Origin of the sequence: Sorangium sp. So ce327 (assembly GCF_051530205.1) — a bacterium.
GTDB lineage: Bacteria > Myxococcota_A > Polyangia > Polyangiales > Polyangiaceae > Sorangium > Sorangium cellulosum_B.
In genome coordinates this window covers 11,987,807-12,045,477 of record NZ_CP150330.1, presented here as the reverse complement: position 1 = coordinate 12,045,477, position 57,671 = coordinate 11,987,807, and the positions used below count along the sequence as shown (strand labels likewise).

Genomic DNA, 57,671 nt, shown 5'->3' with positions numbered 1-57,671 from the left:
GACGAACGACTGCGCCACGACGCGCTCGCCGAGCAGGCTCACGACGTCCGACTGGCTTCGCATCGTGGACGCGAGGACGGCCGCGGTCGACGTGTCCGGCACCGCGGCGATCGAGAGCGACTCCAGCACGCGCCGGAGCGGCACGATCGACTGCGCCGTCGCCAGCTTGCGATCCGAGGCGCCGAGCGGCTGCGGGGCGTACTCGAGCCAGATGCCGGCGACGTTCAGGTGGCCGAGCAGCTTCTTCGACCAGCGCGGATCGAGCTCCACGTGGAGCGGCCGGACGTCGGCCAGCGTGGAGAGGGCGAACTCGCCGGGCTCGCCCGCGAGCGCGAAGTCGCGCAGGAGCGGCGCGAGCTTGCGCTCGTCGGCGAGCAGGCTCCCGGCGACGTGGCCGCGATCGAGCAGCGGGATGGGGACCACGAGGACATCCGGCCGCTCGCCGCGCGTGATCCGCGCCGCCCACACCCGCCACGTGATCGCCGGGGATCGCACGAGGATCGCGGACCCGGGATCGAGGCTGCCGTACGCCTCGTCCGTCCAGACCTCGGCGGCCGTCTGCTCGCTCCGATCGGCGGCGAAGCCTGCCTCCTCGCTCGTCAGCGCGACGAGCGTCAGCTGGAAGACGACGAGCAGCGCCGCGCCGCTCCGCGAGAACGGCACGCGCGTGTGGAGCAGCGCCCGCACCGCGGCGTGCGCCCCGAGCGCCGAGCCGACGGCGATCGCCGCGACAGCGAGCGAGCGCAGGGGGGTGAGCGGATCCGCGGAGAGCACGCCGGCGGCCCGCGCGGGCAGGAGGGTGTCGAGCGCGAGCAGGACGAGGAAAGGCGCGACGAGCCACCGCGCGCGCGGGCGCAGGAGCGAGAGCGAGAGCCCGGCCGCGGCGACGAGCAGGGAGACGACGCCGATCTCGCGGCTCCACGCGGCGAGCGCCGTGGTGCGGGCGCTCGCGACGTCGAGGGCGGCGAGGCTGCCGGCCGTGAGCGCGCGGCCGATGTCGGCCCAGGCGCGCGGCGCGAGCGGCCTGAGCACGAGCGGCGCGAGCAGCAGCGCGGCCGTGAGCGCCCCCGCGCCGGCGGCGGCGCCCAGCATGCGCCGGGGCGGGCCGCCGGCCGAGGCCTCGTCGGGGCGCCCGCCCGCGCGCTGGGCGCCGCCGCGCGCGAGGAACATCGCGTACGACGCCGCGAAAGCGGCGAGGCCGGCGGGGGGGCTCTCGGCGAACGTGGCCCCGAGGAGCGCGCCGAGCGCGATCCACGCGCGCCCGGCGTGCCGCGCCTGCTCGGCGCACGTCGACGCGAGCGCGAGCGTCACGAGCGCGCAGCAGGTGGCGATCATGGCGCCGCCGCCGACCGTCGCCTCGCGCTGCCAGGTCGGCGACAGGGCCGCCGTGAGGACGGCGATCGCGGAGAGCACCGAGGCGAGCCGCGGGCTCACGGCGCCGCCGGGCGCGTCCGGCGCGTCCGGCGCGGGGGGCGCGGCGGGCGTGGATCGCGCGCCGGCGGGGGTCGGCTCGGCCGCGCCGCCGCGGAGCTTGCGCCAGAGCGAGAGCCCCGGGAGGGGCGCCGGCCGCGCGGACTCCAGGAGGAGGCGGCGGACCATCCCGTAGAGCAGGCGGGACGCGAGCGCGAGCGCGAGCGCCGATCCGAGGGCGGTGCGGAAGGTCCGGGAGCCCAGCGGGATCAGGCTCAGCGCCTGCGAGAGCGCCGTCGACAGGCCGCCGCCAACGCCGACCGCGACGAGGCCGAGATCCCGGACGGCCGTGAGATCTTCCCGCCATTGCCCGGAAGAGGCGGCGCGGGCCAGCGACAGCCCGAAGGGCAGCGCGGCCGACAGCAAGGCGAGCGACCGATCGAGCCAGCAGCGTTTCTCTCCGGAGCCCACCGAGCGGCCATGCCAGATCGGCCGCGGCCGGGCCAAGTTCCGGCGCACCCCGGCGCCGCGCGCGGTTCGGCGGCGGCGGCGCGGCGCGCGCGGCGCCGATGCGCCGCCGAACCGCGCGCGGGGCGCGGAGGATACGGAGAGGCGGTGAGCGGCGACCTGGGCTAGAGTCGCCCCTCCCACGGAAAATCGGAGGTCGGCTCGTGTCCCGTTTCATCGATGAGCTCAAGAGGACGCACCGCTGCGGCGATCTGCGCCAGGCAGACATTGGCAAGGAGGTCGTGCTGTTCGGCTGGATCGCGCGGCGCCGCGATCACGGCGGCTGCATCTTCATCGACCTCCGCGACCGCACCGGCGTGACGCAGATCGTCTTCGATCGCAGCTACCTCGCGGCGATCAGGAAGCACGGCCTGAAGGCGGAGGAGAAGGACCTCGTCGACGCGCACGCCGCCGCCGAGAAGGCCCGGTCCGAGTGGGTCATCGGCGTCCGGGGCGTCGTGGTCAGCCGCGAAGGCAACGTGAACGACAAGATCGACACGGGGGCCATCGAGGTCTGGGTCGCCGAGGCGACGATCTTCAACAGGGCGGAGACGCCGCCGTTCGAGATCGCGGACGAGATCGAGACGCGCGAGGAGATCCGCCTGCAGCACCGGTACCTCGACCTGCGCCGCGCCCCGCTCCAGCGGGCGCTGCGGATGCGCCACGAGATCAACCGGGCGACGCGCAATTACCTGTCGGACAAGGGCTGCCTCGAGCTCGAGACGCCCTTCCTCGTGAAGTACACGCCGGGCGGGGCGCGCAACTTCCTCGTCCCGTCGAGGATCTCGGCCGGCAAGTTCTACGCGCTCGCCGAGAGCCCGCAGCTCTACAAGCAGCTCTTCATGGTCGCGGGCTTCGACCGCTACTTCCAGATCGTGAAGTGCTTCCGGGACGAGGACCTGCGCATCGACCGGCAGCCGGAGTTCACCCAGATCGACGTCGAGCTGTCGTTCGTGAACCAGGACGACGTCTTCGGGCTGATGGAGGGGCTCGTCTTCGCGGTGTTCAAGGCCGCCCTCGGCAAGGACCTCACCGAGCTCTACCCGACCGGCCGCTTCCCGCGCATGCCGTACGCCGAGTCGATGCGCCGCTTCGGCAACGACAAGCCCGACCTCCGCTTCGGGATCGAGCACACCGACCTCACGGACCTCATCATCGAGCACAACGGCGGCGGGGTGCCGTTCTGGGTCGAGCTCGCCGAGAAGTTCAAGTCGGGCAAGCTGCGGCGCGACCTGCCCGCCGAGATCGTGAAGGGGCTCGTGATCCCGGCGAGCGCCAACCTGTCCCGCCAGCAGACCGAGGACCTGGAGCGCGGGCTCCGCGACGTGAAGGGCTTCCGCGGCCTCGCGCGCGCCAAGCTCGCCGAGGACGGCTCGTGGACGCAGTCGCCGCTCACGAAGTCGATCACGCCGGAGCTCCGGCAGAAGCTGAACGAGGCGCTCGGCGCCAAGCCGGGCGACGTCCTCTGCTTCCAGTTCGGCAAGGAAGCCGTCGTGCACACCGTGATGGCGAAGCTCCGCATCGACGTCGCCAAGAAGATGGGGCTCATCCCGGAGTACGGGCATGGGGACCAGTGGAGGTTCCTCTGGGTGACGAACCCACCTCTGTTCGAGTTCGACGAGGACACGGGGCGCTGGGCCGCCGCGCACCACGCGTTCACGCGGCCGATCGACGAGCACGTCCCGCTCCTCGAGAGCGATCCGGCGCGCGTGGAGTGTTACCGTTACGATCTCGTGCTGAACGGGTTCGAGATCGGCGGCGGCTCGATCCGGCTGCACGATCCCGAGGTGCAGGCGCGCGTCTTCAAGACGCTGGGCATCGACGAGAACGACGCGCGGGACAAGTTCGGGTTCCTCCTGGACGCGCTCCGCAGCGGGGCGCCCCCGCACGGCGGCATCGCGCTCGGCATGGACCGGCTCGCGATGCTGCTCAGCGGCGCGCCGACGCTCAGGGACGTCATCCCGTTCCCGAAGACCAACCAGGGCACGGATCAGATGACGGGCGCGCCCGTGATCGTCGACGCCGCGCAGCTCGCCGAGCTTCACGTGAAGACGGCGGTCGCGGCCGGGGACCCCCGGGCGGACACCCGGCAAGGCGCGACGGGCACCGGCAGCGCCGGCGCCTGATGCCAGTCGGGGGGCGCGCGCGGGATGGCATGATGCACCTCCGGCGGCGGCGGCGCGGCGGGCCTCTCGCCGCGCGCGCGGCGGAGACCCGCGACCGCGCTCGCTGTGCTCTGCCTCGCCGCGCGCGGCCGTCCGCGTTGGCCTTTATGTTTGCAGGCCGCGCACTTCTGGTAGGGTAGGGCCTGTATCCTTCGCCATGGCCTCCCCGGCGCGAGTCCTCGTTGTCGATGACAGCCCGACCATCCTGAAGGTCGTCAGCGCCATCCTCGCTCGCAATGGGTTCGACCCGACCGTGGCGCGCGACGGGCTCGCGGGGATCGAGCTGGTCAAGAAGGGGCCGAAGTACGATCTCGTCCTCCTCGATTTCGTGATGCCGAGGATGAACGGCTACGCCTTCTGCCGGGAGCTCCGCTCGAACCCGTCGCACCGCAACGTGCCCGTGGTCCTGATGAGCGCCAAGGGCGACAAGCTCAGGGGGCAGTTCGTCCAGCAGACCGGCGCCGTCGACGCGATCACCAAGCCGTTCGACGCGCGCGCGCTCGTCGCGGTGATCGAGGGCGCGCTCTCGAAGGCGGCGGAGGGGCGCGCGCGGCCCGTGCCCGAGGGCGCGAAGATGCCCGACGAGGACACGATCGCCGAGAGCGTGCGGCCGAGCCTCCTCGCCAGGAACATGCGCCAGCGCGCCGGCGCGGAGTTCGCGCAGCAGCTGTCGACGGTGATGACGCCGGCGATCATGGGCCTCTCGCCCGAGGCGCGGACCAACGAGGCCGCGGTGATGCAGGCGGTCGCCCGCGTGATGACGAGCGAGGTCGTCTCCAAGCTGACCCTGACGCTCCGCGACCTCGACGATACGCCCGCGGACGCGAAGGAGGTGATGAGCGGCGACGTCTCCGCGATCCCGCTCGCCGAGATCCTCCAGCTGCTCCAGATGCAGCGGCAGACGGGCGTGATGCGGGTGACCACGAACCGCGCGTCGGTCACGATCTCGCTCCGCCAGGGGCTCATCGATCTGGTGCAGGCGCGCAACTCGTCGGACGAGTTCAAGCTGGGGCGCTACTTCATCGAGCGCGGGCTCCTGACGCGGGAGCGGCTCGAGGCGCTGCTCCGCGCGAAGCGGCCGCACGCCCTGCTCGGCCAGGTGCTCGTGGAGGCCGGCGTCGCGACGAACGACGATCTCATCGCCGTGCTGGAGCGGCAGTCGAGCGAGCTCATCTACGAGGTGCTGCGCTGGCCCTACGGGCGCTTCTCGTTCACACGCGAGCCGTTCCGCCCCGAGGTCGAGCAGGCGCACCTCGGCCTCCCGGTGTCCGCGCTGGTCCTCGAGGGGTTCCGGCGCGTCGACGAGTGGCGGCTCATGGAGGGGACGATCAACTTCGACCAGGTGGTGGTCGTCGACCAGGTCGCGCTCGACAGCGTGGGCTCCGGCAAGCTGACGCGCATGGAGCAGCTCGTGCTCGGCGCGGTCAACGGCTCGCGCACGGTGAACGAGGTGATCAAGGAGAGCGCGGTCGGCTCGTTCGACGCGATCAAGACGATCTACCAGTTCCTCCAGTCGCGCGTGCTGAGGACCAGGGCGGCCTGAGCGCCGCGGCCGCGAGGGCCACGCGGTCCCGCATGAGGCCGCGACGGCGCGATGACCACCCACACGTTGCTCGCGCGCAGCGGCGCGCTCGAGCGCGGCCCGTATCGCACGGGGCTCGTCTGTTTGTGTTCGCGTGTTCGCGTGTTCGCGGTGCTCAGGCCGCCGCACAATGGGCGTAGCGCTGAGCGTTCTCGCGGCGGAGAGGGCGGGATTCGAACCCGCGGATCAGTTTCCCGATCGCACGCTTAGCAAGCGTGTGCCTTCAGCCACTCGGCCACCTCTCCTGGTACCCAGGATGGTCCACCCGCCCCGTGCTCAGCGCAGGAGCAGCGCGGACCTCGATGCATGACGATAGAAAGAACGCTGGCTCGTCCGACGCTCATCGCGGCGGCGAGGGAGCGGCAACATACCAAAGAGGTTGTCGCCGTGCACAAAAGATCGTGCAGGGGGATGCCGGCGGCGACGGATTCCGAGGGGGCGGGACGGACGGCGCGGAAAGCGGGCCGCCAGGCTCGACCCTGGGCGCTCGGATCGGCCGATCACCGTCGAACGGACGAGGAGCGCTGGAGGCGCCGAGCCAGCTCCGGTCGCCAGGGGCGCGCGCCCGTCATCACGGCACCACGTAGGCGAGGGCGAGCAACACGGCGCCGAGCGCCGCGCAGACCCCCCACGCGCGGGCCGCGCTGCGGGCCAGGAAGGTGAAGCACATCGCCGCGAGCCAGAGCGGAACCACGAGCGAAAAGCCGAGCGCGGACCGCGTGCCCTCCGCGAGCGGCGCGAATCGCGCCAGACACACGCTCGCCAGGACGGCGAGCGGCAGGGTGCCGACGAGCGCCGCGAGCACGCGCAGCGCGGCGTCGAGCCGGGCGAGACGTTGGCTAGCCATGGCGCGCTCCGAGGAGGAAGAGCGCGGCGATGGCCGGCGGACACAGGAGGGCGAGGCCCCAGACGGCGCGCGGCCAGACCGGCGCGAGCAGGACGAACGCGCTCGCGGCGCAGAGGAGCGCCGTGAAGGGGACGAGGAGCGCCGCTGCGCCGGCCTCGGCTCGGCTCCACAGCCACACCGACAGCGAGAAGATGACGATGGAGAGGGCCCGGGCCGAGGCGCGCCACGCGCGCCTCGCCCGCAGCCGCGCCGCGAGGCCGAACGGCAGGCGCTCCGGCCGCGCCCCGTGGAGCAGCGCGAAGGCGAGATACGCCGAGAGGACCGACGCGGTCTCAACCATGGGACGCCGTCTGCCGCCTGGCCACGAGCCCTGCCCCGCCGTGAGCCAACGAAGGCTGCGGCGCGCGGCGCGTCGCCAGGAGCCGCGCCTCGGGTCGTGAGGTCGCCCGGCGAAGCGCCCAGGCCGACGCGCAGAGCGCCGCGGCCGCCAGCAGGAGCGCGACGTCGACGGCGACGACCGCTCCGAGCTTCGGCCCCGCGCCGAAGAGCCCCGCCCCCGACCAGCGCGCCGCGAGCGCGGGGACCGGCAGCAGCAAGAGCCCCGCGAGCCCGAGCTGCCGCGACCAGAGGCGCCCGCCGTCACGCGCGGCGAGGGCCCAGGCGATGCAGAGCACGAGCACCCCCAGGAACGTCAGCTCCTCGGCCGTCGCGCGCGCGCCCCAGTCGAGCGGGAACGCCCGGCTCACCAGGAAGAGCGCCGCGATCGCGACGACGGTCCCGGCGCCGAAGCCCACGGTGAGCCGCGCGAGGAGGCGGTTGCCGAGGCCCTCTTGCCGCGCCTCCCGTCGAGCGAGCCAGATCCAGTTGCCGGTGAGGATCGTCGCGCACGTCGCCAGGGCGAGCGCGAAGAACAGGATGCGAAGCGTGATACCGCCGAAATCGGCGTAGTGGAGGCCGTAGATCCAGCGAAATGCGTCGCTGCGCGCGCCCTCGGCGCCCGGTGCGTCGAGCGAGAGGACCGCGCCGTCGGTCGCCCGCAGGCGCAGGGTGCCGCGCGCGAACGGGACGCCTTCGATCGTACCGCGGATATCGATGGTCCCGCTGTCGAGGCCGAGGTGCCGGATACGTAACCTCTCGGGCACGAGCCGGGGCTCCGCGGCGCGCGCGCGGGCCATGAGTTCGTCGAGCGTCAGGCCGCGAGCGGGCGCTCCCTTCTCCGGCTCGTCGGCGAACGACGCTCCCCACGCCAGGAGGTCCGCCCGCGCGGCGTTTCCTCCGAGCACGGGCCCCGTGAACACCGGCACGAGCACCCCCAGGAAGACGAAGAACGCGCCCGTGTAAGCGTACAGGAGCTGGAATGGCAAGCCGATCACGCCAAGCACCTTGTGCATGTCCGACCACAGGACACGGCGCGTCTTGTCCGGCCGGAACTGATGAAACTGCCGGACGATGTCCTTCAGGTGGATGAGCACGCCGGTCGCCAGCGCGAGCAGGAGCGCGACGCACAGGAGACCGGCGAGATAGAACAGCCACTCGCCCGTCGCCCGGTGCCAGAGGTAGTGCAGGTCGTAGAGGAAGTCGGACAGCCGCTCTCGCTCGGGCACGAGCCCCTCGTCGATCCACGACGAGACCGCCTCGCCTTGCGCGTAGTAGAGGAGCCGCGCGGCGCCCAGCCCGCCTTGCGGCAGGTCGACCCAGAGCTCCCCCGGCGTCGTCCCGGCGGCGGCGAGCCCCTGATCGAGCGTGGCCTGGAGCCCTGCCTGCTCGACGGAGGAGCGCTGCTGGGTCAGGGGCTCCTCCCACACCGCGAGCTGCCTGCGGAAGAGCGTGATCCCCCCCGACAGGAACATCACGTAGAGCAAGAGTCCACCGATCACGCCGGTCCAGGCATGCACGTCCCAGAAGGTCGTGAAGGCATGGCGGGAGAGCTTCTTGGCCATCGCGAGTCACCCTGTCCCGTCGCGCGGAGCCCCGCGCGAGCTCATCTCACCTTCGCCAACCCGTGCAGGTACCCCGGCGTCTTCAGGCCGAGCTTCGGGCCGCCCTCGGCCGTGAGCTCGATCAGCGTGCTGTCCATGGAGTCGCTCCCCTCATCGATCGTGAAGACCCGGCCGTCGACCTCGAAGAAGGAGACGTTCGCGGGCGAGGGGGCCAGCTCCCCGATCGGCGCCGCCTCGTTCGCCGCGGTGTCCCACCGCCACCAGTGCCACGCCGGCTGGCCAGTGACCTCGAACGTCTTGGTCTCCGCTTCGATCGTGGCGAGGCTCGCTTCGAACACCCGGAGGAAGAGGCTGTCCCCGCCCGCAGGGATGGGATCGCCCACGAGCGCGCCGTCCGCCAGCTCGCTCAGGAGCAGGTGGAATTCGGGGTCGAAGGCGTCCGCGTCTTTCAGGACGCGCAGCGCGCAGGGCGCGGTCTCCAGCCGATCGAGCCGATAGGCCGCTGCCCCGAGCGCCGAGCTCACGAAGTAGGCGTCGCCGGAGGCCGTCTCGACGGACTGCGAGATCCCGCCGCACCGATCGTCGACGTCGAACCGCGCGACGGTGTCCGTCTCGGTGTCGATCGCGACGAGCCCGGTCTCCGGGAGGATGGTGTCGGTCGTGTTCCAGTCGAACCACCCCACCGAGAAGAGGAGCGTCTTGCCGCGCAGGACAGACCCGTATCCGTACAGCGCCAGGTAGCCCTCGCGGTGCGTGTCCGGCAGCGGGATCGTCCCTTCCACCTCCATCGTCGCGGGGTTCCACACGACGATCTGCTCGCCCGCGCGATCCGGATGGTAGACCTTCGTCGGAGAGATGACGTAATTCGTGGGCCAGAGGCTCTCCACGCCGAACGGCTGGAGGCTGATCGCGTCTCCCTTGACGAGCTTGCTGGAATCATCGAGCGTGTAACGCGAGATCGTCGGCGACTCGGCGCCACCGACGCCGAACCAGCCCGTTCCCTCGAACGCGAACAGCCTCGCCGCCCCGGTGATCTCGAGCGCCTGGGTCGGGTCGACCGCCGTGGCGGCGTCGAGCGACGACACCACGTGATAGTAAGAGTTGGTGGCGGTGTCGTCCCAGATGCGCGTGGCGACGATGAACGCGTCGCCGCCGTCATCGACGCCGTCATCGCCGCCCTGGCCGCCGCCGCCCTGGCCGCCGCTGCTGCTCTGATCGACGGGGTTCGACGTCTCGTCGTCGCCGCAGCCGCTACCGGACACGCCGGTCAAGAGCACGAGCACGAAGGCCGTGGCGCTCGCGCGATTCGATGGCCGCCGCTTTCGCTGAATCACTCTCATCCACTCTTTCTCCTGTCATGCGAGCGCGACGGTTCGCCTCGACATCGTCGTCACATCTCCAGCGTCGCCTTGGAGGAGAGCGTCCGCCCGGGCCGCTGGACACCGTAAAAATCGGAGGCCCACGCGTCGGTCAGGTTGTGAGCCTCGATGGTGAAGCTCACCACGCGCGGCGCGTCGCGCACGACGTAGGTCAGCGCGAGCGAGTGCAGGAGCTGCGAAGGCACCTTGGCCTTGGACTCGAGCAGCCCGACGTTCGGCCAGCCGACGTAGAACTCGTGCACATAGCGCGTGTCCCAGGTGAGCGAGATCGTGTCGCGCGGCGCGAAGAGCCGCTGGAGCTGCACGCGCGCCGAGCCGTTGGCGACGAGCCACGGCCGGTTCGGCATCCGCTCGCCCTCGGAGCCGACGAAGTTCCCCTCGTCGGACGTCTTGCGAAAATCCTCATAGGTGATGTTGCCGTCGAGGGCGATGTGCTCTCCCGGCGACGTCCAGCCGGCGACGGCCTCGACCCCCAGCGACCGGGCCCCCATGACCTGCACGTAGGAGGCTGGCTGAGTGTGGTTGTCCAGCGTGATGAGCCGGTCGATCGCGCGGAGAAAGCCGTTCGCGTCGAGGCGCCACGCGCCCGAAGGCGTGTCGCGCGCGTCGATCGTGAAGCCGAGGTTTCCATTGTGGCTCGTCTCGGGCGAGAGACCGAGCTTGGCGACGATCATCGCCCCGTCGCCGAACACCTCGTCGGGCCGCGGGAGCCGCGTCGCCCACTCGTAGGACGCCTTGGCATAGAGCCGCTCGGAGAAGCGATAGCGGAGGCCGTCGCCGACGCCGACGCGGTGGGTGTCGCGATCCCGCCCGCCGAAGCGCTCGTCGAGCCCCGGGAGGCGCTCCTTCGCGCGGAGCAGCTGCACGTAGTCTTTCACGAAGAGGCTGTTCTCCAGGCGATCGTCGAGCAGGTTGAGCTGGTGCTCGACGCCGAACACGCAGGTGAACAGGCTGCGCTCCCCGCTGAGCCGAGCGCGCTCCTGGGGGTTGTCCGGCCTGCGCTCTTCTGCCGTGCGCGAGACGTACGTCGGGGACAAGGAGAGCTGCACTGCGTGCTCCGGGTGCGGCCGGTAGCGGAGGTTCAGGCGGCCGAGACCGCTGTGCTCCCAGAACACCTGATCCCGGGGGGGCGACTGCTCCTCACCTGGCCTGGTGCGCTTGCGGACGCAGCGTCCGAACCAGTCGTAGATGCAGTCGCTGACGTCGAGGAAGGTGCCGCGCCCGAGCGTGTACCCGACGAGCGCGTCGAGGGCGACGCCGCGGCCGAGCCCTTGCTCGTACTGGAGCGTCGCGCCCGGCGAGAGCTCGCCGCTCGTGACCTCGCCATAGGGGACATCCATATGGCCGGGCTTGTGCTGCCGGTCCTTGTCCCCGTCGGTGACGAAGGCGCGCAGGAGCAGCCGCCGCGCCCAGGGCCGGTTCACGAAGCCGAGCTCGGCGCTCCCGCCCGCGGCTCGGTAGGCGTCGTGGAAGCGATAGACGCGGGTGGGCTGCAGGCGCCCGGTGCTCGCGTCCGGCACCAGGACGTCCACCGGGTAGTCGTTCTTCGCATGGTCGAAGAAGCCGCTCACGCGGGTGAAGAAGCCGCTCGGCTCGTGCAGGTGCCGCCCCGAGAGCGTGAGCCGGTGGGTGTCGTAAGAGCCGATCTCGTAGGACGCCGCGCCATGGGTGCCGCGGACGTCGCGATCCGTGACCAGGTTGACGGCCCCGCCCAGCGCGTCGGCGCCGAAGCGCACAGGGACCACGCCGCGGTAGATCTCGACGCGCTCGACCAGGTTCACGGGCACGTTCGTGACGCCGAACGGGTACCCCGCGAGATCGAGCGGCACGCCGTCGAGGAAGAAGCGGATCTGATCCTCCGTGAGGCCGTTCAGCGAGAACCGCGCCCACGACCCGAGCCCCGCGCTCCGCCGCACGCTGATGCCCGCGGTGCGGGCGAGCACCTCGCCCATGTCGGCCGTCCTGCGCTGCGCCTCCTCGGTCTCGATGACCGTGACCGCCTGCGCGGATTGCCGGAGGCGCTCGGCCATCGCGGCGCCGCGCACAGTCACCTCGGCGGGCGCCGCGCCGGCCGCCTGGAGGGGCCCCTGGGCCGGCGGGGGCGCGGCCGAGACCGGGGGCGCCGCAGGGACCGGAGGCGCCGCAGGGACCGGCCGCGCCTCGGGGACCCCGGCTCCGCCCGCCGCGACGGGCGACGGCGCGGCCGGGGGCTCCTCCGCGAACCGGAACTCGTAGCCGTAGAGGATCCGTGAGGCGACCGCGGTGGCGCCACGGCGCGCCGGCGCGAAGCGGAACTGGAGCGCCGCCGCCCGGGCCGCCTCGTCGAGGCCGTGACCCAGCGAGGTCGTGACCTCGGCCTCGGTCACGCGACCTTCCGCGTCGATGAGGAGCCTCAGCACGACCGTGCCCTCCCGTCGTGCCGCCCGCGCCTCCGCCGGAACCTCGGCTTCGACGCGCTCGAGGAGCCGCGGCGGCTCGACGGCAGGGACCCCGGCGGCCGGGGGACGCTCGCTGTCCATCGGGCCGGCAGCAGGCGCGCGCGCGCCGCCCGCGTCACGACCATCCCCCGCGCGCCCCGCCGGCGGGGCGCCGTCCTGCGCGCGCGCCGGCGCCTGCACGCCGAAGAGCAGGAAGGCCAGCACGCCTGCAGTCGGGCCCCGAAGAGCGACAGCCCTTCGCGCCACAGCACGCACGTTCGACCAGGCGCCCAGCGCGGAACCTGGGCGGCGGGGCACGTGGCTGGCGATCATGTCAGAAAACTCCAGTACCCGAAATGAAAGCAGAAATCAATTTCAGTTCCACTTGCGGGAGGGCCGCGATCCCCGTCCGGCCACGCGGCGCCGTGAGATCGACTCACCGGCCCCACCCTCGTCTCCGCTACCTCGGCCTGAGGCGCAGCGTGCCGAGGGCGTCGCGCTCCACCGCGTCCCGGCGCGTCACCATCGGCACGTGCTCGCCGGCCGCCCACGGCTCGCCGAAGTCCCGGTAGCGCGGCGACAGCGGGTGGCCCGACTGGCCGGTCGAGAGCATGAAGACCGAGCGCTCCGGGTCCCCGAGATCGTAGATCGCCCGGAAACCCGGCCCCGAGCGGCTGACGAACGGTCCATCCTCGTCTCCTATCGAGTAGCCGCCGAGGTTGATCGTGTGGTTGTCGCCCGCGCTCGCCACCTCCACGTCGAACCAGCGCGACAGCACCGGCACGCCGCCCAGCACGGCGTGCTGCGAGCGCGCGGGGTGCGCCGCGCCCCAGGACCACGTTGCCGGGTCGCCGCCATATCGCTCCTCGAGATAGGCAATGGCCCGCTGGAACGCGCGGCCCGCCGCCTCGTCGCACGACTCGCGCGGCTCGGTCCGGACGTCGTCGCACCAGCGCGCCTGGCCGTCCACGTCCGACAGGACATTGCGCAGGAACGCGAGCCGCTCGCCAAAGGCCGGGCCGAACAGGTCGCCGAGCTCGTCCTCGTAGATCTGCCGGGAGAGCTCGCGCAGCCAGGCCGCGAAGATCAACGGCTCGGCCGCGCCCGCGCGCATCTGCAGATCCCACGCGCGCAGGCGATCGAGCAGCGCGCGTTGCGCCTCGCTGGTCGGGCTGGCGGCGCGGAGCAGCGCGGGGAGCAGCAGCTCGGCCGTGCCGCTCCGAACATCCATCTGGATCGCGGCGAAGCTCTGCACCGAGTGCCGCGCGGTCGCGTCGAGCAGCGCGGTGATCCGCTCCGCGCGGTACGGGTGATCCCACTCGGAGGTGATCCAGTGCGGATAGCCGGGCGGCGTCACCTTGTGGTTGGCGGTCACGATGCGTCCGGACGCGGGGCTCCGCGACCGCGGCAGCTCCTCCCACGGGACGAAGCCGGCCCAGTCGTACTGCTCCAGCCACCCTGGCGACGGGACGAGGCCCTTCAGGTCGTTGTCGGCGCGGCGCATCGGGACGCGGCCAGCGGCGATGAAGCCGATCTCTCCGTCGACGTCGGCGAAGGTGATGTTCTGCTGAGGAGAGTGGAAGTCGCGCGTCGCCTCGAGGACCTCGGCGGAGCTCCGGGCCAGCGCGGCCTTCACCGGGAACGAGAACGTGGCGTCGTCGGCTCGCAGCGAGGCCCAGCTCAGCGAGAGCACGTGGCCCTCGGGCACGAGCCGCTTCACCGCCTCGCTCACGTCCGAGACGACGGGTCCGTGCCGGCTGACGCGGATCTCGAGCACCTCGTCGGGCTTGCCCTTCACCTTGATCGGCTCCCGGACGGTCGTGAACGGACGCGGCCCGTCCGGCGTGAGGTAATGCGTCGGATCCGAAGGGACGAGCTTCTCGATGAAGAGATCCTGCGTGTCGGACTCGGTGTTGGTGAACGCCCACGCGACCCGGTCGTTGCGCCCGAGCAGCACCGCCGGCAGGCCGGGTAACGTCGCGCCGATGACGTTCAGCGACGGCGCGCTGAGGTGCGCGAAGTACCAGAGCGACGGCGCGGTCAGATCGAGGTGAGGGTCGTTGGCGAGCAGCGGCTTCCCGCTCTCGGTCCGCGCGCCGTCGACCGCCCAGTTGTTCGAGCCGGCGGCGCGATCTCCCCGGAGCGGCACCGCGGCAAGGAGCGCCCCGACGGCCGGCCCGAGCGCGCCGTGGAGCGCCGGCAGCGCCGGCACGAGGACAGGCGCGTCGCCGGGGTACGGCGCGAGCAGCTCCGCGACCTGCCGCGGCGTGAGCGCGCCGCCGAGGCGCACCCGGAGCAGCTCTCGCTCCCAGTTCGCCGACAGCCCCCACGCCATGACCTTGAGCCACACGAGGGAGTCCGCCGGCGTCCAGCGCGCCGGCTCCACGCCGAAGAGGACGAACTCCGGCGGAAGCGGCCGCCCCTCCTCCAGAAAGGCGTTGACCCCGCGCGCGTAGGCGTCGAGGGCGGCGCGCGCCTCGCGGCCCAGGTGAGCGAGGTTCTCCTCGGCGACGCGGCGGAGACCCAGCGCCCTGAACCATCGATCTTGCCCGAGCGCCTCCGGGCCGAACACCTCGGACAGCGTGCCCGAGCCGACCCGGCGATTGACCTCCATCTGCCACGACCGATCCTGCGCGTGGACGTAGCCGAGGCCGAAATACGCGTCGTCCACGCTCTGCGCATAGATGTGCGGAATCCCATGGCGGTCGCGGACGAGTTCGAGAGGACCCGACACCCCGGAGACGGTGACGTCTCCCGAGACCTCCGGGAGCGACCTGCGAAAGAAGACGAGCCCCGCGACGGCGAGCGCGCCGAGCGCCGCGAGGAGCAACAGCACGATCTTCATGGCGCGCCTCGAGCGACGAGCCGGCGGGCGTGGTGTGACGGCGCACGATGGCGCGGCCGCGGGGACGTCGCCCGGAATGGTCTCAATAGCTCGTAATTGCTCAGAATTTTCCACTTCCAGGGCTCCAGGCAGATCCTCGTTCGCCAGTTGACAAGGGCGCATGACCGGGATAACTGCGCAATCTAATTGAAAGTGGTTCTCACTTTCAACCCGTCCAGGGTGCGATAATGTGCGCCGAGCGCAAGGAGCAGGATCGATGTCGACGACGTGCGTGAAGATGCGGTGGGCCGCGCGGCTTGCGGGCTGGAGTGCAGCGCTCGTGGCGGCGGTGGCCGCCGCAGGGTGCGGAGGCGACGACGGTGATAGCCCGAGCGCGACCGGCGGGAGCGTCGGGGAGGACGGCCCGGCCTACGCCATCTCGGCGAAGATCAGGACGCCGGAGTCATCGCTCTCGTACCTGAGCGTCGCGCCGGGCCTCGACGCAGAGACGCAGGTCGAGACGCGCAAGGGACTCGAGGTGCAGACCTCCTTTCCGCACGTGCACGGCGGCGCGCTCTACGTGCCCGGAGGCTACGGCTCACCCACCATCACGCGCTACACGCTCGACGGCGGGAAGCTCACGCGCGGGGAGACGCTCAGCTTCGCGGCGCTGGGGCTCCGCGGCGTGGATGGCTACAACATCACGATCGTGAGCGACACGAAGGCGTATGTCTTCGACGCGCCGGGCCTCCGCGCCATCGCGTGGGATCCGTCGGCGATGACCCTGCCCGGCGTCGAGATCGATCTCTCGGGCCTCGAGCGCGAGGGGTACTCGGCAGAGGTCATCGGCGCGCCGTTCGCGGCGCGCCGGCGGGGCGATCGCCTCCTGCTGCCGGTGGGCTGGTGGGACCAGGACTATGCGCCGCTGGAGGCCGCCGGACTCCTGGTCATCGATACGGCAAGCGACGAGGTGGTCACGATCGATGAGGACGACCGGTGCGCAGGCGCCTTCACGAGCGTGGAGCTCGCCTCGGGGGACATCTACTTCTTCCAGAGCTGGCTCGCGACGATGACGCTGCACACGGCCTCGACGCCGAAACCCTCGTGCGCGCTGCGCATCCGCGCTGGAGCCGAGGAGATCGACGCCGACGGGTACCTCGACCTGTCGGCGCTCGCGGGCGGCCGCGCGGCGAACGGCGGTATCCCGGACGGCGGCGAGGGCTTCTATTTCATGGCGTTCCACGAGGAGCGGGTGACGAGCACGGACCCGACGGAGCTCCAGAACGCGTCGCTCGAGAGCAACTGGCATTACTGGCACTTCGACCCGGAGGCCGGGGAGGCGCGCGAGGTGACCACGCTGCCGTGGATCGTGGCGGGAGAGTGGTATTTCCAGCTCGAGGACGGGCGCGTGTTCCACCCGGCCAACGTGCAGGACAAGGCGACGGGCGCCTCCACGACGACGCTCATGGAGATGACGGGCGGGAGCGATCCGGTCCCGACGATCAGCGTCGAGGGCATGGTGGAGTTGATGGCGCGCATGCGCTAAGAGGGCCGAGCAGAACCGGACCTGGCCGGGCGGCCAGGAGCGGATGCAGCGCCAGGCGTGACGAGGCGCCCTGCTGACGTGGGGCGACGCAGAGCAACGACGCGATGCGCCTCCTCTCGGCCGCCTGGCGACGGGAGGTTTTGAGCGGCGCTCTTCGCTGGCGGCGGAGGGCAGCGCGCCGCGCCAGGGCCCGGAAGCGCGGGCCGCGGGCGCGGACAGGCACCGCCCGGACGAGCATGGACATGAAGAGAGCACGCAAGGACTGGAGTACGCTCGGAGGGGCGCTGCTGTTCGCCGTCACCCCCGCTGCCTTCGCGCAGGAGGCCCCCGCGCCGACGGCTGAGGGGCAGGCCGAGGCGCCCGTGGCCGAGGCGCAAGCCGCGCCCGTGGCCGACGCGCAAGCCGCGCCCGTGGCCGACGCGCAAGCCGCGCCCGCCATCGAGGTCATGGTCAAGGGCGACTCCGAGGCGGATCGCCTGCGCCAGTCGGCGGAGCCCGTCGAGGCGTTCGACACCGATCGCGCGCAGCGCGAGAGCGCGGATCTCGGCGAGGTGCTCGGCCGGAAGGCCGGCGTGAGCGCGCGGCGATCCGGCGGGCTCGGCTCGCAGACGCGCTTTTCGTTGAACGGGCTCGTCGACGATCAGATCCGGTTCTTCGTCGATGGAGTCCCGCTCGAGTTCTCCGGGTTCGGCCAGGGGATCGCGAACATCCCCGTGAACCTGGTCGAGCGCGTCGAGATCTACCGTGGCGTGGTCCCGACCCGCTTCGGCGCGGACGCGCTCGGTGGGGTGGTCAACCTGGCGACGGATCAGTCCTACCGCGGCACGCGCGCCGCCGCGTCGTACGAGGTCGGCTCGTTCGATACGTACCGGCTCACCGCGATGGGCAGGCGGCGGATCGAGCCGAGCGGCTTCTTCGTCGGTGCGAGCGGCTTCCTCGACGCGGCGAAGAACGATTACGCGATGGACGCCCCCGTGGCAGACCGGCAGAGCGGCAGGCCCCGGACCGCCCGCGTCCACCGCTTCAACGACGCCTACCGCGCGATCGGCGGGAACCTCGAGCTCGGCTTCGTGGACCAGCCGTGGGCGAAGCGGCTCCTCCTGCGGCTCTTCGCCACGGACTACGCCAAGGGGCTCCAGCACACGCTCGGCAAGGTGGACGCCGATGGGGTGTATCCCTACGGCGAGGTCGAGTACGGCGAGACCGTGGCCGGCGGGACGCTGCGCTACCAGCGGCCCCACTGGCTGATACGAAGGCTGTCGCTCGCGGCGCTCGGGGGATACAGCTTCCGGACCCTGAGGTTCACGGACACCTCACCGTACACGTACGACTGGTTCGGCCGCCGCGTGGCGGAGAGGAAGGACGGCGGCGGAGAGATCGGGGCGTGGAAGAGCGACACGCGGAACTGGGAGCACCAGATCATCGGTCGGGTGAACGCGAGCTACACGCCGTCGCTCCAGCACACGCTGCGCCTCTCGATGTCGCCGACGTTCGTGGCGCGCACAGGCGAGGAGAGGCGGCGGGTCAACCCGGACTCGATCGATCCGCTGTCGGCCCGGCGCGCGCTGTTCACGCTGGTGAGCGGCCTCGAGCACCAGCTCGACGTGATGGACCGGCGGCTCGAGAACATCGTGTTCGTCAAGGACTACCTCTATCACGCGGCGTCCGCGCTCGGGGGCGACGAGGAGCTCGACCGGACGACGCACGGGGTGGGCTTCGGGGACGCGCTGCGCTTCCGCTTCACGGACTGGCTCTGGACCAAGGCGTCCTACGAGTACGCGTCGCGGCTCCCGCGGCCCGACGAGATCTTCGGCAACGGGGTGCTCATCCGCCCGAACCTGGATCTCCGGCCGGACAGGAGCCACAACCTGAACCTGAGCGTGACGGTGGACGCGCGAGACACGCGCGCTGGGGCCTTCCGCGGGGACGTGAGCGGGTTCTTGCGGGACACGGAGCACATGAGCGCGCTGCTCGTGAGCCAGCGAGTCTATACGAAGTACCAGAACATCTCGGCGGTGCGGTCGCTCGGGGTCGAGGCGGCCGCGGGCTGGACGGCGCCCGGGGAGTACGTCGCGATCGACGGGAACGTCACCTGGATGGACCTCCGGAACACGTCGGAGCAAGGGGACTTCGCGCTGTTCAACGGGAGCCGGATGCCGAACCGCCCCTGGCTGTTCGGCAATGCGTCGGTGCGACTGGAGCTGCCGGACGTGAGCACGGTGAACGACCGGATCGCGCTGACCTGGACGGCTCGTTATGCGCACGAGTTCTACGTCGCATGGGAGGACGCGGGCGACCCGGCGTCGAAGGACAAGGTCGACTCGCAGGTGGTGCACTCGCTCGCGCTGGAATACATGCTTCGCGCGGTCCCCAGCGTGAGCGCGACGCTGGAGGTGCAGAACCTGACGGACGCGCCGGCGTTCGATTATTTCGGGGTGCCTCGGCCGGGGCGGGCGTTTTACTTCAAGGCGACGGCGGAGCTATAGAACACCGACGATGAGGCAACCCCGAGGTCAAGGGCTTTAGCGCTCTCTTTCCGCGGCTGACCGGCTTCGAAGCGGCAGCGGTAGCGCTCGGCGTCGTCAGTGCAGGTCGTTTCGGCATGGACGTCTCCCTTCGCCCTGGTGGGCGTCGTTACGGTTGTGCTGGAGCGCCGCGTCGCGTCCGCAGGAGCGAGCTGTGGCTCAATCGACGATCCGCATTCACAGGCCGGCGGTTGCCCTGGTGGCCTGGATGCAGGCTGGGGTCCGAAACGGGATCGTGGAGGCGCAATCTATCAAACGGCGTGTTCTACCCAGAGGCGGATCACCCTCGGTGTTCCCGCGCTCATCCACGTAGCCCTCTTTCACGCTCCCAACGTGGCGCGCTCGTGGCGCAGGTCCCCCGTGTGGGGGAAGTCAGTGCATCGAGGCCCTCCTTGAGGTCGAGCTCGGCCTCGATGGAGCCGCTGCCGTGGCGGCATTGAGTCCCTTGTCGACGGACCGCTGCCGGCGGCGCGCCTTGACCGTGGCTCGCTGCAAGGCGTGCGCCTGCTGCTCGACCGACTGCGCCTACAGGCGCAGGCCCTTGGCCGAGGCAGCCGCTGCGCTCTGCGCGTCGTAGAGCGTGCCGTCGCGCCACATGGCCCACAGCACCCCCGACAGCCGCCGCGCCAGCGCCACGACGGCGATGTGGCGACCCCGGCGTTCGGCAATGGCGTCTGCCCATCGACGCAGTGGGTCGTCGCCGCTCTTGTTCTTGTGCCGCAGGATCGTGTGCGCGGCCTGCGTCAGCAGCATGCGCACGTACGCGTTGCCTTGCTTGGTGATCGAACCCAGCCGCCGCTTGTCGCGCCCGCCGGAGGTGTCCTCCAAGGGAACCAGACCCAGGTAGGAGGCGAGCTGGTGGGCGTGGCGAAAGCGCTTGGCTTCGTCCACGACCGAGACGAACGCGGCAGCGACGACCAGCCCCACGCCGGGCGCCGTGGTCAACCGCGCGATCACCGGCTCGTGGGCGCACAGCTGCTCGAGCGCGGCATCGACCAGCGCGATCTGGGGGTTGAGCACCTCCAGCGCGGTCACCAAGGGCCCGACCAGCTGACGGGTATCGGCTGGCAAAGAGGCCTCGCTCAGCCGCGCGAGAAAATCCTCGGTCATGCATGTCGCGACCTTGTGTCCGCAGGCGCGCAGGATGCCGCGCACGGTGGTGACATACTGGGCCCGCGTCTCGACCAGCGCGCGTCGCACGGCCAGCTGGTGGCGTATGGCTCGCCGGTGGGGCGACAGCACGTGAGCGAGCGGAATGCCCCCGCGCTCGACGGCGCGCGCCAGCGCCTCGGCATCGAGGCGGTCATTCTTGCGGCCGTGCTGGCCAACGCCGAGCTGACGTGCTCGCGTGGTGTCGACGACCAAGACGTCGTGGCCCCAATCGCGGAGCTTGTCGTGAACCACCCAGGCCTCGCGGCACGCCTCGAGCGCCACCCGGGCCGGCGAGGACGACGGACCGAGGACGTCCTGAAGCGAATCAAACGAGCGGACCGTGCGTCGCAGCGCCACCTGCCCGCCCGCTACCTCGCAGAACGAAATCTCGTTGACCCCCAGATCCAGCGCTACACTTCGCATGGCTGACCTCTCCTGGGCCCCCGTCGACTGCGTCTTCGAACGCGTGGGGGTGCCCGCAGGCAACCCTGCAGGCGAGAGGTCAGCCATCTTGCTTGCTGCTCCGAGTGGCTCCTTCTTGCGCGCTGCTCTCCGGAGCTTGGAGCCCCCGCCGGAGGCCTCCGTCCGCCCGTCGCCCGCAGCTTTGTCCGGCTGGAGCGCGCAGGGGGAGTCAAGGGCGGCCAAGCCGGCGAGCTCCGCTCGCGAACCCTTGACGCCCCCGAGCACTCCAGCACGCTCTGCTGCTGCCGATGGGCCGACCTCCACGGTGCAGCGGGCTGTCTTCGCAGGCCCCGCCGCGCGGACACGTCGAGCAGACGCACGGGTCGGTGCGGTCGGCATCGTGGATCCAGGCTCCGCTTGGGTTGCCTCATCCCATCTATCACGTTGAAACCCGGAGAATTTTCACAGGGAGGCGAGGAGGCGGGGAGGAAGAAAGAATGAATTTCTTTCTCTTGCCGTCTCTCGCTCCCCGCCTCCCCGCCTCCCCGTGAAATTCCTGCTTTTTCTCGTGGTTTCAACCCGTTTGTCGCTTTAGGCTCCATCTCACGCGCCCCGCGGATCTCGCGAGGCCGGTCGGCGATCCATCCTCTTTCGCAGGAAGCTCGCCCCGGCGCCGGCAGCGGTCCAGCGCCGAGATCGACGTGGGTCCGCGCCGGCGTGGGATGAGCCGCGATCACGCGGCGACAGGACGGAGCGACCGCTGCGAGACGATGTCGCCGACCGCGACGAGGATCTGACGATCGCCCTCGAAGGGGCTGCGGGCGTGGGCCGTCGCGAGGTTGTCGAGCAGCGCGATGTCGCCCAGACGCCAGGTGAAACGGACGGCGGTTTGCACCGTCACCTTCAGCACCTCCATGATGGTCTCGTCGGGAATCGGGCTGCCGTCTCCGAAGCAGACGTTGCGCGGGAGATCCTGGGGCGCGAGCACGGCCCTGAGCGCCGCGGCCGTCTTCGCGTCGAGGCAGGAGACGTGGTGCAGCAAGACCTGATTGAAGAAGCTCGGATCACCCGTGCCCGGATGGCGGATCACCGCCGGGGCGCGCGTCGCGATGCGAAGGGAGCCGTCCTTCTTCCACGTCCACTCGACGCCCTGCGCGCGGCACCGCTGCTCCACCACGGAACGATCGTCGGTGCGGAAGAAATCCTGCCAGCGTACGTCGACGCCCCGGATGAAGTTACGCACGTAAAGAAGCCCCTTCGACTCGAAGGGCCGCACGAACGCCGGGCCGAGAGCGCGGTACAGGCGACGGCAGTCGACGATGGGCGTCTCGCCTCCGGTGAACTCCGCGCGCCCGCAGAAGAAGAGCTGGCGCGTGGGGAGCTCCGGGGTGTGCGCTCCCTCGTTGTGAAACAGGATGGCTCGGTCCTTCGGGTACCAGGTCGCGTCGTAGATGAACTCGGCGCTCTCGCGCTTGACCAGATCGCCATAACGGGGCTCCAGAGCGCTGCAGAGCGCCCGCGCGGCGCGCTCGAACGCCGCCTCGTCAGGGACGCGGAACCCCCTCAGCAGGACGGCGCCGTGCGTCGAGAGCGCGCGGTCCACCTCGGGACGGTGCACCTCCAGCCAGGCGATCAGATCCGTGCCCTCGCGCTCGGGACGCACGAGGAGCGGGAAAGAGAGATCGTCGCCGGGCTGCACGTGCTTTACCGGGCTCAGGGTCCACTCGGGGAGAGATGAGATATCCATAGCGGCGTCGCCCTTTGTCACCGTTCAGGCCACCCGATCCAACGACTCGACGGCGGCGCGGATCGCCGCCGCCATGATCTCCGCGACGCGATCGACCTCCGCCTCCGTGATGATGAGCGGCGGCAGGAGGCGAACGGTGCTGCCGTGACGACCGCCGATCTCGAGGATCAAGCCGCGCTTCAGGCACGCGTGCTGGATGGCCGACGCGAGCTTCGGGTGCGCCGGGCGAGCGCCCCGCTCGTCGGGCCGGCCAGCGCTGTCCACGATCTCCACGCCGAGCATCAGCCCTCGACCGCGGACGTCGCCGATGCAGGGGTGCTGCTTCTGGAGCTTCACCAGGTGGCCCTTCAGCCGGGAACCCATCGCCTCCGCGTGCAGATCGAGGCGCTCCGAGCGGATGAAGCGCATCGCGGCCGAGCCCGCCGCCATCGCGAGCTGATTGCCCCGGAACGTGCCGGCGTGCGCGCCGGGCTGCCAGCGATCGAGCGACTCGTGATACACCACCACGGAGAGCGGCAGGCTGCCGCCGACCGCCTTGGAGAGCACCAGCACGTCAGGGAGGATGTCCGCGTGCTGGAAAGCAAAGAACTTCCCGGTCCGGCCAAAGCCGGTCTGGACCTCATCGAGGATCAGCGGCACCCCGGCGTCCCGCGTGATCGTCCGGATCTCCCGCAGCCACGACTCCGAGGCAGGGATCACCCCTCCTTCCCCCTGCACCGGCTCCAGGATCAGCCCCGCGGGCGGCAGCACGCCGCTCTCGGGATCCTGGAGCATGTTGCGGATGTAATGAAGGCCGGCCGCCGCGCCCTGCTCGCCGCCGATGCCGAACGGGCACCGGTAGTCGTAGGGATAGGGCAGGAACTGCACCCCCGTCTGCGCGCCGCCGAGCGCCCGCTTCGGGCCGAGGTTCCCCATGAGGCTCAGCGACCCGAGCGACATCCCGTGGTACGCGCCGTGGAACGCGAGCATCGTGCTGCGGCCCGTCGCCGTCCTCACCAGCTTCAGCGCCGCCTCGACAGCGTCCGTGCCCGTGGGGCCGCAGAACTGGATCCTCGCGTGGCGCGCAAACTCCTCGGGGAGCATCGAGAACAGGTCGTCGATGAACTGATCTTTCACCGGCGTCGTGAGATCCAGCGTCTGCATCGGCAGCTCGTCGCGCAGCGCGCGCTGGATCGCCTCGACGATCACCGGGTGGTTGTGGCCGAGCGCCAGCGTGCCGGCGCAGGCCAGGCAGTCGAGGAACACCCGCCCTTCGACGTCCTCGACGTAGATGCCACGGGCGCGCCTTAGCGCGAGCGGGATCCGCCTTGGGTAGCTCCGCGCGTTCGACTCCCGCGCGCTCTGCCTCGCCAGAAGGTCGTTGTCGCCGAACGAGTAGGTCGACGTGAACGTGAGCGGTGTCGCCACGGAGGCAGCACCCTGAGTGGAGCTCGTTTCAATACCGGGACGCATAGAACACCTCGCCAAGCGAAAACTTGACCCCCGCCGAAAACACGTTGTTCAACACGACTGATCGTCAATCCCCCATCGCCGCGAAGACGGACTCTCGCAGGCGCTCGTCGAGAAGAATGCTGTCGTGATCGCCCTCGACGACGACCGAGGACACGACCGTGAGATTGGAGAGCGGCCCGCCGCGGGCGAGGCGCCGGCCGTCCGCGCCGACCGACGCGCTCGCCCACCACAGGTGAACCGGGAAGACGACCGGGCGCAGCGCGTAGCCCTGCATCAACCTGTGCGTGTTGACGACGTTGAAGAGCTCGCTCTCCTCTGCCCAGTCGAGCCGCTTGCCAGACAGGCCCTGCGCCTCGAACTGACGCGCCATCCACGCGCGCGCGCCGTCGTCCGCGGCGTCGAGCAGCCGGCGCCACTTCCGCCGCAGCGCAGAGGCCTCGATCCATCGGGACATGTCATCGAGCGCACCCGCGCCGGGCGGCGCCGCGAAAGGCCCGTCTGGCTGCTCCGCCGGCGACAGGAGGGCCGTCGCGTCGATGAGCCCGAGGAAGCCTATCTCGAGGCCGCGCTCCGCGCACGCGCGCGCGACCTCGATCGCCACCACGCCGCCGAACGAGTGGCCAAGGAGGTTCACGACACCGCCGCGCAGCGACCGCGTGATCTCGTCGGCGTAATGCTCCGCCATCGACGCGACGGATTCATCGACCCAGTCCTCCATGGTGAACGCTCTCGCCTGGATCCCGTACACGGGGCGTACACCGGTGAAGCGCTCGACGAGGGGGCGGTAGCGGATCACGTGGCCGCCCGCGGGATGCACGCAATAGAGGGGGCTCTTCGCGCCGCCGGTGCGCATCGGGACCAGCGTCTCCAGCGGGTCGCGCCTCGCCCGGCGGCCGATCGCCTCCGCGAGCTCGGCGAGCGTCTGGTGCTGGAACACCAGCGCGAGCGGCTGCGGCTCGCCCAGGGCGCGGCCGAGCGCCTGCATCATCCGCACCGCGAGCAGCGAGTGGCCGCCCAGCTCGAAGAAGTTGTCGTGGGCGCCCACGCGCTCGACGCGGAGCACCTCGGACCAACTCTGCGCGAGCGTCCGCTCGAGCTCGCTCCGGGGCGCGATGTAGCTCGCGCGCGGCTGGCTCCCGTCGGGCTCGGGCAGCGCCTTGCGATCGACCTTGCCGTTCGCCGTGAGCGGCAGCGCGTCCAGGAGCACGTAGAGCGACGGCACCATGTACTCCGGCAGCGCAGCCCTCAGCGCCGCGCGGAGCGGCTCGCTCCCCGAGCGCGCGAGCTCCGGCTGCGCGGGCACCACGTACGCCACGAGGCGCTTTTCCCCGGACGCGTCCTCCCGGGCCATGACGACAGCGTCCTTCACGCCCGGGTGGTCCAGCAGCCGCGCCTCGATCTCCCCGAGCTCGATGCGATAGCCCCGGACCTTCACCTGGTGATCGCGCCGGCCGACGACCTCGATCACCCCGTCGGGGCGATACCGTGCCAGGTCGCCCGTGCGATAGAGCCTGTCGCCCGGCTCGGCGCTGAACGGGTTCGGGAGGTACACCTCCGCTGTCTTCGCGGGATCCGCGAGGTAGCCGCGGCCGACGCCGACGCCGGCGACGCAGAGCTCGCCGGTCGCCCCCACCGGCACGAGGGCGAGGCGCGCATCCACGATGTAGAGCTGCGTGCCGTCCACCGGCAGGCCGACAGGGACATGGGTGTCCCGCGCGCCCGGCGGTTCTCTCAGCGTGTGGAGCGAGACGTCGTCGGAGCACTCTGCAGGTCCATAGGCGTTGACGAGCGGGACCTCTGGATAACGGGCCAGCCATCGCTGCGCGACGTCCGGCGGCAGCGCCTCGCCCGTCGGCAGCAGCCAGCGCAGGGGGAGCCGCTCCGGCGGCGGCAGGCCATCGCCCCCGAGCGCGCTCGCGAGCAGGCTCGGGACGACCTCGAGCACGGTGATCCCGCGCTCCACGACGCGCTCGAACAGGGCGGCGGGATCGTGCGCGATCGCGTCCGGAAGGATGTCCACCGCCGCGCCGCAGAGCGGGGCGGTCAGGAGCTGCCATACGGAGATGTCGAAGCACTGGGAGGCGGTCTGGGCGATGACGTCGCGGTCGGTGAGGCCGAGATAGGGAATCTTGCTCCGCTGGTTGTTGAGCATCCCGCGCTGCTCGACCATCACGCCCTTGGGCGTCCCCGTCGACCCGGACGTGTAGATGACGTACGCGAGGTTGCGCGGCCCGCTGTAGATCCCGAGATCCTGCTCGTAGAGCGGGCCCCGCGGGATCGCGTCGAGCCGGAGGACCGGAGGGCGATCCGCGCCGGGGAGGAGGGCGAGCGCCTGCTCCAGCGCCGGCCGGAAGGCCTCGGAGACGAGGACGGCGCGCGGCCGGGCGAGCCGCACGATGTCCGAGAGCCGCTGCGCCGGGTGCCGCGGGTCGAGCGGGAGGTACGCGGCGCCGGCCTTGAAGACGCCGAGGATCATGCTCAGGAGATCGAGCGCGCGCTCGTCGAGCACCGCGACCACGTCGTCCAGGCCCACGCCCGCCTCGACCAGCGCGCGGCCGATGCGGTTGGCGCGCGCGTTCAGCTCGGCGTAGCTCCACGCCGCGTCGCCGCAACGCGCCGCGACCCGCCCGGGGGAGGCCCTCACCGTCCGCTCGAAGAGCTCCACGTAGCTCGAAGGCGGCGCGAGATCCGCTCGGTCCCGGTTGATGCCGAGGAGCATGCGCCGCTCGGCGTCGCCCAGGATCGAGATGTCCCCTACCCGCCTGTCCGCGCCGTCGATGAGCCCCTGAAGCGCTGCCTGGAAGTGCCGGAGGAGCGCCTCGATCTCGTCCCTTTGGAAGAGGTCGCCGTTGTAGGAGAGGTGCAGGCCGAAACGCTGGTAGGGATAGAGGACGACGGTGATCGGGTAGTTTGTGTGCGTGCGGTTCTTGATGCCCTCCGCGCCCATCTCCGCGCCTTCCCGGACCACGTCCTCGTCGACCGGGGCGTTCTCGAACACGAAGAGGCTGTGGAAGAGCGACGACCCGCGCACCTCGCTGCAAAGGCGGATGTCGGTGAGCGGCAGGTGCTCGTGCTGCCGGATCTGCGCGTTCTTGTCGAACACCGCGCGTAGCCAGTCCGCTACCCGCTGCTCCGCGTCCACGCAGAGCCGGAGCGGGATGCTCTGGATGAAGAGCCCCACGATGGACTCGGCGCCCTGGATCTCCACCGGGCGCCCCGCGACGGTCACGCCGAAGACGACGTCGTCGAGGCCGGCGTGGCGGGAGAGCACGAGCGCCCAGGCCGCCTGGACGACGGTGTTCAGCGTGACGCCGAGGCGCTTGGCGAGCGCATGGAGCCGCGCCGTTGTGTCCTCGTCGAGCGACTCGTAGCAATCGTCGACCCGGTCGTTCGCGGCGCCGTCCCTGTCCGACAGCGCCGCGAACGCGAGCGGCGTCGGGTGCGCGAACCCCTTGAGCTCGTTCTTCCAGAACGCCCGCGCCGCGTCCGCGTCCTGCCGGAGCAGCCACTCGACATAGGCCTTGTACGGCGGGAGGCGCGGCAGGTCGGGCTCCCGCCCTTCCACGAGCGCATGATAGTACGCCAGGAAATCCCGCATCACGAGCGAGCTGCACCAGGCGTCCATCAGGATATGGTGGTAGCTGCTCGTGAAGCAGCTCTCGCCTTCGCGGAGCCGGATGAGCCGGGTCCTGAACGACCTCGGCTTCGAGAGGTCGAATCCGGCGCGGAGCTCTTCCTGAAGGAGCCTGTCGAGCGCCACCCTCTGCGCTACCTCGTCGAGCCCTCGAAGATCCAGGAGCTCGCACACCGGGCCCGCGTCGCGGTGGACGACCTGGATCGCCCCGGCCTCCTCGCCGAGGAGGAACGCCGTCCGGAGGATCGGGTGCCGCGCGACGACCCGATTCCACGCCTCGCAGAACGCTTCTACGTGGACCGGCTTGTTCACGCGGTAGACGTACTGCATGTGATAGATGCCGGAGCCGGCGCTGAGCATCGAGTGGAGCATCAGCCCTTGCTGCATCGGGGTCATGGGATAGATGTCCTCGACGCTCCGGTAGTCGAGGCCGATCGCGTCGAGCGCGGCCTGCGACGCGCGCACGAGCGGGAAGTCGGAGGGCGTCGCCCCGGAGGCGCCGGAGGAGCAGCAGTGTTCGATCACCGCGCGCAGACGCGTGACGTAGAGCTCCGAGAGCCGCGCCATCTCGGCGGCCCCGTGGATCTCGGCGCTGTAGACCAGCTCGACCCTGAGCCGGCCGCCGTGGATCAGGGCGTTCACGTCGAGCCACGCGCGGCGGGCGCTGTCCGGTGCGCGCGATTCGCCGGCCGACTCGCGCGCCACCGCGAACAGGCCGTCTCCCTCGAAGACCTGATCGAACTGGCCCAGATAATTGAAGGTCACGAGCGGCCGCGCGCCTCGGGCGAGCGCCTCTCCGCCGGGGTGGAGATACCGGAGCACGCCGTAGCTGAGCCCCCTGCCCGGCACCTGCCGGAGCTGCTCCTTGATCGCCTTGATCGATCGCGCCATGTCGCGCGGATCCGGGGCCAGCCGCACCGGGTACAGCGTCGTGAACCACCCCACCGTGCGCGTGACGTCGAGGCTGTCGAAGAGGTCCTCTCGCCCGTGCCCCTCCAGCTCGACGAGCACGCTGTCGCGCTCGGACCACGCGCAGAGCGCCTGGGCGAGCGCGGTCAGCAGCAGATCGCCGATCTGGGTGCGGTACGCCCGCGAGGCGTCGGCCAGGAGCCGCGCCGTCTCCGCCTCGCCGAGCTCGGCGTGGACGGTCCGCGCCGTGGCGACCGTGTTTCGCCCGCGCGGGTTCGCCGCCGGGAGCTCCGGCTCCGGCGCCTCGACGGCGCTCCGCCAGCGGGCGAGGTCCTGCTGGATCCCATCGCTGCCCGCGTGATCGCGGAGCGCCCGCGACCACTGCTGGAACGAGCTGCTCCTGGCCGGCAACGCCACCTGCGCGCCCGCCTCGAGCTGGCGATACGCGGTCCGCAGGTCCTCCAGCAGGATGCGCCAGGAGACCCCGTCCACGACGAGGTGGTGGACGGCGAGCAGCAAGCGCCCGCTCTGCCCGCTCCCCAGATCCATGGCCACCGCGCGGAGGAGCGGCCCCTCGGCGAGATCCAGGCTGCGCTGCGCCTCGCCGGCCACACGCTCGATCGCCGCCGCGACGTCCACCTCCGCGCTCAGGTCGACGTGCCGGACGAGGCCCGACGGCGACCCCTCGCCGTACCGCTGCCTCCAGCGGCCGCCCTCTTTCCGGAAACGCATCCTCAGCGCGTCGTGGTGCTGGACGATCGCCTGGAGCGCCCTGTCCAGCAGCGCGACGTCCAGCCGCGCGGTCACCTCGAGGAGGACGGACTGATTCCAGTGGTGCGCCGCCGGGAACTCCTGCTCGAAGAACCACCGCTGGATGGGCGTGAGCTCCACATCGCCCGCCGCGGCCTCGTCCTTCGGCTCTCGCGCGACGGCGAGCGGCTGAGCGGCGCTCGCCGCCTCCGCGAGCGTCTGGTTCGCGAACATCTGCTTGGGGGTGAGCTTGATGCCCGCCCTCCTCGCCCGCGCGACGACCTGGAGCGTCAGGATCGAGTCCCCTCCCAGCTTGAAGAAGTTGTCGTGGACGCCGATGCGGTCGCGCTTGAGCACCTCGCACCAGATCGCGGCGAGCTTCTTCTCCGTCTCCGTGCGCGGCGGCACGTCCTGCGCGGCTTCTGCCTTTGCCGGCGCCGGCAGCGCCTTGCGGTCGAGCTTGCCGTTCGGCGTCAGCGGGAAGGCGTCCAGAAAGACGTAGTCGCCTGGGACCATGTAGTCCGGCAGTCGCTCGCGCAACCGCGCCTCCAGCGCCGCACCGTCCCGAGCTCCCTCCTTCCCGATCACGTACGCGACAAGCCGCGCGTTCCCCGCCTGCCCCTCCTGCACCAGCACCTGCGCGTCCGACACCTCGGCCAGCGACAGCAGCGCCGCCCGCACCTCACCGAGCTCGATGCGGTAGCCGCGCACCTTGACCTGCTCGTCCACCCGGCCAAGGAACTCGATGCTCCCGTCCTCCAGGTACTTCGCTCGGTCCCCCGTGCGATACAGCCGCTCCCCCGCCTCGCCGAACGGGTCCGGGACGAACCGGTCCGCTGTCAGATCCGCGCGGCCGAGGTACCCGCGCGCCACGCCCTGCCCGCCGATATAGACCTCTCCGGCCACGCCGCTCGGCATCGGCTGCAGATCGCTGCCGAGCACATAAACACGGCTGTTCGACAGCGGCTTGCCCAGCGGCAGCGTCGCGCTCGCCGCCGCCTGCTCCGGCCGGTGCTCGTGCGTCAGCACACCCACCGTCGTCTCGGTCGGGCCATAATGGTTCACAACACGGCAGCTCCCGTGACGACGGATCTGCTCCAGCAGCTCCCACGACGTCGCCTCTCCCCCCAGGATCAGCGTGTGCCGCGGAAGCACCCGCTCCGGATGCGACGATTGCAGCAGTCCCTTGAGGTGGCTCGGCACGATCTTCAGCACGTCCACCCCTTCCGCGTGCATCAGCTCCGCCATCGCGTCCGGATCGAACACCCGCTCGTCCGACAGCAGGTGCAGCGTCCGCCCCGAGCACAGCGCTCCAAACAGCACCGTGTTGCCGAGGTCCGCCGCGATCGTCGACACCATCGCCAGGCTCGCCTCCTCGGGCAGCGACAGCCGCGACAGCAGCGCTTGCACGTAGCTCACAACGCCCCGGTGCGTCACCACAACGCCCTTCGGCCGGCCCGTCGAGCCCGACGTGTAGATCACGTACGCCGCCTGCTCCGCGCTCACCGGCGCGCTCTTCTCCCCCTCGGCCGGCGCCATGCTCTCGGCCTCGGCCGGCGTGATCACCTCCACGTCCAGCCCGGAGAGCGCCCGTCTCGCGCTCTCCTCGCCCAGCACCACCCGCGCCCCGCTGTCCTGCACCATCTCCCGCAGCCGCGCCTCCGGCTGCTTCGGATCCAGCGGCACGTACGCCGCGCCGCTCTTCAGCACGCCCACGAGCCCCACGAGCAGCCCCGTGCTCCGCGGCAGCCACAGCCCCACCCGCGACTCCGCCCCGACCCCACGGCTCCTCAGGTAGCTCGACAGCCGGTTCGCCCGCTGCTCCAGCTCTCCGTAGCTCAGCGCATCGCGCTCCACCTTCACCGCCACCGCGCTCGGCCTCTGCGCCGCGGCACGCGCGAACAGCTCGTGCACGCCGCCTTGCACGCGGGGAGCCGCCTCGGCGGCGCCGCCCGCGGGGATGTCCGCCGCGCCCGCGTGAGGCGCCCGTCCGAGCGACGAGAGCGGCGCCTCGGCGTCGCGCAGCAGCTCGGCGGAGAGATCCCGGAAGCGCCGCAGCATCGTCCGGGCAGCCTCGTGGCTCACCCGATCGCAGTGATAGGAGAGGGCTACCTCGATGCGATCGCCCGGGGCGACCACCAGCGTCAGAGGATAGCTGTTCCGGCCTCGATTGAAGATCACGTCGCCCGAGGCCGACTCCTCCGGCTTGAGGACGGACACCCGCAGCCCGAGATCCGAGAGCCCGTCGAGCACCGTGGCGACCGGGTAGTTCTCGAACACCACGATGGACTCGAAGAGCGGGCTCTCCCGGCCCCGGTCGGCGCCGATCCTCGCCAGGCTCGAGTGCTCGAACTGCCGCAGCTCGCCGCTGTAGGCCTGGATCCGGCGCAGCCATCCGAGCGCCCGCTCCGCGGGGTTGATCTTCACCCGGACCGGGAGGGTGTTGATGAACATCCCCGCCATCCGATCGACACCCCCGATCTCCGGCGGCCGGCCGGAGACGGTCGCGCCGAACACGATATCATCGCTCCCGGTACACGCCTTGACGAGGAGCGCCCATACCCCCTGGAAGTACGTGTTGAGCGTCACCTTCCAGTCGCGGGTCACCGCGCGCAGCCGCTCGGACTCCTCGCGCTCGAGGACCACGCGTTGCTCGGCGAACCGGGCCGAGCCCTCCTGCCCCGGCCCCGGGCGGCCGGGGAACTCGATCGGCCGATCGTACCCGGCGAGCGCGCTGCGAAAGAACCGCTCGGCGGCGCCGTGATCACGCTCCTTCAGCCATTTCACGTAGCTTGCATACGGAGGCACCATCGAGAGCGGCGAGCGCTCGCCCCTCGAGTCCGCCCGATAGTGGGCGAGCACCTCGCCGAGGACGTTGGCGACGCTCCAGCCGTCCAGGAGGATGTGATGGATCTCCCACACGAAGGCGTGCTCCTCCGGGCCGAGCTCGATGAGCGTCAGGCGCGGATCCGCCGACCGGGCGAGGTCGAACCCGCGCGCGCGCTCCTCGCGCAGGAAGGAGGCGAGCCGCGCCGACGCGTCGTCGGCCGGGGCCGCGCTCCACGACACCGCGCGGACCACGGGCTGCGTCTCGCGGTAGACGATCTGGACAGGCTCTCTCGTCTTCTGCCACTCCACGTCGCTCCGCAGGGCGTCGTGGCGCGCCGCCACCTGGCCCCACGCGCGCGCGAAGGCCTCCCGGTCGAGGCGCCCTCGCAGGTGAAAGCAGAGCTGGAGGAGGTACGGGTCGCCCCCGGGCGGCGCCTCCAGCGCGTGGAGCAGCATGCCCTGCTGCAAGGGAGTCAGCGGATAGATGGCTTGAACGTTCTTCTTGTTACGCATGGCACGACCTATCAACGAGTCCTCTGGGTACGCCGCGCTCAGGCGTCGAACATCGAATCCAGCTCATCCTGGGCGAGCTCGACGAACGGGAAATCCGAGGGCGTGACCCCCCCGCTGTCGTCTCGAAGGCAGTGCCGCGTCAGCTCCTCCAGCCATTGCACGTGACGCCGTGCCCGCAGCTCGATCTGCGCCTCGTCGTGGACCGACGCGCTGAAGGTCCACCCGAACGTCAGGCGCCCGCCCACCACCATGCCGCTGATCTCGATCCACCGATCGCGGCGGTTCTGCCTGGCCACGGGCAGCCCCGCGGCCTCGTCGGCCGGCCTGAACGGCCCGTCCGCCTCGAACGCCTGATCGAACTGTCCCAGGTAGTTGAAGCGGATCTGCGGCTCGGGCGCGCCGGCCAGGCCGCCGCCGCTCCGGCTCAGGGTGCGCAGGGCGCGCAGGGCGCCGTAGCCGACCCCCTTGTTCGGAACCTGCCGGAGCTGCTCCTTGATCCCCTGGATCGAGAGGCCCAGATCCGCCTGATCCGGGGCGAGCCGCACCGGGTAGATCGCGGTGAACCACCCCACCGTCCGTGTCACGTCCACGTCCTCGAAGAGGTCCTCCCTGCCGTGCCCTTCGAGCTCGACGAGCGCGCTGTCCTCCCCGGACCACTCGCACAGCGTGTGCGCCAGCGCCGTCAGCAGGAGATCGTTCACCTGCGTCCGGTACGCCTGCGGCGCCTGGGTCAAGAGCTGTGTCGTCGCCTCCTCGCTCAGGGTGACGGTGACGGTGCGCGCCGACGCGACCGTGTTGTCGCCGTCCTGGCTCATCACCGGGATCCTGGGGGCCGCGGGCCCGATCACCCGGCGCCAGTGCTCGATCTCGCCGTCGAAGCCGCCGCGCTCCGCGCGCTCGCGGAGGGCGCGCGACCAGCGCTGGAACGAGCTCGTCTTCTCCGGCAGCCGCACGGGCGCCCCGCCGCGGAGCTGGTGATAGGCCGCCTGCAGGTCCTCGAGCAGCACTCTCCACGAGACGCCATCCACGATCAGGTGGTGAATCACCACGAGGACGCGCCCGGGGCGCGACGCCCCGAGGTCGATGTACACGGCCCGCAGCAGCGGCCCTCGCGTGAGGTCGAGGCTCCGCTGCGCCTCGTTCCCCACCCGCTCGATCGCCGCGGCGAGATCGGGCTCGCCGCTCAGATCGACGCGCGAGCAGAGCTCGGGCTGCTCCTCCTCGCTGTACCACTGCGTCCAGGCGCCGTCCTCGCGCCGGAAGCGCAGCCTCAGCGCGTCATGATGCGCGATGACGTGCCCGAGCGAGCGCCTCAGCAGGTCGAGATCGAACCCGGCGGCGACCTCGACGAGGACGTATTGATTGAAGTGGTGCGGGGCCTCCAGGCGCTGCTCGAAGAACCACGACTGGATCGGGGTGAGGGGCACCTCTCCCGACGCGCGCTCCTGCTCGGCGCTGCGCGGCGCGACCTCGCGCGCCGCCGCGGCCAGCGACCCCAGCGTCTGGTGGTGGAACAGGTCCTTCGGGGTGACGTGGATCCCCGCGCTCCTGGCCTTCGCCACGACCTGGAGCGCCACGATCGAGTCGCCGCCGAGCTGGAAGAAGTTGTCGTGGAGGCCCACGCGCTCCTGGCCCAGCACCTCGCGCCAGATCGCCGCGAGCCGCTCTTCCAGCGGGCTCCTGGGCGCCACGTGCTCGTCCTGCGCGGCGCCCGCGTCCGGCGCCGGCAGCGCCTTGCGATCGAGCTTGCCGCTCGACGTCAGCGGCAGCTCCTCCAGGACGACGATCGCGCTCGGGATCATGTACTCCGGCAGCTCGGCCTGGAGCCTCTGTCGCAGCCGCTCCTGGAGCGCGCGAAGCTCGTCTCCGCCGGCGAGCGCCGCGCCGGCCCGGCGGGGGACGACGTACGCGACGAGCCGCCTCGGCTGCGCCGCGTCCTCCCGCACCACCACCGCGGCCTCGTCGACCTCGTCGTGCGCCGCGAGCCGCGCCTCGATCTCGCCGAGCTCGATCCGGAACCCTCGGAGCTTCACCTGGTGATCGATCCGGCCGATGTACTCGACGGCGCCGTCCGCGCGATACCGGGCCAGATCTCCGGTCCGGTACAGCCGCTCTCCGGCCGCCTCGGAGAGCGGGTTCGGCACGAAGCGCTCCGCCGTCAGCTCGGGGCGGCTCACGTAGCCTCGCGCGAGGCCGACGCCGCCGATGTACAGCTCCCCCACGACCCCGACCGGGACCGGGTTCATCGCGGCGTCGAGCAGGTGAATCTGCGTGTTGGCGATCGGGCGGCCGATCGGGATCGCGCGCAGGTCGGCCTCGCGCTCGCATTCCCACGACGTCACGTCGATCGACGCCTCCGTCGGACCGTAGAGGTTGTGGACCCGCGCGCCGTGCTGGCGCGTGAACTGCCGCGCGAGCTCCGCCGGGAGCGCCTCGCCGCTGCACATCACCTGGCGGACCGACGCGCACTTCGGGAGCTCCCCCGAGCTCACGAACGCTTGCAGCATCGACGGCACGAAGTGCAGCGTTGTGACCCGCTCCCGATCGATGATCTCGCGGAGCTCGGCCGGATCTTTGTGCGCCCCGGGGCGGGCGACGACCAGCGTCGCGCCCGTCATCAGCGGCCAGAAGAACTCCCAGACGGAGACGTCGAAGCTGAACGGCGTCTTCTGCAGGACGCGATCGGCGTCGGTGAGGCGATACGCCTCCTGCATCCAGAGCAGCCGGTTCAAGAGCCCCGCGTGCGGCACGCCGACGCCCTTCGGCCTGCCCGTGGAGCCCGACGTGAAGATGCAATAAGCGAGGTCCTGGGCCTGCGCGCCGCCCGGCAGGTCCTCGGTGCGTGGACCCGTGACCGGGCCCGCGCCGCGGTCGAGGTACACGATCGGCACGCCGGCGCTCGCCACGCGGTCCCCGAGGTGCGCCTGCGCGAGGACCACCCGCGGACGGGCGTCGGACAGCATCGCGGCGAGCCGCTCGGCCGGGTACTCTGGATCGAGCGGGAGATAGGCCCCGCCCGCCTTGAGGATGGCGAGCAAGGCGATCACCAGCTCCAGCGAGCGCTCCATGCAGACGCCCACCAGCACGTCCGGCCCCACCCCGAGGTCCCGGAGGTCCCGCGCCAGGCCGTTCGCGCGGGCGTTCAGCCCGGCATAACTCAGGCGCTCGCCCTCGAACACGACCGCTTCGGCGTCGGGCGTGCGCGCCGCCTGCCGCTCGATCAGCGCATGGACGCCCCGCTCTCGCGGCACCTCGACGCGCGTGTCGTTCCACGCGACAACGATGCGGCGGCGCTCCTCGGCGTCGAGGAGCGGCAGCAGGAGCACCCGCTGCTCGGGGTCCGCCGTGACGGCGCGGAGCAGCGTCCTCCAGCGCTCGGCCATCCCCGCGATGGTGCCGTGATCGAAGAGATCCGTGCTGTACGTCAGCGACGCGCGCAGACGCTCCCCCTCCTCGACCGTGTTCAGCAGGAGATCCACCTGCGTCACGCTCTCCCCGCGCTCGAACTCGCGGATCGAGAGGCCCTCGAGGCGGCGCAGCGCGCTCGTTTCACGCCGCTCGTGATTGCACATCACCTGGAAGAGCGGGTTGTGGCTCAGGCTCCTCTCCGGGTTGAGCGCCTCCACGAGCTGCTCGAACGGCAGGTCCTGGTGCGCCTGCGCCCCGAGCATCGCCTCCTTCGCCTGACGCAGCACGTCGGCGAAGCGCATCTGCCCGTCGATCCGGGCGCGCAGCACGTGGGTGTTGACGAAGAAGCCGACGAGCCCCTGCAGATCCGCGTGATTGCGGTTCGCGTTCGGCACCCCGACCCGGATCTCCTCCTGCCGCGCGTACCGGTGCATGAGGACCTGGAACGCCGCGAGCAGCACCATGAACAACGTCGCGTTCGTGTCCTGCGCGAGCGCCTTCAGGCGGTCGACGAGCGCCGCGTCGAGCTCGATGTCGACGGTCGCGCCGCGGTAGCTCTGCTCCAGCGGCCGCGGGCGATCCGCCGGGAGATCCAGCACCGGGTGCTCCGTTCCCAGCTGCTCTTTCCAGTAGGCGAGCTGGCGCTCGAGCTCCCCCGATCGAAGCCGCTCCCGCTGCCATGCGGCGTAGTCCGCGTAGTGCACGGGCAAAGGCGGCAGCTCCGGCGCCCTCCCCTCGCGGAGCGCGCCGTAGATCTGCGCGAACTCGTCCATCACGAGGTTCATCGACCAGCCGTCCGACACGATGTGGTGCATCGTCACGAGCAGGACGTGCTCCTCGGCCGACAGCCGGAGCAGCGTCACGCGGAGGAGCGGGCCACGCTCGAGATCGAACGGCCTCAGCGCCTCTGCCTCCGAGAGAGCGCGCGCCTCCTGCTCGGGCTCCGCGCGCCCGCTCAGATCCACGACCGGGATCTCCAGCGGAGCAGGCTCGCCGATCACCTGGGCGCCGAGCCCGTCCCCCGGCTCGAACCGCGTCCGCAGCGTCTCGTGGCGCTCCACGAGCGCCGCGAACGTGCGCTCCAGCACGCGCGTGTCCAGCCCTCCCACGAGCCGGACGGCGATCGGGATGTTGTACGCCGCGCTCTCCCGGTCGAGCTGCCACAGGAACCACAGCCGCTGCTGCCCGTGCGACATCGGCAAGCGGCCCTCGCGCGCGATCGGCCGGAGCTCGACGCCCTCCGCGGCGGGTTCGCCGATCACGCCGCTCTCGAGCGCCCCGGCGAGCTCGGCGAGGGTCTGATGCTCGAACAGATCGTGAGGCGCGAGCGGGATATCCACCTTCCTGGCCAGCGCGATGACCTGGAAGCTGAGCAGGGAGTCGCCGCCGATCTTGAAGAAGTTGTCGTGGACGCCGATGCGCTCCCGCTTGAGCACCTCGCGCCAGACCGCGGCGAGCTTCTCCTCCATTTCCGTGCGCGGCGGCACGTCCTGCGCCGGCTCCTTGCCCGGCGCCGGCAGCGCCTTGCGGTCGAGCTTGCCGTTCGGCGTCAGCGGGAAGGCGTCCAGAAAGACGTAGTCGCCAGGGACCATGTAATCCGGCAGCCGCTCGCGGAGCCGCGCCTCCAGCGCCGCGCCGTCCCGGACTCCCTCCTTCCCGATCACGTACGCGACAAGCCGCGCGTTGCCCGCCTGCCCCTCCTGCACCAGCACCTGCGCGTCCGACACCTCGGCCAGCGACAGCAGCGCCGCCCGCACCTCGCCGAGCTCGATGCGGTAGCCGCGCACCTTGACCTGCTCGTCCACCCGGCCCAGGAACTCGATGCTCCCGTCCTCAAGGTACTTCGCTCGGTCCCCCGTGCGATACAGCCGCTCCCCCGCCTCGCCGAACGGGTCCGGGACGAACCGGTCCGCGGTCAGATCCGCGCGGCCGAGGTACCCGCGCGCCACGCCCTGCCCGCCGATATAGACCTCTCCGGGCACGCCGCTCGGCATCGGCTGCAGATCGCTGCCGAGCACATAAACACGGCTGTTCGACAGCGGCTTGCCCAGCGGCAGCGTCGCGCTCGCCGCCGGATGCTCCGGCCGGTGCTCGTACGTCAACACACCCACCGTCGTCTCGGTCGGGCCATAATGGTTCACAACACGGCAGCTCCCGTGACGCCGGATCTGCTCCAGCAGCTCCCACGACGTCGCCTCTCCCCCCAGGATCAGCGTGTGCCGCGGAAGCACCCGCTCCGGATGCGACGACTGAAGCAGCCCCTTCAGGTGGCTCGGCACGATCTTCAGCACGTCCACCCCCTCCGCGTGCATCAGCTCCGCCATCGCGTCCGGATCGAACACCCGCTCGTCCGACAGCAGGTGCAGCGTCCGACCCGAGCACAGCGCTCCAAACAGCACCGTGTTGCCGAGGTCCGCCGCGATCGTCGATACCATCGCAAGGCTCGCCTCCTCGGGCAGCGACAGCCGCGACAGCAGCGCCTCCACGTAGCTCACAACGCCTCGGTGTGTCACCACAACGCCCTTCGGCCGGCCCGTCGAGCCCGACGTGTAGATCACGTACGCCGCCTGCTCCGCGCTCACCGGCGCGCTCTGCTCCCCCTCGGCCGGCGCCATCCCCTCCGCCGCCTCCGGCGTGATCACCTCCACGTCGAGCCCGGAGAGCGCCCGCCTCGCGCTCTCCTCACCCAGCACCACCCGCGCCCCGCTGTCCTCCACCATCTCCCGCAGCCGCGCCTCCGGCTGCTTCGGATCCAGCGGCACGTACGCCGCGCCGCTCTTCAGCACGCCCACCAGCCCCACCAGGAGCCCCGTGCTCCGCGGCAGCCACAGCCCCACCCGCGACTCCGCGCCGACCCCACGGCTCCTCAGGTAGCTCGACAGCCGGTTCGCCCGCCGCTCCAGCTCTCCGTAGCTCAGCGCATCGCGCTCCACCTTCACCGCCACCGCGCTCGGCCGCTGCGCCGCGGCACGCGCGAACAGCTCGTGCACCGGGAGCGGCTCGCGGCGGACCGGCGGCGCGTTCCAGGCCGCGATCGTTCGATCGCGCTCCTCCTGCCGTATCCAGCGCAGCTTCGCGATGGACCGATCCGGGCCCTCGACGATCTCCGACAGCAGCACCCGGAGGTGGTCGGTCATCCTGGAGATCGTCTGTGGCTTGAACAGGTCGGTTCGATAGATGAACTGCCCCGTGAGCCCGTCCGGCGTCTCGGTCATGTGCAGCGTCAGGCTGAACTTCGCGACGTTCTCCTCGGGCCGCTCCGAGCTCACCTCCAGCCCGCCGAGGACCTGGTCGCGGCTCTCCACGTCGCGGTGCCACGACAGCATGACGTCGAACAGGGGAGCGTGGTTGATCCGCCGCTCCGGCTGGAGCGCCTCGACGAGCCGCTCGAACGGCAAGTCCTGGTTCGACTGCGCGTCCGCGACCGTCTGGCGCACCTGGTCCAGGAGGTCGGAGAAGCGTGTCCGCCCCGACACGATGCTGCGGAGCACCTGCGCGTTGGCGAAGAACCCGACAACGCCCTCGATCTCGGCGCGATGGCGGTTCGCGATCGGGACGCCGACGCGGATGTCCTCCTGCCCGCTGTACCGGGACAGGAGCACCTGGAACGCGGCCAGCACCGTCATGAACAAGGTCGCCTGGTGCCGCTTCCCGAGCGCGCCGAGCCGCTCGGTCAGCGCGCGATCGATCTCGAACCAGTGATCCGCGCCTCGGTAGCTGGGCGCCGCCGGCCGCTCCGCGTCGGTGGGCAGGGCGAGCGCGTAATCGTCCGTGCCCAGCTTCGACGTCCAGTAGGCGAGCTGCCTGTCCAGCGTGGGGCCGGCGAGCCACCGCCGCTGCCACACGGCATAATCGACGTACTGGATCGGCAGCTCGGGCAGGGAGGGCGCGCGCCCGCCCCGCAGCGCGTCGTAGATCTCCACGAACTCCGCCACGAGGAGGTTGTTGGACCACTCGTCGCAGATGATGTGATGCATCGTGAAGAGCAGCCAGTGCTCGCGCTCCGACAGCCGCAGGAGCTTCGCCCGGAGGAGCGGCCCGCGCTGCAGCGCGAACGGGATCTGGGCCTCCTCGTTCGCGAGCTCGCGCGCCTTCGGCGAGCGCTCCGCCTCGGGGAGCCCTGACAGGTCCACCTGGACGAGATCGATGGAGGCCGCCCCGGCGATCACCTGATACGGCTCGCCGTCGTCCTCCGCGAAGGAGGTGCGCAGCGCCTCGTGCCGCTCGATCAGCTTGCCGAGCGCGCGCTCGAGCGCGGCGACGTCGAGGTCCCCGCGCAGCCGGAGCGCGTTTGGCACGTTGTACATCGCGGTGCCGGGGTTCAGCTTGTCGATGATCCAGAGGCGCCGCTGGGCGAACGAGAGCGGCGGCCGCTCCGGCCTCGGCATCGCCACGATCGGCAGCCGCGTCGGCTCGATGCCCTGGCCGGCCAGCCACTCGACGAACACGCGCTGCTTGCTCTCCGGGAGAGAGAACAGGCGCTCTGCCACTGCCTTCAACGGGTTCGACTCGGTATTCACGGTGCGGTTCATTCTGCAGCTCCCAGCTCATCGAGCTTGTCGAGCATCAACGCGAGATCCAGCTTGGGCACCGGCGCGGTCGCGCCGCGCGAGAGGACCTCCGCGAGCTGCTCGACGGAGGACGCCTCGAACAGCGCGCGGAGCGGGACGTCGATGGCGAGCTCGCTCCGGATGCGCGAGGCCACCCGGGTCAACATCAGAGAATGGCCTCCCAGCTCGAAGAAGCTGTCGTGGACGCCGACGCGCTCGACCCCGAGCACCTCGGCGCAGATCGCCGCGAGGCTCCGCTCGAGATCGTTCCTCGGCGCCACATACCCCCTCCGGACCTGGTCCCCGTCGGGCGCGGGCAGCGCCTTGCGATCGACCTTGCCGTTCGCCGACAGCGGCAGCTTGTCCAGCGTCACGAACGCCGGCGGGACCATGTAGGCCGGCAGCGCCGCTCTCAGCCAGGCGCGGAGCTCCTCGCGCAGCGCCTCCTCTCTCGCCCTCGCGGCCTCGCCACCTGCCGGCGCCGAGACCACGTAAGCCACGAGCCGCCGATCGCCGGGTGAGTCCTCGCGCGCGACCACCGCCGCCTCCCGCACCGCCTCGTGCTCCACGAGCCGCGCCTCGATCTCACCCAGCTCGATCCGGTGCCCCCGGATCTTCACCTGCTGATCCACCCGGCCGACGTACTCCAGCGCTCCGTCAGCCCGGTACCTCCCGAGATCCCCTGTACGGTACAGCCGCTCTCCAGATGCCTTCGCGAACGGGTTCGGCACGAACGCCTCGGCCGTCCTCGCCGGGTCGCCCAGGTAGCCCAGCCCCACCCCCACCCCCGCCACGCACACTTCTCCGATCACCCCCACCGCCACCTGCCGCAGCGCCCCGTCGAGCACGTACAGCCGGTTGTTGTCCGTCGGCCGCCCGATCGGCACCACCACCGCCTCCGCCCCCGGCGGCTCCCGCAGCGTGCACAGCGCCACGTCGTCCGCGCACTCCGCAGGTCCGTACGCGTTCACAAGCGGGATCCCCGGATACCGCTCCAGCCACCTCCGCCACAGCTCCGGCGACAGCGCCTCTCCCGTCGGCAGCATCCACCGAAGCCGCGGGAGCTCCACCCGCTCTTCCAGCAGCATCCCCCCGATCAGCGACGGCACGCTCTCCAGCACCGTCACCCCCGCTGCCCTCACGTGCCTCAGCAGCGCCCCTGGATCATGCGCTGTTTCGTCAGGCACGATCTCCACACGCGCTCCGCACAACAGGCCCGCGAGCAGCTGCCACACCGAGATGTCGAAGCTCTGCGACGCCGTCTGCGCGATGACGTCCGCTTCTGTCAGGCCGAGATACGGGACCTTGCTCAGCTGGTTGTTGAGCATCCCCTGGCTCGTCACCATCGCCCCCTTCGGCACGCCCGTGGACCCGGAGGTGAAGATCACGTACGCGAGCTGCTCCGGACGCGCGATGTTCCCCAGCGGATGCTCGGGGCCCTCTCCCGAAAGCACGCTCTCCAGGACCACCACCGCCGGCCGCTCCGCGCCCGACAGCCGCGCCATCGCCGCATCGAGCTGCGCTTGCCGCCCCTCTTCCACAAGCACCACGCGCGCGCCCGACAGCCGCAGCAGCTGCGCTGTCCGCTCCGACGGGTGCTTGTCGTCCAGCGGCAGGTACGCCCCGCCCGCCTTGAACACCCCCACCACCATCGACAAGAGGCCCAGCCCGCGCTCCGCGAGCACCGCCACCACCTCTCCCGCCTGCACCCCCGCCCGCCGCAGCGCGTGCCCGAGCCGGTTCGCGCGCCTGTCCAGCTCTCCGTACCGCAGCGCCTGCCCGCGGCACGACGCCGCCACCTGCTCCGGACGCCGCGCCGCCTGCTCCTCGAACAGGCCCACATACCCCCGCTCGAACGGGTACTCCCGCCCCGTCTCGTTCCACCCCGCGAAGCGCCGCTCCTCCTCCTCGCCGATCATCGGCAGCTTGCGGAGCTCGGCGCCCGGGTCGCGCGCCATGGCGAGCAAGAGCCGCCGGAAGTGCGCGAGCATGCGGGCGACGTCGCCGTCGTCGACCCGCCGCTGGTCATAGGAGATCTGGAGCTCCAGCCTGTTGCCCGGGAGCAGGACGACCGTGATCGGATAGTTCGTGTGCGTCCGGTTGTCGCTGAGCTCCGCCTGGAGCTCGGACTGCCGCTGCATGACGGACTGGTCGATCGGCGCGTTCTCGAAGACGAACAGGCTCTGAAACAGCGGCTGGCCGTAGGGCACCGCGCTGCACGCCTGGATGTCGACGAGCGGCATGTGCTCGTGCTTCCGCATGGCCAGGTTCTGCTCCTGCAGCCTGTGCACCCATTGCGCGACGCTGATCCTGCTGTCGTGTCCCGGCACGGCCACCCGCAGCGGGATGCTGTTGATGAACAGCCCGACCGTGTCCTGGATGCCCACGATCTCGGTCGGGCGCCCCGCGACCGTCACCCCGAACAGCACGTCGCGCATCCCGCTGTACTGGGACACGAGGACAGCCCACGCGCCCTGCGCGAACGAGTTCACGGTGAGCTTGTGCGTCCGCGTCAAGCCCCGGAGCAGCGAGGTCTCCTCCTCGCTGAGGTGCACCGATCGATCGACCATGACAGAGGTCGTCGGCTCTCCCGCGATCTGCCGCTCGGGAACGATGGGGGTCGCCGCCTCGAAGCCTGAGAGCGTCTCCCGCCAGTACCGGCGCGCCCCGTCGACGTCCTGCCGCAGCAGCCAGGCGATGAACTCCCGGTAGTGCGGCGGGCTGGGCAGGTTCGCCTCGCGGCCCTCGGACATCGCCCGGTACACGGCGAAGAAATCCGTCAGCAGGAGCGAACGGCACCAGTCGTCGATCAGGATGTGGTGATAGCTGTGCACGAACAGGAAGCTCGTGTCGGTCAGGCGGAACAACCGGAGCCGCAGGAGGGGCGATTGACCCATGTCGAACCCGTCCTGGCGCTCCTGCCGCAAGAGCTCGAACAGGCGCCGCTTCTGCTCCTCTGCGTCCATCGCCCGCCAGTCGAGGAGCTCGACCGGAGAGGGGACGCTGCGGCGGATGATCTGGAGCATCTTGCCCTCGCGCTGCCAGACGAAGGCGGCGCGCAGCGCCGGGTGCCGCTCGATCACGCGCTCCCAGGCGGCCTTGAACAGCTGAGGATCGATGGCGCTGTCGAGGCTGTAATGGTCCTGCATCAGGTAGATGCCAGTCCCGGGCTCCAGCAGCGTGTGCAGCAGCATGCCCTGCTGCATGGGGCTCAGCGGGAACACATCCTCGATGTCGCCGGCCGGCACCGGCAGGGCGTCGATCTCTGCCTGCGAAAGGCTCGCGAGCGGGAAGTCCGACGGCGTGATGCGGTCCGACGCGCCCCTGCGCGGGCTCGTCGCGGCCGCCGCGTCGGACGGGCTGGTCGGCCCATCGCCGTCGCGCGCCGCCGCGGCGAGCGACTCCAGCGTCTGGTGCTGGAACACGTCCTTCGGCGAGAGGTGGATCCCGGCGCTCCTCGCCTTGCCCACCACCTGGAGCGCCACGATCGAGTCGCCCCCGAGCTCGAAGAAGTTGTCGTGGATGCCGGGGCGCTCGACCCGCAGCACCTCGCGCCAGATCTCGGCGAGCTTCTCCTCGACCGCGGTCCGGGGCGCCGCGTACTCCCGCTGCGTCTGGCTCGCGTCCGGCGCCGGCAGGGCCCTCCTGTCCACCTTGCCGTTCGCGGTCAGCGGCAGCCTCTCCAGCACCACGTAGACCGAGGGCACCATGTACTCCGGGAGCGCCGTGCGGAGCCCCGCGCGGAGCTCCTCCCGGTACCGGGCGAGCTCCTCGCCGTCCGCCGCCGCGAGGCCCTCGCGCGAGGGGACCACGTAGGCCAGGAGGCGCTTCTGCCCCGGCGCGTCCTCGCGCGCGACGACCACCGCCTCGCGCACGCCCTCCTGCTCCAGGAGCCGAGCCTCGATCTCCCCGAGCTCGATCCGGTATCCGCGGATCTTGACCTGGTGATCGCCCCTGCCGACGTACTCGATCACGCCGCCCGCCCGGTAACGCGCCAGATCTCCGGTCCGGTACAATCGCCCTCCGGCCGCGACGCCGAACGGATCCGGCACGAAGCGCTCGGCCGAGAGATCGGGGCGGTTCAGGTAGCCGCGCGCGAGCCCGGCGCCGCCGATATAGAGCTCTCCCACCACGCCGGGCGGCACGGGGCCGAGCGCCTCATCGAGCACGTAAAGCGCGGTGTTTCCGATCGGGCGGCCCAGCAGCGGCTCCGCCTGCTCCGCGTCGAGCGCGTGGCGCGACGACCAGATCGTCGTCTCCGTGGGGCCGTACAGGTTCCAGATCCGCCCCGCCTTCTGCACGAGCCGACTGGCCAGGTCCGCCGGCAGCGCCTCGCCGCCGCAGAGCACCTTGCACGCGCGCATCGCGGCGAACCCGGGAGACTGGCTCAGCATCCGCCACGTCGCCGGCGTCGCCTGCACGACCGTGATGGCCTCCCTCTCCACACGCTCGATCAGCGCCTCCGCGTCGGCCGCCACCGCGCGCCCGACAAGCACCACCCGCGCTCCGACGAGCAGCGGCAGGTACAGCTCGAGCCCGGCGATATCGAACGACAGCGACGTCAGGCCGAGCACCCGGTCCTCCGGCGCGATACCGGGGCTCTCCTTCATGGTGCTCAGGAAGTTGACGACGCCCCGGTGGCGCACGACGACGCCCTTCGGCTTGCCGGTGGAGCCGGACGTGTAGATGCAATAGGCCAGGTTCTCCGGGTGCGTGACGCGCGCGAGGTCGTCCGCGCGATACCCCTCCACCTCGCGCCAGTCGCGGTCGAGACACCACACCTCTGCTCCCGCGGCCGGCACCTTCCCGAGGAGCCGCTCCTGCGTCAGGATCACCCGGGGCCGCGCGTCCTCGACCATGTACGCGAGCCGCTCGGCCGGATACTCGGGGTCGAGCGGCACGTAGCCGCCGCCCGCCTTCATCACCGCGAGCACCCCGACCACCATCTCGAGCGAGCGCTCCACGTGGAGGCCCACCAGCACGTCCGGGCCGACGCCGAGCTCGCGGAGCCGCCTCGCCAGCCGGTTCGCCCGCGCGTTCAGCGCGGCGTAGCTCAAGGATTCGCCCTCGCACGACACCGCGATCGCGTCCGGCGTGCGCCGCGCCTGCTCCTCGATCAGCTCGTGAACGCAGCGCTCCGCCGGAGTGCGCATCTCCGTCGCGTTCCACGCAACGAGCACCTCCGAGCGCTCCGCGGCGCCGAGCAGCGGGAGCTGCCCGACGCGCGCGCCCGGATCGGCCGCGATCGCGACCAGCAGGTTCCCCCAGTGCCGCGCCATCCGCGCGACGGTCTCCGGGTCGAACAGATCCGTGCTGTAGGTCAGCGCCGCCTTGAGCACCCCGTCCTCTTCCGAGGTGTCGAGCGCGAGATCGAACTGCGTCGATGCGCCGGGGCGCTCCATCATCTCGAGCCGCAGCCCGGCGAGCTCCCGCGGGGCGCCCTCCTGCGGCTTCAGGTGGCCGTACATCACCTGGAACAGCGGGTTATGGCTCAGGCTGCGCTCGGGGTTCAGCTCCTCCACGAGCTTCTCGAACGGCACATCCGGGTTGCCCTGCGCGAAGAGCGCGCTCTCCTTGACCTGCTGGAGCAGGCGCTCGAAGCTCGCGCCCGGATCGAGCTCGGTCCTCAGCACGTGGGTGTTGACGAAGAGGCCGATGATCCGCTCGATCTCCACCCGGCCCCGGTTCGCGCTCGGGACGCCGACGCGGATCTCGGCCTGCCCGGAGTACCGCGCCAGCAGCACCTTGAAGGCCGCGAGCAGCACCATGAACAGCGTCGCTCCCCGCCCCCGCGCGAGCTCGTTCAGGCGGCCGAGCAGCGCGCCGTCGAGCTCGAAGCGGTACGTCGCCCCCCTGTAGCTCTGCACCGGCGGCCGCGGGCGATCCGACGGCAGCTCCAGCACCGGATGCGCCGCGCCGAGCCGCGCTTTCCAGGCGGCGAGCTGGCGCTCGAGCTCCTCCGACTCGATCCATCTCCGCTGCCAGACCGCGTAGTCCGCGTACTGGAGGGGCAGCTCGGGCAGATCGGGCGCAATGCCCTCGCGGTGGGCGCTGTACAGGCTCGCGAACTCGCCGACGAGCACGCCCATCGACCAGCCGTCGGACACGATGTGATGCATCGTCACGACGAGCACGTGCTCGCGCGCCGCGAGCCGGAGGAGCTTCGCCCGGAGGAGCGGCCCGCGCTCCAGATCGAACGGCCGCTCGCCCTCCTCGACCGCCAGCGCGCGCGCGCGCTCCTCCAGCTCGGCCTCCGGCAGGCCGCTCAGGTCGACCACGGGGATCTCGACCTCGAGGGCGTCGTCGATCACCTGGTAGCCCTGGCCGTCCTGCTCGGCGAACCTCGTGCGCAGCGACTCGTGACGCGCCGTGATCGCGCTGAACGTCCTCTTCAGCGCGTCGAGATCCAGGTCTCCGACGAGCAGCACGGCCGAGGGGATGTTGTACGCCCCGCTCCCGGGCCAGAGCCGCCAGAGGAACCACATCCGCTGCTGCGCGGGCGAGAGGGGCAATCGCTCGCTGCGGTCCACGCGGGCGAGCGGCGCCTCGGCGCGCCTCGCGTTCCTGGCCGACGCCTGCTCGATCCGGGCGGCGAGCTCGATCAGCGTCCTCGCCTCGAAGAACGCGGGCAGCGGCAGCTCCACCTCGAGGCGCTTCCTCACGCGCGACGCCACCTGCGTGGCGAGCAGCGAGTGGCCGCCGAGCTCGAAGAAGCTGTCGTGAAGGCCGATCTGCGCGATCCCGAGCACCTCGGACCAGATCTCGGCGAGCCGCTGCTCGAGCTCGCTCCTCGGCGCGATGTAGGACCGCCGCGCCTGCTCCGCGTCGGGAGCCGGAAGCGCCTTGCGGTCGACCTTGCCGTTCGCCGAGAGCGGCAGTTTGTCGAGCGTCACATAGATGGATGGCGCCATGTACTCCGGGAGCACGGCCTTCACCCAGGCGCGGAGCGCTTCCCGGAACGCCTGCTCTTCCGGCCTGTTCCCCTCGAGCCCGAGGCCCGGAACCACGTACGCCACGAGCCGCCGATCGCCGGGTGAGTCCTCGCGCGCGACCACCGCGGCCTCCCGCACCGCCTCGTGCTCCACGAGCCGCGCCTCGATCTCGCCCAGCTCGATCCGGTGCCCCCGGATCTTCACCTGCTGATCCACCCGGCCGACGTAGTCCAGCGCTCCGTCAGCCCGGTACCTCCCAAGATCCCCTGTACGGTACAGCCGCTCTCCAGATGCCTTCGCAAACGGGTTCGGCACGAACGCCTCGGCCGTCCTCGCCGGGTCGCCCAGGTACCCGAGCCCCACCCCCACCCCCGCAACGCACACCTCTCCGATCACCCCGATCGCCACCTGCCGCAGCGCCCCGTCGAGCACGTACAGCCGGTTGTTGTCCGTCGGCCGCCCGATCGGCACCACCACCGTCTCCGTCCCCGGCGGCTCCCGCAGCGTGCACAGCGCCACGTCGTCCGCGCACTCCGCAGGTCCGTACGCGTTCACCAGCGGGATCTCAGGATAACGCTCCAGCCACCTACGCCACAGCTCCGGCGACAGCGCCTCTCCCGTCGGCAGCATCCACCTCAGCCGCGAGAGCTCCACCCGCTCCTCCAGCAGCATCCCACCGATCAGCGACGGCACGCTCTCCAGCACCGTCACCCCCGCTGCCCTCACGTGCCTCAGCAGCGCCCCTGGGTCATGCGCTGTCTCGTCAGGCACGATCTCCACGCGCGCTCCGCACAACAGGCCCGCAAGCAGCTGCCACACCGAGATGTCGAAGCTCTGCGACGCCGTCTGCGCGATGACGTCCTCTTCCGTCAGGCCGAGATACGGGACCTTGCTCAGCTGGTTGTTGAGCATCCCCTGGCTCGTCACCATCGCCCCCTTCGGCACGCCCGTGGACCCGGAGGTGAAGATCACGTACGCGAGCTGCTCCGGACGCGCGATGTTCCCCAGCGGATGCTCGGGACCCTCTCCGGAAAGCACGCTCTCCAGCACCACCACCGCCGGCCGCTCCGGGCCCGACAGCCGCGCCATCGCCGCGTCGAGCTGCGCTTGCCGCCCCTCCTCCACAAGCACCACGCGCGCGCCCGACAGCCGCAGCAGCTGCGCTGTCCGCTCCGACGGGTGCTTGTCGTCCAGCGGCAGGTACGCCCCGCCCGCCTTGAACACCCCCACCACCATCGACAAGAGGCCCAGCCCGCGCTCCGCGAGCACCGCCACAACCTCTCCGGCCTGCACCCCCGCCCGCCGCAGCGCGTGCCCGAGCCGGTTCGCACGCCTGTCCAGCTCGCCGTACCGCAGCGCCTGCCCACGGCACGACGCCGCCACCTGCTCCGGCCGCCGCGCCGCCTGCTCCTCGAACAGGCCCACATACCCCCGCTCGAACGGGTACTCCCGCGCCGTCTCGTTCCACGCCGCGAAGCGCCTCTCCTCCTCCTCGCCGATCATCGGCAGCGCGGACAGCACGGCATCGGGCCGCTCGGCCATCGCGAGCAAGAGCCGCCGGAAGTGCGCGAGCATGCGGGCGACGTCGCCGCCGTCGAACCGGCGCTCATCGTAGCTGATCTGGAGCCGCAGCCGCTGGCCGGGGACCACGACGACGGTGAGCGGATAGTTCGTGTGCGTCCGGTTCCCGCTGAAGTCGGACCGCCGCTCGAGCAGCGTGTGATCGATCGGCGCGTTCTCGAACACGAACAGGCTGTGAAACAGCGGCTGTCCATGAGGGACGCCGCTGCACGCCTGGATGTCGACGAGCGGCATGTGCTCGTGCTGCCGCATCGCGACGTTCTGCTCCTGGAGGCGGCGCAGCCAGCCTGCCACCGTGGTCCTCACCGAAGGGCCGGGCACCTCGGTCCGCAGCGGGATGGTGTTGATGAAGAGGCCGACCGTCGTCTGGATGTCGGCGATCTCCGCGGGGCGACCCGCGACGGTGACGCCGAACAGCACCTCCGGTGACCCGCTGTACTGCGACAGCAGCACCGCCCACGCGCCCTGCGCGAACGAGTTCACCGTGAGCTGGTTCTTCCGCGCGAGCGTCTGGAGCAGCGATGTCTCCTGCTCGGTGAGCACCGCGGACCGGTCGCCGATCCGCGAGAGCCCGGCCTCCTTCGAGATCGGCCGCTCCGTCGCGATCGGCGTGGCCGCCTCGAACCCGGCGAGCGTCTCCCGCCAGTACCGGCGCGCCCCCTCGACGTCCTGCCGCATCAGCCAGGCGATGAACTCCCGGTAGAGCGGCGGGGTCGGCAGGTTCGCCTCGCGGCCCTCCGTGAGCGCCTGGTAGAGCGCGAAGAAATCCACGAACAGGAGCGAACGGCACCAGTCGTCGATCAGGATGTGGTGATAGCTGTGCACGAAGCAGAAGTCCTCGTCCGCCAGGCGGACGAGCCGTATCCGCACGAGCGGCGCCTTGCCGAGGTCGTGCCCGTGCTCGCGCTCCTCGCGCAGGAGCTCCTGCACACGCCGCTCCTGCTCCTCGGGGCCGAAGGCGCTCCAGTCCAGGTACTGGACAGGCGCGGGGACGGCGCGGTGGATGACCTGGAGCATCTTCCCCTCGAGCTGCCAGACGAAGGAGGCGCGCAGCGCCGGGTGCCGCTCGATCACACGCTCCCACGCGGCGACGAACGCCTCGGGATCGATCGGCTCCGTGAGCTGATAGCGATCCTGCATCAGGTAGATGCCTGAGCCGCGCTCGAGCAGCGTGTGGAGCAACATGCCCTGTTGCATGGGGCTCAGCGGGAACACGTCCTCGATCTCTCCGGCGGGCACCGGCAGGGCGTCGAGCTCCTCCTGCGTCAGGCCAGCGAGCGGGAAGTCCGACGGGGCGAGCCGCCCCGAGCCGTCACGGGCGCGGCGCGCGCCGCCGGCCCGCGCCGCCTCCTCGGCCGCCAGCACGGGCTCCGGGATCTCGCCCGCGGCCGCCGCCAGCGACTCCAGCGTCTGATGCTGGAACACGTCCTTCGGCGTGATGTGGATGCCAGCGCGCCTCGCCTTGCCCACCACCTGGAGCGCGACGATCGAGTCGCCCCCGAGCTCGAAGAAGTTGTCGTGCACGCCGGCGCGCTCGATCCGCAGCACCTCGCGCCAGATCTCGGCGAGCCTCTCCTCGACGGCGCTCCGGGGCGCCACGTACTCCCGCTGCGCCTGGCTCGCGTCCGGCGCGGGCAGCGCCTTGCGATCGATCTTGCCGCTCGACGTCAGCGGCATCCTGTCGAGAAAGACGATCTGATTCGGCACCATGTACTCGGGCAGCTCGGAGAGCAGCCCGGCGCGCAGCGCGTCCCGCAGCGGACGCAGCGCCTCGGCGTCCCCTTCCCCGGCGCCGCCGCGCAGGACCACGTACGCGCAGAGCCGCTTCTGCCCCGGCGAGTCCTCCCGCGCCAGCACGGCCGCCTCGGCCACACCCTCCTGCGCGAGCAGCCGCGCCTCGATCTCTCCGAGCTCGATCCGGAAGCCGCGGATCTTCACCTGATGATCGCTCCGGCCGACGTACTCGATGACGCCGTCCGCGCGGTACCTCGCGAGATCCCCTGTCCGGTAGAGCCGCTCGCCCCCGGCGCCGCCGACGGGATCGGGCACGAACCGCTCCGCCGTCAGATCCGGGCGGCCCACGTACCCTCGCGCCAGCCCCACACCGCCGATGTACAGCTCGCCCACGACGCCCACGGGGACCGGGCTCAGCGCCGCGTCCAGCACATGGATCCTCGTGTTCGCGATGGGCCGGCCGATCGGGATCGCGCGCGTCTCGCCCTCGTCCACGCACTCCCACGACGTCACGTCGATGGACGCCTCCGTCGGGCCGTACAGGTTGTGGATCCTCGCCCCGTGACGCGCCGCGAGCTGCTTCACGAGCTCCTTCGGGAGCGCCTCGCCGCTGCACATCACCTGCCGGACCGAGCCGCAGCGCGCGAGCTCCCCCGAGCTCACGAACGCCTGCAGCATCGAGGGCACGAAGTGAAGCGTCGTGATCCGCTCCCGCTCGATGACATCGCCGAGCTCGCGAGGGTCCTTGTGCGCGCCGGGGCGCGCGACGACGAGCGCCGCGCCGGTCATGAGCGGCCAGAAGAACTCCCACACCGAGACGTCGAAGCTGAACGGCGTCTTCTGCAGGACGCGATCTCCCTGCGTGAGCCCGTAGGCCTCCTGCATCCAGAGCAGCCGGTTCAGGAGGCCCGCGCGAGAGCTCACGACGCCCTTCGGCCTGCCCGTGGAGCCCGAGGTGAAGATGCAATAGGCGAGGTTCTCCGGGCGCGCGCGGCTCGGCAGATCCTCCGCGCCGTGGAGGCCATCGTCGCCCCACGCGCGGTCGAGGCCCACCACGCGGGCCTCGCTGGCCGGCAGCCGCCCTGCGAGGCGCGCCTGCGCGAGGATCACCCTCGGTCGCGCGTCGCTCACCATGCTCGCGAGCCGATCGGCCGGGTACTCCGGATCGAGCGGCACGTAGGCGCCGCCGGCCTTCAGCACGGCGAGCAGCGCGATCACGAGCTCGACGGAGCGCTCCGCGCAGACGCCGACGAGCACGTCGGGGCCCACGCCGAGCGCGCAGAGCTCCCTGGCCAGCCGGTTCGCGCGCGCGTTGACCTCCCGGTAGCTCAGCCGCTCTCCCTCGAACACAACGGCTTCCGCGTCCGGCCTGCGCGCCGCCTCGCGCTCGAACCGCTCGTGCACGCAGAGGTCGCCCTCGTACGCCACGCGTGTGTCGTTCCATTCGCTCACGATGCGGCGGCGCTCCTCCTCGCCGAGGAGCGGCAGTCGGCCGACCCGCTCCTCGGCGCGGCTCGCGGCGGCCCGGAGCAGCGTCCTGAAGTGCTCCGACATCCGCTCGATCGTCGCGTGATCGAACAGATCCGTGCTGTACGTGAGCGTCGCCTTCAGGCGCTCTCCGACCTCGGACGTATCGAGCGACAGATCGAACTGCGTCGCCGCGCCCGGGCGATCCATCTCCTCCAGCCGGAGCCCGGCCACCTCCCCGCGCACCCCCGTGTCGCTCTTCAGGTGGTTGAACATCACCTGGAACAGCGGGTTATGGCTCAGGCTGCGGCCCGGGTTCAGCTCGTCCACGAGCCTCTCGAACGGGACCTCCTGGTGCGCCTGGGCGCCCAGCGCCCCGTCCTTCACCTTGTCGAGGAGCTGCGCGAAGCGCTCCCTGGGATCCACGTCGGTCCGCAGCACGAGCGTGTTCACGAAGAAGCCGATGAGCGGCTCGATCTCCACGCGGCTCCTGCCGGCGCTCGGGACGCCGACGCGGATCTCGGCCTGCCCCGAATGCCGCGCGAGCAGCGCCTTGAACGCCGCGAGCAGCACCATGAACAGCGTAGCGCCCCGCTCGCGCGCGAGGTCCTTGAGCCGCGCGGTGAGCGCCTCGTCGATCTCGAATCGACACGTCGCTCCGCGGTGGCTCTGCACCGGCGGGCGCGGCCGGTCCGACGGCAGCTCCAGCACGGGGTGCTCGGTCCCGAGCTGCGCCCTGAAGTACTCGAGGTTTCCCTCCACCTCTCCCGACTCGGCCCGCGCGCGCTGCCAGAGCGCGACGTCCGCGGCCTGGACGGCGAGTTCGGGGAGGTCCGGCGAGCGGCCCTCGCGGTACGCCGCGTACAGCCGCGCGAGCTCCTGCACGAGCACGTTCATGGACAGCGCGTCCGACACGATGTGATGCATCGCCACGGAGAGCACGTGTTCCCGCGCCGAGAGCCGGAAGAGCTTCACCCGCGCGAGCGGCCCACGCTCGAGATCGAACCCCTGCGCCGCCTCCTGATCGAGGAGCGCCCGAGCGCGCGACTCCCGCTCTCCTGCCGGCTCAGGCTCCAGGTCGACGACGGGGACATCCATCTCCGCGGCCTCGCCGATGACCCGGTACGGCTGCCCCTCCTCCTGCCCGAAGGTCGTCCGCAAGGACTCGTGTCGCGCCACGATCGCGCCGAGCGCCCGCCGCAGCACGCCGGCGTCGAGCTCCCCGGCGAGCTTCACCGCGCCCGCGACGGTGTACGCCGCGCTCTCCCGGTCGAGCTGCCAGAGGAACCAGAGCCGCTGCTCGCCGAACGAGAGCGGCAGTCGACCTGTGCGCTGAACGCGCGGGATCGGCGCGCGCTCCACGATCTGTCCGTCGGCCTTGAGCCGCTCGATCACCCCGGAGAGCGCCCGGACCGACGGCGCCTCGAACAGGGTCTTCAGCGGCACCTCGACGCCGAACGCATCCCGGACGCGCGCGAGCATCTGCGTCGCCGACAGCGAGCTGCCCCCGAGCGCGAAGAACCCGCTGTCGCGCCGGACAGCCGGCGCATTCAGCACCTCGCTCCAGATCGAGAGGAGGCGCCGCTCGATCTCCGAGGGCTCCGAGGGCGGGTCCCCCGCCTCCGGCGCGCGCTCCTCCGCGCTGCGGAGGGCCCCGCGCTCGTACACGCCGAAGAGCTCGAGCGACCCCTCCTGCCACTTCTTGCGGCACGCGGATCGCCGCAGCTTGCCGCTCGACGTGACCGGCAATGTGCCTGGCTGGAGCAGCAGCACGACGCTGGCGGCCTCGAGGTGCTCCTGGGCCACCGCCTCGCTGATGGCGCGGCAGACCGCCTCGGGCTGGATCAGCTTCTGGAGCCGCCGGCTCACCTCGGCCGCGATGCCGATCCCCTCCTGTCCGTCGATCTCGACCGAGAAGGCGGCGACTCGCCCCTTCCGCACCACCTCGACCTGATCCTCGACGGTCTTCTCGATGTCCTGCGGGTAGAGGTTGTGCCCCCGCACGATGATCAGATCCTTCAGCCGCCCGGTGATGAACAGGCTGCCTTCGTGCTCGAAGCCGAGGTCTCCGGTGCGCAGGTGGACGCGCCCCTCCCGCCGGACGAAGGTCTGCTCGGTGGCGCCCTGGTTCCGCCAGTAGCCGTGCGCCACGCTCGGCCCGTTCACCAGGATCTCGCCGACGCGCCCCGGCTCCACGGCGCGCCCCGTCTCGGGGTCGACGATCGCGATCGCGTGCTCCGGCTGCGCCTTGCCGCAGCTGACGAGCGGATGCCCCGACGCGCTCGGGACCGCCGCGTTGTTCCCGAGCTCCGCCGCGTCGAACGACGTGGTGGTCACGCCGCCGCCGCGCCGGCCGCCGGTGACGAGCAGCGTCGCCTCGGCCAGCCCGTAACACGGATAGAGCGCCCCCGCGTCGAAGCCCACCTCGGCGAACCGCTCGCCGAACGCCCGCAGCGTCCCGGCGCGCACGGGCTCGGCGCCGGAGAACGCGAGGCGCCACGACCGGAGATCGAGGCCCTCGAGCATCTCGGGCTTCACGCGCTCGACGCACAGGCGGTAGGCGAAGTCCGGTCCCCCGCTCACCGTCCCTCGATACCGCGAGATCGCCTTCAGCCACCGGATCGGCCGCTCGATGAAGTGCTGCGGCGCCATCAGGACGACGGACACGCCGCTGAAGATCGGCTGGAGGAGCGTGCCGATGAGCCCCATGTCGTGGAACAGGGGCAGCCAGCTCACGATCACGTCGTCCTCGTCGATCGAGAACGCCGCGCGGATCGCGCGTTCGTTGGCGATCAGGTTGTCGTGCCCGACCATCACGCCCTTGGGCGTCGACGTGGATCCCGACGTGTACTGGAGGAAAGCGATGCTGTCCTCGCGGAGATCCGGCATGCTCCACGCGCCCGCCGACGATCGGTCGATGGCGTCGGTCGCGATCACCTCCGGGGCGAGCGGGCCGGGCAGGTGCTGCCGCAGCATGGCGAGCGGCTCCAGGAGGCCGCTCTCGGTCAGGACGAAGCGCGGCTCCGCGTCACGGAGGATCGCGAACAGCCGGCTCAGGTGCTGCCGTTGCAACGACTCCGGCGGATAGGCCGGCACCGCGATCATCCCCGCGTAGAGGCAGCCGAAGAACGCGGTGACGTACGAGACGCTGCTGGGATAGAGGAGCAGCGCGCGCTCCCCGGGCGGCGCCATCGATCGCAGGTGCGCCGCGATGGCGCACGCCCGCTCGTGGAGATCCCGGTAGGAGAGCACCTCGCCCTCGGCGTCTCCGCCGGCGAGGAACCGGAGGGCGACCCGGTCGGGGTGGGCGCTCGCCCGTTCCGCGAGCAGCTCGACGAAGTTCTTCCCCATATGCGCACAAGCGTCCATCTGCATTCCTCTCACGCACTCTTCCGATTTCGCGCCCGGGGCGCGCCCAGGCCTCGTCCGCTCCGGCGATGCCCCGGGCCCCGCGGCGGCGCGCCCGCGTTGCCGCGCTCAGCCCTCGCGCTCCGAGTACCCCTCTGCCATCGCCGCGACGATCTTGCGCGGCCCCTTGAACGGGTTGCGCGCGTGCGCCGTGAGCATGTTGTCGAGCATCAGGACATCGCCCGTCTCCCACGGGAAGCTGACCTTCAGCTCGTCGAGCACGCCGCGGATCTCGTCGAGCACGGAATCCTCGATCGGCTCTCCGTTGCCGTAGTACACGTTGCGCGGGAGCTCGTCCTCGCTCACCACGTCGAGCAGCGCCTCACGCACCTCCGCCTCGAGGCCGGAGATGTGAAACAGGTGTGCCTGGTTGAACCACACCATGTCTCCCGTCTTCGGGTGGCGCGCGACGGCCTGGCAGGTCTGCCGCGTCCGCAGCTCGCCGTCGTCCTTCCACTCGCAGACGATGCCGTGGCGCTCGCAGTACGCGGAGACCGCGGCCCGGTCGTCGGTCTCGAAGACCTTCGGCCACGGCACGTCGAGGCCGTTGCCGAAGTTCCGCACGTACATGAGCCCGTGGCGCACGAAGCGCTCGCGGATCCGCGCATCGACGCGCCGGTACACCTCGCGGCTGTCGGCGATGGGCGTCTCGCCTCCCTCCTCGGCGGCGAGGGCGCAGTAAAACCAGATCTTCATCGGCCACTCGCGGCTGTACGCCTGCTCGTTGTGGAGCGGGATGTGCTGGTGCGCCGGGTACTCGGTGGACGAATACACGCCTTCGACAAGCTTCGTGCGCGGCGTCGACCCGAACTCGTAGCCGAGGAGCGGGTGCCCGAAGGCGGCCGCGAGCTCGCGGAAGCCCGCGACGCCATCGACGTGGAAGCCGCGAAACAGGACGCCGCCGTGATCGAGCAGGTGCTCGTCGACGTGCCGCGCGAGCTCCGCGAACACGCTCATGATCCTCTCGCCTCGCCGCGCCGGCGACAGCACGAGCGGCAGCCGGCCGAGCAACATCGACGTCTTCACCGCGGTCCGATCGTCCGGACGGACCTCCGTTTGCACCGAGCTCATCAAGCGCTCCTCGCGCCAACGCGCGCGCAAGACACAACACCCCCGCCGCTCCACGAGCAGCAGCGCTCCGCTCGTCACGAGCGGGCCCTGCGCCGCGGCGGAGTCACCACGCAGCCAGCACGCCGCCCCGCGGCGAGCCCGCGCTCAGGCCGTCACCGCCTCCTCACGAGGCGCGGCCCGCGGCGCGCGCTCGCCGTCCTCCGGAGGCGGCGCTCACCCGAGAGACGAGCCGGCTGCACCGCGCTGCGACGGGGCGGCGGCTCGTGTCACGTCAAGACGACTCAGCTCGACGCCCGCTCCATGTGCTGTCGCAGGCTGAGCGGTCGCATGTCCGTCCAGCGCTCCTTGATGAACTCGAGGCACTCCTGCTTCTTGCCGGTCTTGCCCGCCTCGCGCCAGCCCTTCGGCAGGTCGAGGTAGTCGGGCCAGATCGAGTACTGCTCCTCGTGATTCACGACCACCTTGAACACTGTATCTTCACTATCCCAGCTCATCGTGACATCTCACCTTGTGGGTTGTTCAGGCGCCCATCAGGGCGGGCGCCGGTCCGTCGTCGCGCAGGGCGTCTCCGTCGCTCCGGGCGACGAGCCTGCCAAATTCGAGCTTGATGCAGCGATCGGCCAGGTGGAAGTAGCGATCATCGTGCGTGATCGCGAGCACGGTCTTCCCTCTGGCCTTGAGATCGGGGAGGAGGCGTTTGTAGAACACCTCTTTGAAGGAGGGGTCCTGGTCGGCCGCCCACTCGTCGAACACGTAGATCGGCCGATCTTCCAGGTAGGAGACGAGCAGCGCGAGGCGCTTTCGCTGCCCCTGGGAGAGCGCCGTGGTGGAGAGCACCCCGTCGACCACCTTGACCTTGTGATCGAGCTCCAGCTCGACGAGCAACCTGCGCGCGCGCTCGTCGAGGCGGGCGTGCTCGAAGCCGACCAGGCTGTCGAACAGGAAGAAGTCGGAGAACACCGCGGCGAAATGCTGGCGGTAGGCGTCGCG

At 71.1% G+C, this 57,671-nt stretch carries 19 protein-coding genes, 1 tRNA gene and 3 pseudogenes (2 of these 23 running past the window's edge); 4 read left to right on the top strand and 19 right to left on the bottom strand.

Annotation, left to right across the window (positions count from 1 at the left end; all coding sequences use genetic code 11):
* Positions 1–1,881 carry the 5' portion of a hypothetical protein gene (locus WME95_RS45135; RefSeq protein ID WP_437905400.1) on the bottom strand. It extends 117 nt beyond the left edge of the window, so only the first 1,881 of its 1,998 coding nucleotides appear in the window; the start codon lies at positions 1,879–1,881; its stop codon lies off the left edge, out of view.
* A 200-nt stretch (positions 1,882–2,081) separates the two neighbouring features.
* Here WME95_RS45135 and aspS point away from each other — a divergent pair, with 200 nt between their 5' ends.
* Positions 2,082–4,043, top strand: coding sequence for an aspartate--tRNA ligase (gene aspS / locus WME95_RS45130; RefSeq protein WP_437905398.1), 1,962 nt, complete (start codon positions 2,082–2,084; stop codon positions 4,041–4,043).
* Between the two features lie 196 nt (positions 4,044–4,239).
* A complete protein-coding gene (locus WME95_RS45125) occupies positions 4,240–5,625 on the top strand; it encodes a DUF4388 domain-containing protein (RefSeq protein ID WP_437905396.1) in 1,386 nt (461 codons plus the stop codon).
* Between the two features lie 197 nt (positions 5,626–5,822).
* On the opposite strand, the gene WME95_RS45120 is transcribed toward WME95_RS45125, so the two are convergent.
* From WME95_RS45120 to WME95_RS45090, 7 genes are all read right to left on the bottom strand, one after another.
* Positions 5,823–5,909 (bottom strand) — tRNA-Ser (locus WME95_RS45120).
* A 326-nt stretch (positions 5,910–6,235) separates the two neighbouring features.
* Positions 6,236–6,511, bottom strand: coding sequence for a hypothetical protein (locus WME95_RS45115; protein WP_437905394.1), 276 nt, complete (start codon positions 6,509–6,511; stop codon positions 6,236–6,238).
* Positions 6,504–6,851, bottom strand: a complete 348-nt coding sequence (locus WME95_RS45110) for a hypothetical protein (RefSeq protein ID WP_437905392.1) — start codon at positions 6,849–6,851, stop codon at positions 6,504–6,506. The genes WME95_RS45115 and WME95_RS45110 overlap by 8 nt, the downstream gene beginning before the upstream one ends.
* Complete coding sequence (locus tag WME95_RS45105; protein ID WP_437905390.1) at positions 6,844–8,451, bottom strand: PepSY-associated TM helix domain-containing protein; 1,608 nt, start codon at positions 8,449–8,451, stop codon at positions 6,844–6,846. Before WME95_RS45105 ends, WME95_RS45110 begins: the two co-directional genes overlap by 8 nt.
* Positions 8,452–8,492: 41 nt before the next feature.
* Positions 8,493–9,791, bottom strand: coding sequence for a hypothetical protein (locus WME95_RS45100; protein WP_437905388.1), 1,299 nt, complete (start codon positions 9,789–9,791; stop codon positions 8,493–8,495).
* Positions 9,792–9,841: 50 nt separating this feature from the next.
* Entirely contained in the window at positions 9,842–12,472 is a 2,631-nt protein-coding gene (mxcH, locus tag WME95_RS45095) for a TonB-dependent siderophore myxochelin receptor MxcH (RefSeq protein WP_437905386.1), read from the bottom strand.
* A gap of 235 nt (positions 12,473–12,707) precedes the next feature.
* Positions 12,708–15,092 carry a penicillin acylase family protein gene (locus tag WME95_RS45090; RefSeq protein ID WP_437905384.1) on the bottom strand — a complete coding sequence of 795 codons (2,385 nt, stop codon included), beginning with the start codon at positions 15,090–15,092 and terminating at the stop codon, positions 12,708–12,710.
* Positions 15,093–15,348: 256 nt separating this feature from the next.
* Here WME95_RS45090 and WME95_RS45085 point away from each other — a divergent pair, with 256 nt between their 5' ends.
* The gene (locus WME95_RS45085; protein ID WP_437905382.1) at positions 15,349–16,617 is read left to right on the top strand and encodes a hypothetical protein; all 1,269 of its coding nucleotides are present in this window, start codon (positions 15,349–15,351) and stop codon (positions 16,615–16,617) included.
* 242 nt (positions 16,618–16,859) lie between these two features.
* Positions 16,860–19,103 (top strand): TonB-dependent siderophore myxochelin receptor MxcH, encoded by a 2,244-nt coding sequence (gene mxcH, locus WME95_RS45080; RefSeq protein WP_437905380.1) that lies wholly within the window; start codon positions 16,860–16,862, stop codon positions 19,101–19,103.
* A 564-nt stretch (positions 19,104–19,667) separates the two neighbouring features.
* Here mxcH (WME95_RS45080) and WME95_RS45075 read toward each other — a convergent pair.
* The 11 genes and pseudogenes from WME95_RS45075 to WME95_RS45025 form a co-directional block, all read right to left on the bottom strand.
* The gene (locus tag WME95_RS45075) at positions 19,668–20,717 is read right to left on the bottom strand and encodes an IS110 family transposase (RefSeq protein WP_437905378.1); all 1,050 of its coding nucleotides are present in this window, start codon (positions 20,715–20,717) and stop codon (positions 19,668–19,670) included.
* A 712-nt stretch (positions 20,718–21,429) separates the two neighbouring features.
* Positions 21,430–22,443: a TauD/TfdA family dioxygenase gene (locus tag WME95_RS45070; RefSeq protein WP_437905376.1), complete on the bottom strand. Its 1,014-nt coding sequence runs from the start codon at positions 22,441–22,443 to the stop codon at positions 21,430–21,432.
* Between the two features lie 24 nt (positions 22,444–22,467).
* Entirely contained in the window at positions 22,468–23,895 is a 1,428-nt protein-coding gene (locus tag WME95_RS45065; protein ID WP_437905375.1) for an aspartate aminotransferase family protein, read from the bottom strand.
* A gap of 64 nt (positions 23,896–23,959) precedes the next feature.
* Positions 23,960–24,712 (bottom strand): annotated as a pseudogene (locus WME95_RS45060) (alpha/beta fold hydrolase); the annotation flags it as partial.
* A 78-nt stretch (positions 24,713–24,790) separates the two neighbouring features.
* Positions 24,791–27,994 (bottom strand): annotated as a pseudogene (locus WME95_RS45055) (amino acid adenylation domain-containing protein); the annotation flags it as partial.
* Positions 27,974–32,530 (bottom strand): annotated as a pseudogene (locus WME95_RS45050) (amino acid adenylation domain-containing protein); the annotation flags it as partial. The pseudogenes WME95_RS45050 and WME95_RS45055, both read right to left, overlap by 21 nt.
* Positions 32,531–32,568: 38 nt before the next feature.
* Positions 32,569–40,470, bottom strand: a complete 7,902-nt coding sequence (locus WME95_RS45045; RefSeq protein WP_437905373.1) for an amino acid adenylation domain-containing protein — start codon at positions 40,468–40,470, stop codon at positions 32,569–32,571.
* On the bottom strand, positions 40,467–55,571 hold the full coding sequence (locus WME95_RS45040; protein ID WP_437905372.1) for a non-ribosomal peptide synthase/polyketide synthase: 15,105 nt from the start codon (positions 55,569–55,571) through the stop codon (positions 40,467–40,469). The genes WME95_RS45045 and WME95_RS45040 overlap by 4 nt, the downstream gene beginning before the upstream one ends.
* Before the next feature lie 108 nt (positions 55,572–55,679).
* Complete coding sequence (locus WME95_RS45035; protein ID WP_437911093.1) at positions 55,680–56,624, bottom strand: TauD/TfdA family dioxygenase; 945 nt, start codon at positions 56,622–56,624, stop codon at positions 55,680–55,682.
* Between the two features lie 338 nt (positions 56,625–56,962).
* Positions 56,963–57,175: an MbtH family protein gene (locus WME95_RS45030; RefSeq protein WP_437905371.1), complete on the bottom strand. Its 213-nt coding sequence runs from the start codon at positions 57,173–57,175 to the stop codon at positions 56,963–56,965.
* A gap of 25 nt (positions 57,176–57,200) precedes the next feature.
* Positions 57,201–57,671 carry the final stretch of a cyclic peptide export ABC transporter gene (locus WME95_RS45025; RefSeq protein ID WP_437905369.1) on the bottom strand. Its footprint extends 1,251 nt past the window's final position, so only the last 471 of its 1,722 coding nucleotides appear in the window; its start codon lies beyond the right edge, outside the window; it ends in the stop codon at positions 57,201–57,203.

Excerpts from the sequence above, each read along its gene's own strand:
- WME95_RS45030 (WP_437905371.1), bottom strand. The coding sequence starts at position 57,175 with ATGAGCTGGGATAGTGAAGATACAGTGTTCAAGGTGGTCGTGAATCAC.
- WME95_RS45070 (WP_437905376.1), bottom strand. The coding sequence starts at position 22,443 with ATGGATATCTCATCTCTCCCCGAGTGGACCCTGAGCCCGGTAAAGCAC.
- WME95_RS45085 (WP_437905382.1), top strand. The coding sequence starts at position 15,349 with ATGTCGACGACGTGCGTGAAGATGCGGTGGGCCGCGCGGCTTGCGGGC.
- WME95_RS45090 (WP_437905384.1), bottom strand. The coding sequence starts at position 15,092 with ATGAAGATCGTGCTGTTGCTCCTCGCGGCGCTCGGCGCGCTCGCCGTC.
- WME95_RS45045 (WP_437905373.1), bottom strand. The coding sequence starts at position 40,470 with ATGAACCGCACCGTGAATACCGAGTCGAACCCGTTGAAGGCAGTGGCA.
- WME95_RS45125 (WP_437905396.1), top strand. The coding sequence starts at position 4,240 with ATGGCCTCCCCGGCGCGAGTCCTCGTTGTCGATGACAGCCCGACCATC.
- mxcH (WP_437905380.1), top strand. The coding sequence starts at position 16,860 with ATGAAGAGAGCACGCAAGGACTGGAGTACGCTCGGAGGGGCGCTGCTG.
- WME95_RS45065 (WP_437905375.1), bottom strand. The coding sequence starts at position 23,895 with ATGCGTCCCGGTATTGAAACGAGCTCCACTCAGGGTGCTGCCTCCGTG.
- WME95_RS45075 (WP_437905378.1), bottom strand. The coding sequence starts at position 20,717 with ATGCGAAGTGTAGCGCTGGATCTGGGGGTCAACGAGATTTCGTTCTGC.
- WME95_RS45105 (WP_437905390.1), bottom strand. The coding sequence starts at position 8,451 with ATGGCCAAGAAGCTCTCCCGCCATGCCTTCACGACCTTCTGGGACGTG.
- WME95_RS45035 (WP_437911093.1), bottom strand. The coding sequence starts at position 56,624 with ATGTTGCTCGGCCGGCTGCCGCTCGTGCTGTCGCCGGCGCGGCGAGGC.
- WME95_RS45110 (WP_437905392.1), bottom strand. The coding sequence starts at position 6,851 with ATGGTTGAGACCGCGTCGGTCCTCTCGGCGTATCTCGCCTTCGCGCTG.
- WME95_RS45115 (WP_437905394.1), bottom strand. The coding sequence starts at position 6,511 with ATGGCTAGCCAACGTCTCGCCCGGCTCGACGCCGCGCTGCGCGTGCTC.
- WME95_RS45100 (WP_437905388.1), bottom strand. The coding sequence starts at position 9,791 with ATGAGAGTGATTCAGCGAAAGCGGCGGCCATCGAATCGCGCGAGCGCC.
- WME95_RS45040 (WP_437905372.1), bottom strand. The coding sequence starts at position 55,571 with ATGGACGCTTGTGCGCATATGGGGAAGAACTTCGTCGAGCTGCTCGCG.